The organism is Streptomyces sp. NPDC059875 (assembly GCF_042731085.1).
GTDB lineage: Bacteria > Actinomycetota > Actinomycetes > Streptomycetales > Streptomycetaceae > Streptomyces.
In genome coordinates, this window is the sequence record NZ_JBHWJZ010000010.1 from 1 (window position 1) to 54,360 (window position 54,360).

The 54,360-nt window shown below is 71.0% G+C and carries 55 protein-coding genes and 1 pseudogene (1 of these 56 only partly in view); 36 read left to right on the top strand and 20 right to left on the bottom strand.

The window, feature by feature from the left end:
- Positions 1 to 222 precede the first annotated feature (222 nt).
- The 5 genes from ACFV9D_RS14735 (at position 223) to ACFV9D_RS14755 (ending at position 3,869) form a co-directional block, all read left to right on the top strand.
- A complete protein-coding gene (locus tag ACFV9D_RS14735; RefSeq protein WP_385145330.1) occupies positions 223 to 723 on the top strand; it encodes a hypothetical protein in 501 nt (166 codons plus the stop codon).
- Positions 724 to 969: 246 nt separating this feature from the next.
- Positions 970 to 1,236: a hypothetical protein gene (locus tag ACFV9D_RS14740; protein ID WP_385145332.1), complete on the top strand. Its 267-nt coding sequence runs from the start codon at positions 970 to 972 to the stop codon at positions 1,234 to 1,236.
- Between the two features lie 429 nt (positions 1,237 to 1,665).
- Positions 1,666 to 2,631 (top strand): hypothetical protein, encoded by a 966-nt coding sequence (locus ACFV9D_RS14745; protein WP_385145334.1) that lies wholly within the window; start codon positions 1,666 to 1,668, stop codon positions 2,629 to 2,631.
- A gap of 201 nt (positions 2,632 to 2,832) precedes the next feature.
- The gene (locus ACFV9D_RS14750) at positions 2,833 to 3,309 is read left to right on the top strand and encodes a hypothetical protein (RefSeq protein ID WP_385145336.1); all 477 of its coding nucleotides are present in this window, start codon (positions 2,833 to 2,835) and stop codon (positions 3,307 to 3,309) included.
- 290 nt (positions 3,310 to 3,599) lie between these two features.
- Positions 3,600 to 3,869 (top strand): chaplin, encoded by a 270-nt coding sequence (locus tag ACFV9D_RS14755; RefSeq protein WP_385145338.1) that lies wholly within the window; start codon positions 3,600 to 3,602, stop codon positions 3,867 to 3,869.
- Positions 3,870 to 3,946: 77 nt separating this feature from the next.
- Here ACFV9D_RS14755 and ACFV9D_RS14760 read toward each other — a convergent pair whose 3' ends face one another.
- Both ACFV9D_RS14760 and ACFV9D_RS14765 read right to left on the bottom strand, forming a co-directional pair.
- The gene (locus ACFV9D_RS14760) at positions 3,947 to 4,813 is read right to left on the bottom strand and encodes a tyrosinase family protein (RefSeq protein ID WP_385145340.1); all 867 of its coding nucleotides are present in this window, start codon (positions 4,811 to 4,813) and stop codon (positions 3,947 to 3,949) included.
- On the bottom strand, positions 4,797 to 5,189 hold the full coding sequence (locus ACFV9D_RS14765; RefSeq protein ID WP_385145342.1) for a tyrosinase family oxidase copper chaperone: 393 nt from the start codon (positions 5,187 to 5,189) through the stop codon (positions 4,797 to 4,799). Before ACFV9D_RS14765 ends, ACFV9D_RS14760 begins: the two co-directional genes overlap by 17 nt.
- Before the next feature lie 149 nt (positions 5,190 to 5,338).
- Here ACFV9D_RS14765 and ACFV9D_RS14770 point away from each other — a divergent pair, with 149 nt between their 5' ends.
- Genes ACFV9D_RS14770 through ACFV9D_RS14780 form a run of 3 tightly spaced genes read left to right on the top strand, consistent with a single transcriptional unit; the run spans position 5,339 to position 7,518 of the window.
- Positions 5,339 to 5,842 carry a DUF5949 family protein gene (locus ACFV9D_RS14770; RefSeq protein ID WP_385145344.1) on the top strand — a complete coding sequence of 168 codons (504 nt, stop codon included), beginning with the start codon at positions 5,339 to 5,341 and terminating at the stop codon, positions 5,840 to 5,842.
- A gap of 19 nt (positions 5,843 to 5,861) precedes the next feature.
- Positions 5,862 to 6,506 carry a vitamin K epoxide reductase family protein gene (locus tag ACFV9D_RS14775; protein ID WP_385145346.1) on the top strand — a complete coding sequence of 215 codons (645 nt, stop codon included), beginning with the start codon at positions 5,862 to 5,864 and terminating at the stop codon, positions 6,504 to 6,506.
- Between the two features lies 1 nt (position 6,507).
- A complete protein-coding gene (locus ACFV9D_RS14780) occupies positions 6,508 to 7,518 on the top strand; it encodes a glycoside hydrolase family 26 protein (protein ID WP_385145348.1) in 1,011 nt (336 codons plus the stop codon).
- Here the strand turns inward: ACFV9D_RS14780 and ACFV9D_RS14785 are convergent.
- Both ACFV9D_RS14785 and ACFV9D_RS14790 read right to left on the bottom strand, forming a co-directional pair.
- The gene (locus tag ACFV9D_RS14785) at positions 7,484 to 8,107 is read right to left on the bottom strand and encodes a TetR/AcrR family transcriptional regulator (RefSeq protein WP_385145684.1); all 624 of its coding nucleotides are present in this window, start codon (positions 8,105 to 8,107) and stop codon (positions 7,484 to 7,486) included. The two genes, ACFV9D_RS14780 and ACFV9D_RS14785, sit on opposite strands and share 35 nt — an antisense overlap.
- An 8-nt stretch (positions 8,108 to 8,115) precedes the next feature.
- On the bottom strand, positions 8,116 to 8,808 hold the full coding sequence (locus tag ACFV9D_RS14790) for a hemolysin III family protein (RefSeq protein ID WP_385145350.1): 693 nt from the start codon (positions 8,806 to 8,808) through the stop codon (positions 8,116 to 8,118).
- Positions 8,809 to 9,003: 195 nt separating this feature from the next.
- On the opposite strand from ACFV9D_RS14790, the gene ACFV9D_RS14795 reads away from it, so the two are divergent.
- Complete coding sequence (locus ACFV9D_RS14795) at positions 9,004 to 10,830, top strand: phosphoenolpyruvate carboxykinase (GTP) (RefSeq protein WP_385145352.1); 1,827 nt, start codon at positions 9,004 to 9,006, stop codon at positions 10,828 to 10,830.
- Between the two features lie 102 nt (positions 10,831 to 10,932).
- Here the strand turns inward: ACFV9D_RS14795 and ACFV9D_RS14800 are convergent, their stop codons facing one another.
- The 6 genes from ACFV9D_RS14800 to ACFV9D_RS14825 form a co-directional block, all read right to left on the bottom strand.
- Positions 10,933 to 11,553 carry a hypothetical protein gene (locus tag ACFV9D_RS14800; protein WP_385145354.1) on the bottom strand — a complete coding sequence of 207 codons (621 nt, stop codon included), beginning with the start codon at positions 11,551 to 11,553 and terminating at the stop codon, positions 10,933 to 10,935.
- Positions 11,540 to 13,117 (bottom strand): substrate-binding domain-containing protein, encoded by a 1,578-nt coding sequence (locus tag ACFV9D_RS14805; RefSeq protein ID WP_385145356.1) that lies wholly within the window; start codon positions 13,115 to 13,117, stop codon positions 11,540 to 11,542. The genes ACFV9D_RS14800 and ACFV9D_RS14805 overlap by 14 nt, the downstream gene beginning before the upstream one ends.
- Positions 13,114 to 14,283, bottom strand: coding sequence for a toxic anion resistance protein (locus tag ACFV9D_RS14810; protein WP_385145358.1), 1,170 nt, complete (start codon positions 14,281 to 14,283; stop codon positions 13,114 to 13,116). The genes ACFV9D_RS14805 and ACFV9D_RS14810 overlap by 4 nt, the downstream gene beginning before the upstream one ends.
- Entirely contained in the window at positions 14,280 to 15,398 is a 1,119-nt protein-coding gene (locus ACFV9D_RS14815) for a hypothetical protein (RefSeq protein WP_385145360.1), read from the bottom strand. Before ACFV9D_RS14815 ends, ACFV9D_RS14810 begins: the two co-directional genes overlap by 4 nt.
- Positions 15,399 to 15,538: 140 nt before the next feature.
- Entirely contained in the window at positions 15,539 to 15,931 is a 393-nt protein-coding gene (locus tag ACFV9D_RS14820) for a hypothetical protein (protein ID WP_385145362.1), read from the bottom strand.
- Between the two features lie 82 nt (positions 15,932 to 16,013).
- Entirely contained in the window at positions 16,014 to 17,225 is a 1,212-nt protein-coding gene (locus ACFV9D_RS14825) for a pyridoxal phosphate-dependent aminotransferase (RefSeq protein WP_385145364.1), read from the bottom strand.
- A gap of 137 nt (positions 17,226 to 17,362) precedes the next feature.
- Between ACFV9D_RS14825 and ACFV9D_RS14830 the strand changes: the two genes are divergently transcribed.
- Together ACFV9D_RS14830 and mptB are read left to right on the top strand one after the other, a co-directional pair.
- Positions 17,363 to 17,848, top strand: coding sequence for a hypothetical protein (locus tag ACFV9D_RS14830; protein ID WP_385145366.1), 486 nt, complete (start codon positions 17,363 to 17,365; stop codon positions 17,846 to 17,848).
- Between the two features lie 11 nt (positions 17,849 to 17,859).
- A complete protein-coding gene (gene mptB / locus ACFV9D_RS14835) occupies positions 17,860 to 19,317 on the top strand; it encodes a polyprenol phosphomannose-dependent alpha 1,6 mannosyltransferase MptB (RefSeq protein WP_385145368.1) in 1,458 nt (485 codons plus the stop codon).
- An 87-nt stretch (positions 19,318 to 19,404) separates the two neighbouring features.
- Here mptB and ACFV9D_RS14840 read toward each other — a convergent pair whose 3' ends face one another.
- The gene (locus ACFV9D_RS14840) at positions 19,405 to 21,006 is read right to left on the bottom strand and encodes an amidohydrolase family protein (RefSeq protein WP_385145369.1); all 1,602 of its coding nucleotides are present in this window, start codon (positions 21,004 to 21,006) and stop codon (positions 19,405 to 19,407) included.
- A 9-nt stretch (positions 21,007 to 21,015) separates the two neighbouring features.
- The gene (locus tag ACFV9D_RS14845) at positions 21,016 to 22,299 is read right to left on the bottom strand and encodes an alanine racemase (protein WP_385145371.1); all 1,284 of its coding nucleotides are present in this window, start codon (positions 22,297 to 22,299) and stop codon (positions 21,016 to 21,018) included.
- A 227-nt stretch (positions 22,300 to 22,526) separates the two neighbouring features.
- Between ACFV9D_RS14845 and ACFV9D_RS14850 the strand changes: the two genes are divergently transcribed.
- From ACFV9D_RS14850 to ACFV9D_RS14865, 4 genes are all read left to right on the top strand, one after another.
- Positions 22,527 to 23,708, top strand: coding sequence for a sugar kinase (locus ACFV9D_RS14850; protein WP_385145686.1), 1,182 nt, complete (start codon positions 22,527 to 22,529; stop codon positions 23,706 to 23,708).
- Positions 23,705 to 24,466, top strand: a complete 762-nt coding sequence (locus ACFV9D_RS14855; protein WP_385145373.1) for an IclR family transcriptional regulator — start codon at positions 23,705 to 23,707, stop codon at positions 24,464 to 24,466. The genes ACFV9D_RS14850 and ACFV9D_RS14855 overlap by 4 nt, the downstream gene beginning before the upstream one ends.
- On the top strand, positions 24,463 to 24,873 hold the full coding sequence (locus tag ACFV9D_RS14860) for a RidA family protein (RefSeq protein ID WP_361436022.1): 411 nt from the start codon (positions 24,463 to 24,465) through the stop codon (positions 24,871 to 24,873). Before ACFV9D_RS14855 ends, ACFV9D_RS14860 begins: the two co-directional genes overlap by 4 nt.
- 97 nt (positions 24,874 to 24,970) lie before the next feature.
- Positions 24,971 to 26,437: a GntP family permease gene (locus ACFV9D_RS14865; RefSeq protein ID WP_385145375.1), complete on the top strand. Its 1,467-nt coding sequence runs from the start codon at positions 24,971 to 24,973 to the stop codon at positions 26,435 to 26,437.
- Positions 26,438 to 26,496: 59 nt separating this feature from the next.
- On the opposite strand, the gene ACFV9D_RS14870 is transcribed toward ACFV9D_RS14865, so the two are convergent.
- On the bottom strand, positions 26,497 to 27,834 hold the full coding sequence (locus ACFV9D_RS14870; protein ID WP_385145377.1) for a M14 family metallopeptidase: 1,338 nt from the start codon (positions 27,832 to 27,834) through the stop codon (positions 26,497 to 26,499).
- Between the two features lie 203 nt (positions 27,835 to 28,037).
- On the opposite strand from ACFV9D_RS14870, the gene ACFV9D_RS14875 reads away from it, so the two are divergent.
- Positions 28,038 to 29,315, top strand: a complete 1,278-nt coding sequence (locus tag ACFV9D_RS14875) for an Nramp family divalent metal transporter (RefSeq protein WP_385145379.1) — start codon at positions 28,038 to 28,040, stop codon at positions 29,313 to 29,315.
- Positions 29,316 to 29,366: 51 nt separating this feature from the next.
- Positions 29,367 to 30,602 (top strand): serine/threonine-protein kinase, encoded by a 1,236-nt coding sequence (locus ACFV9D_RS14880; protein ID WP_385145688.1) that lies wholly within the window; start codon positions 29,367 to 29,369, stop codon positions 30,600 to 30,602.
- A 71-nt stretch (positions 30,603 to 30,673) separates the two neighbouring features.
- On the opposite strand, the gene ACFV9D_RS14885 is transcribed toward ACFV9D_RS14880, so the two are convergent.
- The gene (locus tag ACFV9D_RS14885) at positions 30,674 to 32,377 is read right to left on the bottom strand and encodes a chitinase (RefSeq protein WP_385145381.1); all 1,704 of its coding nucleotides are present in this window, start codon (positions 32,375 to 32,377) and stop codon (positions 30,674 to 30,676) included.
- A 333-nt stretch (positions 32,378 to 32,710) separates the two neighbouring features.
- On the opposite strand from ACFV9D_RS14885, the gene ACFV9D_RS14890 reads away from it, so the two are divergent.
- The 14 genes from ACFV9D_RS14890 to ACFV9D_RS14955 all read left to right on the top strand — a co-directional run bounded on the left by ACFV9D_RS14890 (position 32,711) and on the right by ACFV9D_RS14955 (position 43,738).
- A complete protein-coding gene (locus ACFV9D_RS14890) occupies positions 32,711 to 33,640 on the top strand; it encodes a hypothetical protein (protein ID WP_385145383.1) in 930 nt (309 codons plus the stop codon).
- A 75-nt stretch (positions 33,641 to 33,715) separates the two neighbouring features.
- A complete protein-coding gene (gene cpaB / locus ACFV9D_RS14895) occupies positions 33,716 to 34,420 on the top strand; it encodes a Flp pilus assembly protein CpaB (RefSeq protein WP_385145385.1) in 705 nt (234 codons plus the stop codon).
- Positions 34,421 to 34,427: 7 nt separating this feature from the next.
- Entirely contained in the window at positions 34,428 to 35,702 is a 1,275-nt protein-coding gene (locus ACFV9D_RS14900; protein ID WP_385145387.1) for a CpaE family protein, read from the top strand.
- A 3-nt stretch (positions 35,703 to 35,705) separates the two neighbouring features.
- Positions 35,706 to 36,068 (top strand): TadE/TadG family type IV pilus assembly protein, encoded by a 363-nt coding sequence (locus ACFV9D_RS14905; RefSeq protein WP_385145389.1) that lies wholly within the window; start codon positions 35,706 to 35,708, stop codon positions 36,066 to 36,068.
- 2 nt (positions 36,069 to 36,070) lie between these two features.
- Entirely contained in the window at positions 36,071 to 36,442 is a 372-nt protein-coding gene (locus tag ACFV9D_RS14910) for a TadE/TadG family type IV pilus assembly protein (protein ID WP_385145391.1), read from the top strand.
- A complete protein-coding gene (locus ACFV9D_RS14915) occupies positions 36,439 to 37,779 on the top strand; it encodes a CpaF family protein (protein WP_385145393.1) in 1,341 nt (446 codons plus the stop codon). Before ACFV9D_RS14910 ends, ACFV9D_RS14915 begins: the two co-directional genes overlap by 4 nt.
- Before the next feature lie 10 nt (positions 37,780 to 37,789).
- Positions 37,790 to 38,731, top strand: a complete 942-nt coding sequence (locus ACFV9D_RS14920; RefSeq protein ID WP_385145395.1) for a type II secretion system F family protein — start codon at positions 37,790 to 37,792, stop codon at positions 38,729 to 38,731.
- 11 nt (positions 38,732 to 38,742) lie between these two features.
- Positions 38,743 to 39,630: a DUF5936 domain-containing protein gene (locus ACFV9D_RS14925; RefSeq protein ID WP_385145397.1), complete on the top strand. Its 888-nt coding sequence runs from the start codon at positions 38,743 to 38,745 to the stop codon at positions 39,628 to 39,630.
- A gap of 42 nt (positions 39,631 to 39,672) precedes the next feature.
- The gene (locus tag ACFV9D_RS14930; protein WP_385145399.1) at positions 39,673 to 40,824 is read left to right on the top strand and encodes a sensor histidine kinase; all 1,152 of its coding nucleotides are present in this window, start codon (positions 39,673 to 39,675) and stop codon (positions 40,822 to 40,824) included.
- Positions 40,821 to 41,519: a response regulator gene (locus ACFV9D_RS14935; protein ID WP_385145401.1), complete on the top strand. Its 699-nt coding sequence runs from the start codon at positions 40,821 to 40,823 to the stop codon at positions 41,517 to 41,519. Before ACFV9D_RS14930 ends, ACFV9D_RS14935 begins: the two co-directional genes overlap by 4 nt.
- A gap of 114 nt (positions 41,520 to 41,633) precedes the next feature.
- Positions 41,634 to 41,849: a Flp family type IVb pilin gene (locus tag ACFV9D_RS14940; RefSeq protein ID WP_385145403.1), complete on the top strand. Its 216-nt coding sequence runs from the start codon at positions 41,634 to 41,636 to the stop codon at positions 41,847 to 41,849.
- Entirely contained in the window at positions 41,849 to 42,526 is a 678-nt protein-coding gene (locus ACFV9D_RS14945) for a pilus assembly protein TadG-related protein (protein WP_385145405.1), read from the top strand. Before ACFV9D_RS14940 ends, ACFV9D_RS14945 begins: the two co-directional genes overlap by 1 nt.
- 149 nt (positions 42,527 to 42,675) lie before the next feature.
- Positions 42,676 to 43,125, top strand: a complete 450-nt coding sequence (locus tag ACFV9D_RS14950; RefSeq protein WP_385145407.1) for a hypothetical protein — start codon at positions 42,676 to 42,678, stop codon at positions 43,123 to 43,125.
- Positions 43,126 to 43,132: 7 nt separating this feature from the next.
- Positions 43,133 to 43,738: an OmpA family protein gene (locus tag ACFV9D_RS14955; RefSeq protein ID WP_385145409.1), complete on the top strand. Its 606-nt coding sequence runs from the start codon at positions 43,133 to 43,135 to the stop codon at positions 43,736 to 43,738.
- A 745-nt stretch (positions 43,739 to 44,483) separates the two neighbouring features.
- On the opposite strand, the gene ACFV9D_RS14960 is transcribed toward ACFV9D_RS14955, so the two are convergent.
- The 3 genes from ACFV9D_RS14960 to ACFV9D_RS14970 form a co-directional block, all read right to left on the bottom strand.
- Complete coding sequence (locus ACFV9D_RS14960; RefSeq protein WP_385145411.1) at positions 44,484 to 45,431, bottom strand: glycosyltransferase family 2 protein; 948 nt, start codon at positions 45,429 to 45,431, stop codon at positions 44,484 to 44,486.
- Positions 45,432 to 45,580: 149 nt separating this feature from the next.
- Complete coding sequence (locus ACFV9D_RS14965) at positions 45,581 to 45,982, bottom strand: hypothetical protein (protein ID WP_385145413.1); 402 nt, start codon at positions 45,980 to 45,982, stop codon at positions 45,581 to 45,583.
- 171 nt (positions 45,983 to 46,153) lie between these two features.
- The gene (locus ACFV9D_RS14970; RefSeq protein ID WP_385145690.1) at positions 46,154 to 48,598 is read right to left on the bottom strand and encodes a glycosyltransferase; all 2,445 of its coding nucleotides are present in this window, start codon (positions 48,596 to 48,598) and stop codon (positions 46,154 to 46,156) included.
- A gap of 174 nt (positions 48,599 to 48,772) precedes the next feature.
- On the opposite strand from ACFV9D_RS14970, the pseudogene ACFV9D_RS14975 reads away from it, so the two are divergent.
- A pseudogene (locus tag ACFV9D_RS14975) lies at positions 48,773 to 48,957 on the top strand (transposase); the annotation flags it as partial.
- Positions 48,958 to 49,155: 198 nt separating this feature from the next.
- On the opposite strand, the gene ACFV9D_RS14980 reads toward ACFV9D_RS14975, so the two are convergent.
- Together ACFV9D_RS14980 and ACFV9D_RS14985 are read right to left on the bottom strand one after the other, a co-directional pair.
- Complete coding sequence (locus tag ACFV9D_RS14980) at positions 49,156 to 49,650, bottom strand: carboxymuconolactone decarboxylase family protein (protein WP_385145415.1); 495 nt, start codon at positions 49,648 to 49,650, stop codon at positions 49,156 to 49,158.
- A gap of 100 nt (positions 49,651 to 49,750) precedes the next feature.
- On the bottom strand, positions 49,751 to 50,683 hold the full coding sequence (locus tag ACFV9D_RS14985; protein WP_385145417.1) for an endonuclease domain-containing protein: 933 nt from the start codon (positions 50,681 to 50,683) through the stop codon (positions 49,751 to 49,753).
- 113 nt (positions 50,684 to 50,796) lie between these two features.
- Between ACFV9D_RS14985 and ACFV9D_RS14990 the strand changes: the two genes are divergently transcribed.
- Both ACFV9D_RS14990 and ACFV9D_RS14995 read left to right on the top strand, forming a co-directional pair.
- On the top strand, positions 50,797 to 51,162 hold the full coding sequence (locus ACFV9D_RS14990) for a hypothetical protein (RefSeq protein WP_385145419.1): 366 nt from the start codon (positions 50,797 to 50,799) through the stop codon (positions 51,160 to 51,162).
- Positions 51,163 to 51,223: 61 nt separating this feature from the next.
- The gene (locus tag ACFV9D_RS14995; protein WP_385145421.1) at positions 51,224 to 52,330 is read left to right on the top strand and encodes a hypothetical protein; all 1,107 of its coding nucleotides are present in this window, start codon (positions 51,224 to 51,226) and stop codon (positions 52,328 to 52,330) included.
- Here ACFV9D_RS14995 and ACFV9D_RS15000 read toward each other — a convergent pair.
- Positions 52,302 to 52,670 (bottom strand): DUF192 domain-containing protein, encoded by a 369-nt coding sequence (locus ACFV9D_RS15000; protein ID WP_385145423.1) that lies wholly within the window; start codon positions 52,668 to 52,670, stop codon positions 52,302 to 52,304. The genes ACFV9D_RS14995 and ACFV9D_RS15000 overlap by 29 nt on opposite strands.
- Before the next feature lie 40 nt (positions 52,671 to 52,710).
- Here ACFV9D_RS15000 and ACFV9D_RS15005 point away from each other — a divergent pair, with 40 nt between their 5' ends.
- Positions 52,711 to 53,457: a prepilin peptidase gene (locus ACFV9D_RS15005; protein WP_385145425.1), complete on the top strand. Its 747-nt coding sequence runs from the start codon at positions 52,711 to 52,713 to the stop codon at positions 53,455 to 53,457.
- Positions 53,458 to 53,489: 32 nt separating this feature from the next.
- Positions 53,490 to 54,360 carry the 5' portion of a DUF2079 domain-containing protein gene (locus ACFV9D_RS15010; RefSeq protein ID WP_385145427.1) on the top strand. Its footprint extends 653 nt past the window's final position, so only the first 871 of its 1,524 coding nucleotides appear in the window; the start codon lies at positions 53,490 to 53,492; its stop codon lies beyond the right edge, outside the window.

Below are 54,360 nucleotides of genomic sequence, written 5' to 3' on the forward strand. Positions count from 1 at the left end.
CCGCCGCCCCTTCCAGGGTGCGGCGCGCCGGCCTTCCGCTCGTTCGGACGCACCCTCGTGCGCCGCTCGGTGCAACGGCGTACGCCCCTCGGAGGACCAGGTCAGAGCGGCGGATTCACTCGAACGGAGGCATGGCGCTCAGTAGTTCTCCCGTTGCGGAGCGCTATCTGCGCAGGCACGGTGGCGGAGATGTTGTCCGACGCATAAGGAAAAGGAACACATATGCGTCCCCTGGGATCGAGCTGCCTCACTGCCCTGGCGATATCCGCCGCCATCACCCTCGGTGCGGTGGGACCCGCCGTCGCCGACGAACACCACCCGTCCTCCCCGGCTGCCGTCGCAGCGAAGGCCCCGCTCCCCGATACCGAGGCGGGCACCAAGGCCGCCGCGCCCGCCGACGTCGTCGACGACGCCCTCGCCGCCGTGAACGACGCGGTCGCCGCCCTGCTCGCCTCGGTCACCGGTGGCGTGACCGGGCTCGTACCGCAGGTCACCTCCACGGTGACCTCCCTGGTCGACCTGGTCCTCGGCACCGTCGGTCTGTCCGTCCCCGACCTGGGGGTTCTGCCGACACTGCCGGTCACCCTGCCCGGGCTGCCCATCGAGACCCCGGTCGACCCGGAGGCCGTCGCCCCCGAGGACGTGGAGCTGCCGGAGCTGGACGAGCTGCCCGTGACGCTCCCCGTCACGGTGCCCGAACCGCCTCCGCCGCCCGTCCGCTAGCGACGGAGTCGCGATCCACGCCGTGCCTGCCCGGATGCCGGGCAGGCACGGCGTTCGTGCATCCGATCGGCAAATACGACCGCACCCCTTCATTCGGGTGCAGTGTCGAGAAATCCTTCCTCCCGGAGTTTCCGGGGAGCGCGCCTCTCGTTACAGAAGGCAGAACGACGTGCAGAAATTGCTCAACAGCCCTGCACAGCAAGCGACTTGCTTGCGAAACGACGCAATAGAGGAAGGACTCATTTCATGAAGCCCACCAAGGTTGCCGCGGTCGTCGCCGGTTCTGTGATGGCCCTGGGTGCCGCCGCGCCCGCCATGGCCGCCGAGTCGATGGCAACCCCCACCAGCCTGAACGGTGGTCTCGGGGCGCTCACCAGCGAGGGCCTGAAGACGGACGCGCTCAGCAGCACCACGGACGGCTCTGTCGTCAAGACCGTGGGGGACACCGCGAACCAGCTGAACAAGACGACCCAGAGTGCCCCGCTGCTCGGTGGCCTCCCGGTCGGCGGCTGACGAACACTCAGCAGTACTGATCCTCCGCGCACTTCCCTCGCGCGGACGACCGCGGTACGCGGTCTCGACCCTCCTGGATCGCCCCCCTCGCTCCGCCGGTAGGCGGACGCTCCCGCCGGCACGGGCCGCCACCCACGGTGATCGGCCGATTGAATGATTTTCTCTTCGGCCACCGTGTGGTCCCGGCTCCCCGCAGTGTGCCGCTCCTTACGCTCTCGCCAACCACCCACGGAAGGTTGGCTCATGGAGAGACCGAGGACGGCAGCGCTCGACCTCGCGCCGCAGCCCGCGACGCATCTGCCCGGCGTTCCTGAGCCTTACGTTCCGTAACCAGTCCGTCAGCGACTGACGCACTGAGTGCGCGGACAGGCCGGTCGGAGCGAGGGGGGATCCCCGCCGGTCTCTCCCTTTCTTCAGAGGAAGAGCGGTATGCGATCCATCATCAGCCGGAAGCTGTTCACCGCCGCGGCCGCGACGGGCATCCTGACCCTGACCGGAGGCTTCGCCCTGGCGTCGAACCCCCCAGGCGGTACGGGTGATTCACCCGAGCCCGGCGCCGGCCACCACCTTCAGATCCCCCAGCACGCGGACCTGTGCGGCGACTCCGTGAAGCTCCACGGCATCGCCGCCGAGGCGGCCCGCGACGCCTGCGGGCCGGCCGACGACGAGCCCGGCGGCTACGGGGCGGACGACACCCCGGACGACGGCAACCCCAAGCCGCCCGGGGACCACCACGGGAACCCGGACCACCCGGACCACCCGGGGAACCCCGACCACCCGGACCACCCGGACCACCCCACGAAGCCGCCGCACACGTACCCGCCGCACACGACGGCGCCTCCGACGCACCCGCCGCACACGACGGCGCCTCCGACGACGCACCCGCCGCACACGACGGCACCGCCGACGACGCACCCGCCGCACACCACGGCGCCTCCGACGACGCACCCGCCGCACACCACGGCGCCTCCGACGACGCACCCGCCGCACACCACGGCGCCGCCCACGACGAAGCCTCCGACGACGCCGCCGCACACCACGGCACCCCCTACGACGAAGCCGCCGACCACACCGCCGCACACGACGGCGCCTCCGACGAAGCCGCCGCACACGACGGCGCCGCCCACGACGAAGCCGCCGACCACGCCGCCGCACACCACGAAGCCTCCGACCACCACGGCGCCTCCGACCACCACGCCGCCGCACACGACGGCGCCTCCGACGACGCACCCGCCGCACACCACGACGCCTCCGGGCAAGCCCGAACTCCCCGACACCGGCGCCGGTGATGGTGCGCTGCTGGGCGCCGCCGCCGCGAGCGCGGCCCTGCTGCTCGGCGGAACCGTCGTGTATCGGCGCGCCGCACGCGCCGGACGCTCCGGACGTCGCCACTGACGCGCCGCGCTGACGAAGCGTCAACGAAGGCCCTCGCCGTCACCGGTGAGGGCCTTCGGCGTTGCTGCACACAGGCGAATTTCGCGACGTTCCTTCCGGCGGGATCGTTCTCACAACGCAGCACCACAGCACCGTCGTCACCTGCTCTGAAGGGCGTACGCAGTCATGAATCTGCGATCTCAAGCCGGCATGGGAATCCTCATGACCGCACTCGCCTCCGCGGCCATGGCCGCCCCCGCGGCCGCCGCCGAGGCACCGGTGGTCGTTCCGCTCCAGGGCCTGGAGCCGGTGATCCCGATGGACGCCCCTTCGGTGGCCACCGGGGTCCCGCTGCCCGTGCCGGGGGGACCCACCGGCTTCCAGGAGGGGCAGTCCGGTCTCCTGCCGGACGTCACCCTCCCGCGTGTGCCGGTCTCCAGCACGATCCCGGAGACCCTCGTCGCGGCCCCGCTGCCCGAGGTCATCGAGGGCAGCGAGCCGGGCAAGGCCCTGTTCGCCACGCCCAGCGCGCCCGTGAAGGCGACCACCCCCGGTGCCACGGTCGGCAACCCCGTCGTGGCGCCGCGCGGCGACCGGCTCGGACTGCCGGACCTCGCCGTGCCGGAGGTCGGTGTCCTCACCCCCGCGGTGAGCGGGGCGCTGGACTCCCAGCTGGGTCTGGCGCAGCCGACGGCCTGACGGCGGTCTTTTGTACGACCAATGGCCCGGCGGGTGAAGACACGATTCTTCCCCGCCACCCGAGGGGTCGTTGCTCGTTACAACAGAAGGCTTGTCGCATGGCCGTGGCCCGCAGACCACGGGTTCGCTCCGTCGTATCCGACGGCGGGCGGCCACCGGTCTGCGGGCCTTCCCCACGTCATTTTCGGCCCGTACGGACTAAAGGCCGTGACCCGTGCGCCATTTCGGCGTTGAACGGGATTGTCGGCCGTGATTGTCGCGGTCGCCTTTCCACGTCCAAGGAGTTCTTGATGTCTCGCATCGCGAAGGCTGCCGCTGTTCTCGCCGGCACGGGTGCCGTTGCCCTCAGCGGAGCCGGCATGGCCGTCGCCGACTCGGGCGCCGAGGCCGTTGCCGCCCACTCGCCCGGTGTCGCTTCGGGCAACGTCGTGCAGGTGCCGGTCCACGTTCCGATCAACCTCTGCGGCAACACCGTGACCGTCATCGGTCTGATCAACCCGGCGTTCGGCAACCAGTGCGCGAACGTCGACGGTCACGACGACGGTGGCTACGGCGGCTGATCACCTCGGCACCGAGCGGCCCCCCGGCACCAGCCGGGGGGCCGCTTCCGTTCCGACCCGTACGCGCTCGCGCACCCCTACGCGTAGCGGTAGATCCCGCTGTGGTCGAGCATCTCGGCCGGGGTGACGCCCCACGGGCCCATCTTCTCGTCGCGGGCCGCGATCCGGCGGTACTGCGACTCGCCCAGCTCCGGCGGCCGCACGGGCAGATAGCCGGCCCGCGGGTTGCGCTGCTGCCAGCGCGACCAGAGCAGATCGACGAAGGAGTGGTGGAGCCAGAAGACCGGATCGTTGACGGAGGCCCCGCCGAGCATCAGACCGCCGACCCAGCGGTGCACCCGGTTGTGGATACGGAAGCGGTCGTTGCCCCGGCCCGGGGACCAGCCCTCCAGGCGGTTGCGGAACCCCGACTCGCTCGTGGAGTTCCAGGGCGCCACGTCGTACACCGTCTCCCGCATCACCTCGTCGAGCTGTGCCTTCGTCGGCAGCGTGATCGGGTCCCGGGGACGGCCGAAATCCCTGGTCAGGAAGCGGTCCTCGGTCATGGCGTGCTGCACGGTCCAGTGCCCGCCCGCGTAGGCGAAGGGGCCGGTCATCACCTGAAGATCGCTCGACCGCCCGTTGCCGCCCATGAAGTCGTCGTTCCACAGCGAGGCCGCCGGGGTGTTGTCCCGGGTCCAGTCCCAGTACGGCACGGTGACGGTCGGGTCGATCCGGCGCAGCTCCCGTTCGAACTCCAGCAGGAACTTGCGGTGCCAGGGCAGGAAGCTGGGTGTCATATGGGCGACGCGGAGACGGTCGTCCCCGTCGGCGACGTAGTAGTCGATGTGCGTACGGACGAAGTCGTCGTACGTTCCCCTGCGCTTGAGCTCCAGGACCGCGGCGACGAACTTCCTCCGCTCGGCGCTCGTCAGATCGCGCTGGTTCTTACGTGTGTACGCCACGCGGGCTCCCTCCCGGGTGGACGCCGTGGGCTGCGGCGAAGCGGGTCAGCGGGGCGGACCCCAGCTCGTCCACGGCTGCGCGGGTGGCCGCCAGCGGCGTCGGATGGGACTGGTAGTGGTCGATGGGGGTGAGGTAGCCGCCGTCGGCGCAGCGCATCAGATGCAGCGGCCTGCCGTCGACGAGGACCTCCGGCACCCCCGCGGAGGTGAGGCGGGCCTGGATGCGACGGCCCCCGTACATCTCGTCGAAGAGGTCGCCGGAGGCGACGGGGGGTCGGCGCGGCGCCGCGGCGATACGGGCCAGCGCGCCGCCGGTGAACGCGGCGACGGTCAGGGTGAACAGTGACCGCAGTGCGACGCGGCGCGGGACGATCATGAGTGATCTCCTGATTTCGGCAAGTGCCCTATGGGCACAACGATGGAATCCCGACTTCGTTGCGAGCGAAATGCCAGCGGGATGAATGTCGGCCGATCGAGTGAATTCGGGTCCGGGTGGCGGCTGTTCGACCACTAGCATCCGGATTCATGACCTCTTCCAATGTCGTTTCCTCGGCGCGCAGCGAATCCCCGCTGGGGACGCTCACCGTCGTTCCGTGGACCATCGGGCCCACCGCCGACACCCCCGTCACCCCCTTTCTGATGGTGTATTCGCTCGGGGACGGCCGTGACGGCCCCGAGGCCGGCGAAGAGGCGATGCGGGCCGCCCTCGAAGGCATGGGCCTGCCGCTCGGGGACCGGGTGGTCGACGCCTCGGTGGAGCGGGCGACCGGTGCCCATCTGCTGGTCGAGGCCCAGCGGGCCGTGCTCACCCTGCCGTTCATGAAGGTGCAGATCCCGGTCCCGGCGGAGTGGGAGGCGGCCGCCCAGGAGAACGGGCACGTCTACCTCATCTGCTCCGTGCGCCCCTGGCCGGACGCCGTGCCCGGAGAGGCGGTCACCGAGGCGCGGCTGAAGACCTTCGTGACGGACGACAAGGTCGTGGGTGCCGCGGCGCACGTCCTGCTGCCCGTCCGGCGGCTGCAGGGCTGAGCGGAGAGGGGGCGGCGTCATGGCGACGGTCAACGTACGGAGCGGGGTGCCGGGGCAGCGGCAGGAGGAGTCCCGGGAGGGCGCCGGGGGGATCGGCGCGAGCCGTGCCCTCGCCTGGCTGCTGATGATCACCGGGGCGGCCGGGGTGCTGGCCGCCTGGGTCATCACGATCGACAAGTTCAAGCTCCTCGAGGACCCGAGCTTCCAGCCGGGCTGCAGCCTCAACCCGGTCGTGTCCTGCGGCAACATCATGAAGAGCGAGCAGGCGGCGGTGTTCGGCTTCCCGAACCCGATGCTCGGTCTCGTGACGTACGGGATGGTCGTCGCCATCGGGGCCGGGCTCCTCGCGGGTGCCCACTACCGCGGCTGGTTCTGGCTCGGTCTGAACGCGGGCACGCTGTTCGGCGTCGGGTTCTGCACCTGGCTGATGTACCAGTCGCTGTACGAGATCAACGCGCTCTGCCTCTGGTGCTGCCTCGCCTGGGTCGCCACCATCGTCATGTTCTGGTACGTGACCTCGCACAACGTCCGGGCGGGCGTGCTGCCGGCGCCCGCCGCGGTGAAGGGGTTCTTCGAGGACTTCACCTTCGCGCTGCCCGTCCTGCACATCGGGATCATCGGGATGCTGATCCTGACCCGCTGGTGGGACTTCTGGACCAGTTGACGTGACCCTCCCCTCCTGGCCGCGGGCCGCACTGACCGTGCTGCTCGCGGCCGTTCTCGCGCTCGTCCTGCCCTACGACCGGATCGCGCCGGGCTCCCGGCACCGTGCGGAGCCGGCCGCGCCCGACCCGGCGCCGGTGAGGGTGCCGTCCGGATTCTTCACGGGCTCCGACGAGGCCGGGGTGCGGCGGATCGCCGAGGTGCAGCGCTGGCTCGGCGGCGCGTCGCTGACCGTCGGGCACACCTACCTCCCCGGCGACCGCTGGTCCAACATCGAGGGCCATCCCGCGCTCTTCGAGCCGTGGGCGCGATGGAAGGAGGAGCGGCCGGGGCGGCTCTTCGTCCTGAACGTGCCGCTGCTCGACCGGAACGAGGCCGGGCTGCCGGACGGCGAGGTCAGGGCCGGACTGCGACGCGGGGCGGCGGGGGCGTACGACCGTCACTTCCGCACCCTGGGGGAACGGCTCGTCGAGAACCGGCTCTCCGACGCCGTGCTGGTCCTCGGCTGGGAGATGAACGGCACCACGTACAGCCATCGCTGCGGTCCGGACCCGGAGAGCTGGAAGGCGTACTGGCGGCGGGTCGTGAGTGTGCTGCGCGAGGTGCCCGGGCAGCGGTTCCGCTTCGACTTCACCGCGAGCCGGGGGCGGGACGCGGTCGAGTGGCCGCGCTGCTACCCGGGTGACGCGTACGTCGACATCGTCGGGCTCGACGCCTACGACCAGCCCGAGGGGATCTCCTTCGAGGACCAGGTCGCGGAGGACTTCGGGCTCGCGCACCATGTGCGGTTCGCGGCGGAGCACGGCAAGCCCGTCTCGTACCCGGAGTGGGGTCTCTTCCGGAACGGCGACAATCCGGTGTACGTACGGGGGATGCTCGACTGGTTTGCGCGGCACCGGCCGGTGTACCAGACGTTCACGGACTACTGCCCGCACGGGGTCTGGGGGTGCGCGGCCAATCCGGAGTCGGGCCGGGTGGTCAGGGGAGCGCTCGGAGCGACAGGCCGCCCTTGAGCGTGTCGACGGTCCGGTCGAGGAGCGGCACCAGGTCGTCGGTCTGTCCGCGCTCGGCCCAGTAGACGGTCGCCTCGCGCAGGGCGCCGAGGACCGCTGCCGTGAAGACCCGTACCTCCAGGTCGTCGGCGTCCCGGCCGGTGCGCTCGGCGAGGGCGCGGGCGAGCAGCTGGGCTGTCTCGGCGGCGGTCTCGGTGAGCCGGGCGCGTACGGCAGGGATCTCGACCATGACGCGGGCGCGCAGCCGGGTCTCCTCCGGTTCGTCGGCGAGCGCGGTCGCCACCGCGTCGAGGACGACGGCGCGCAGGGACTCCAGCGGCTCCTCGTCGACGGGGCGGGCCCGCAGCCGGGCGTCGAGGAGGGCGTCGCTCTCGTCGGTGAGGAGGATGTCCTCCTTGACGGGGAAGTAGCGCACGACGGTGGAGGGGGAGACGTCGGCCGCCGCCGCGATCCGGTCGACGGTGGCCGCTTCGTACCCCTGCTCGGCGACGAGCCGGTAGGTGGCCTTCCGGATCGCGGCGCGGGTCTTGAGTTTCTTGCGCTCGCGCAGGCTGAGCGGAGGGGAGGATTCAGCGGCCATGGCCGTCATTGTGGGGCTCACGCGTGTTGGTAGGCCACCAGCGAGATGCCGACGTAGTGGACGATGAAGGCCGCCAGGGTGAGCGAGTGGAAGACCTCGTGGAATCCGAACCAGCGGGGGGACGGGTTCGGCCGCTTCATGCCGTAGATGACCCCGCCCGCGCTGTAGAGCAGTCCGCCGACGATGACGAGGACGAGGACGGCGATGCCGCCGGTCCGCATGAAGTCGGGCAGGAAGAAGACGGCGGCCCAGCCCATCGCGATGTAGCAGGGCGTGTACAGCCAGCGGGGGGCGCCGACCCAGAAGACCCGGAAGGCGATGCCGGCCGTGGCGGCGGCCCAGACCGCCCACATGAGGGGCCGGCCGGTGGAATCGGGGAGGAGCAGCAGCGTGAGCGGGGTATAGGTGCCCGCGATGATCAGGAAGATATTGGCGTGGTCGAGCCGTCGCAGGACGGCCTCGCCGCGCGGTCCCCAGTTGCCGCGGTGGTACAGCGCGCTGATGCCGAAGAGCAGGCAGGCGGTGAGGACGTAGATCCCGCAGGCGATCCGGGCCCGGGGCGAGTCCGAGAGGGCGACGAGGGTGAGGCCCGCGACGATGACCGCCGGGAACATCCCTGCGTGCAGCCAGCCCCTGAGTCTGGGCTTCAGCGGGTGCGGGTGGGACGAGGTGGGCTCTATCCGGGTCACGTCCGGCACGGCTGAAGTCATGAGCCGAATGCTACCTACGCCCCCGTAGGTCCCGGAAAGGAGTGGCGATGCTCACGTGGGCGGCCCTCTGGACATATGGGCACATGCGTCGGATGATCAAATGAGTGCGGTCGGCACCGGATGAGCAGCTACGACGCATCCGGGTCGCAGCCCCCACGGGGCAGACATCTAAAAACCCCTCATCAAGGAGCAATCGTGGCGCGCGACAACGCGGCTCCCACCACCGCCGTCCCCACTCAGCACCAGGAACTGGTCGCCTGGGTGAACGAGATCGCCGAGATCACGCAGCCGGACCGGATCGTCTGGTGCGACGGATCCGAGGCCGAGTACGAGCGCCTCTGCGAGGAGCTCGTCGCCAAGGGCACGTTCAAGAAGCTTGACCCGATCAAGCGACCGAACTCGTACTACGCCGCCTCCGACCCGTCCGACGTCGCACGCGTCGAGGACCGGACCTTCATCTGCTCCGAGAAGGAGGAGGACGCGGGCCCGACCAACCACTGGAAGGCTCCCGCGGAGATGAAGGCCGTCTTCGCCGGTGAGGAGGGCATCTTCCGGGGCTCGATGCGTGGCCGCACCATGTACGTCGTGCCCTTCTGCATGGGCCCGGTCGGCTCGCCGCTCTCCGCCATCGGCGTCGAGATCACCGACTCCGCGTACGTCGCCGTCTCCATGCGCACCATGACCCGCATGGGCCAGGCCGTCCTCGACGAGCTGGGCACCGACGGCTTCTTCGTGAAGGCCGTCCACACGCTGGGCGCACCCCTGGACGAGGGCCAGGAGGACGTGCCGTGGCCCTGCAACACCACCAAGTACATCTCGCACTTCCCCGAGTCCCGCGAGATCTGGTCGTACGGCTCCGGCTACGGCGGCAACGCCCTGCTCGGCAAGAAGTGCTACGCGCTGCGCATCGCGTCCGTCATGGCGCGTGACGAGGGCTGGCTCGCCGAGCACATGCTGATCCTCAAGCTCACCCCGCCGCAGGGCGAGTCCAAGTACGTCGCCGCCGCCTTCCCGTCCGCCTGTGGCAAGACCAACCTCGCCATGCTGGAGCCCACGATCTCCGGCTGGACGGTCGAGACCATCGGCGACGACATCGCCTGGATGCGCTTCGGCGAGGACGGCCGCCTCTACGCGATCAACCCCGAGGCCGGCTTCTTCGGCGTCGCGCCCGGCACCGGCGAGCACACCAACGCCAACGCCATGAAGACGATGTGGGGCAACTCCGTCTTCACCAACGTCGCGCTCACCGACGACGGCGACGTGTGGTGGGAGGGCATGACCGAGGAGCTGCCCAAGCACCTCACCGACTGGAAGGGCAACGACTGGACGCCGGAGTCCGAGACCCCGGCCGCCCACCCGAACGCCCGCTTCACCGTCCCGGCCGGGCAGTGCCCGATCATCGCGCCGGAGTGGGAGGACCCGAAGGGCGTGCCGATCTCGGCGATCCTCTTCGGTGGCCGCCGCGCCTCCGCCGTCCCGCTGGTCACCGAGTCCTTCGACTGGCAGCACGGTGTCTTCCTCGGCGCGAACGTCGCCTCCGAGAAGACCGCCGCCGCCGAGGGCAAGGTCGGCGAGCTGCGCCGCGACCCCTTCGCCATGCTGCCGTTCTGCGGCTACAACATGGGCGACTACATGGCCCACTGGATCAAGGTGGGTGCGAACGCGGACGCCGCCAAGCTCCCGAAGATCTACTACGTGAACTGGTTCCGCAAGAACGAGGCCGGCAAGTTCGTCTGGCCCGGCTTCGGCGAGAACAGCCGCGTCCTGAAGTGGATCGTGGAGCGCCTGGAGGGCAAGGCCGAGGGCGTCGAGACCCCGATCGGCATCCTGCCGACCGTCGACTCGCTCGACACCGAGGGCCTGGAGCTGCCCGCGGAGGACCTGGAGTTCCTGCTCAAGGTCGACCGCGACGTCTGGCGCGAGGAGGCCGCCCTGGTCCCCGAGCACCTGAACACCTTCGGTGACCACACGCCGAAGGAACTGTGGGACGAGTACCGCGCGCTGGTCGAGCGCCTGGGCTGAGCCCCGCACCTCGAGACTCGTGGCGAGTCGCCCCGAACACCGCCCTGACCAGTGGGGTCACGAACGGCTCGCCGCGATGCACACCGGTCCCCCGAAAGCCCCTCACGCTTTCGGGGGCCGGTGCTTTTCTGTACGCCCCTCCAGGTAGGCGGTGTGGGTGTGCTGCCGAATCGCCTCCGCGTCCTGGAGGGCGGCGGCGATCTGGGCCATCTCGGCGTGGAGCGCAGTCAGTTGGCGTTCGAGGTGGCGCTCGGGGGGCTCGGAACCCGGCGTGACACGGGTCCACCAGCGGGTCCGTACGAAGGTGTCCACCGCCTCCGGGACGTCCTGGCGCACCGCGCGGGCCAGGACGTGCAGGTGCTCCGGGTCGCTGACCCAGCCCGGTGCGAGGAGCGCCTCGATCAGGGAGTCCAGTTCGGTGAGGTGTCCGGCCGCGGCGGGCGGCAGTTCGACCTCCGCGAGATAGGACCGCAGGGTCGTGAAGTCCGCCCGCAAGGCATCCAGTTGCTCCGCGGCGTCCGGGAACTCCGGCGCGGGCGGCCGCTCGGGCGGGGCGATCAGCGCGCCCGCGCCGTACAGGCCCGCGACGACCACGGGCCAGAGGGAGCCGGCGGCGCCGGTGAACGTCAGGGCGAGACCCGCGACGCCGCAGGCGCTGCCGGTGAGGTTCTTGCGGGACTCCAGGTAGCGCAGCGCCTTGTTGCCCGGGTTACTGGTAGCCACGGATCTCCTCGAAGGCTCCGTCCAGCGAGCCCTTGTTGGCGTCGAAGAGCCGGCCGCCGGTCAGGGACGCGATGTGGTCGAGTTCGGCGCGGTCGGAGTCCCCGAAGAGGATCGGGAAGACCGGCGTCCGCTGCTGGGCGGGCGGCAGGTCCCGGTAGAAGGCGTCGAACGCGGGTGCCGGGTCGCCGTCGGTGTTCTCGCCGTCCGTCATCAGCACGATCGACGTGAACACATCGCCGACGGGGGCGCTGCCGAGCTTCTCGTACGCCTCCTCGAGACTGGAGTAGATCGCCGTGCCGCCCGAGGCGGAGAGCCCGTTGGCCTGGGCGCGCATGGCGTCGGCGGCCTTCTGCGGGGCGGCCGGGTCGACCGTGTACGTACGGACCTCGTCCCGCTTCACCGCGGAGCCGAAGGGCATCAGCGTGACCGTCTCGCGGTCCCGGAAGTCCCCGGTCAGCTGGGCGAGTGCCGACCTGAGCCGGGTGAGCCGCTCGCCGCCCATGGAGCCGGAGGTGTCGAGGACGTAGACGGTGCGGGAGGGGCGGCGGAGCTTGTTCTCGTACGCGTCGAGAAGGCCGTCGGCGACGGACCGGCTGCCGGGGAAGGGGAGTTCGCGGCGCTGGTCGGCGGTGAGGGGCTTCGCGAGCTCCACGCCGGGGACGACCGGGCGGCGCAGGGTCCGGTTGGTGATCATCCGCTGGGTCGTCGGCGTACGCAGATGGGCGGTGAGGCTCGCGGCCGCCTGCTTGGCCTCCGGGCTCGCGGAGGTGAGGAGCGTGAAGGGGTAGTCGGCGGTGACGACGCCGTCGGCGGGGCGGATGACGGTGAGCTTCTCGCCCGTGTTCAGCAGTACGGACTCGTAGTTGATCAGTGCGTCGACGTCGGTGCGGCGGGACCACGCGGTGGCCAGCCAGCCGGAGGAGCCGGAGGTCAGCTTCTGGCCACCGAAGAACTCCTTGAGCTTCGGCGTGGCCGCGGCGACGTCCTTCTCGGTGAGGGCGGACTGGGCGCCGGAGAGGCCGGAGGCGATGGAGACCAGGGCGGAGAAGCCCGAGTTGGAACGGGCCGGGTCGGTCATGCCGTAGCCGAGCTTCTTCTCGGCGACGGCCTGGTGGATCTGCGACCAGGTGACCTTCGCGGGGTCCCAGCCCAGGGCGGCCACGGCGCCCGGACGGAGGCCGAGGGCGACCGGGGAGGTCATGATCGGCGTCTCGCCGGTGATCTTCTTCGCGGTGTCGGGGCGCAGCCGCAGGTAGTCGTTGGAGGAGAGCCAGACCGCGTCGTACGACTGCTCCGCCGCGCCGGACGCGATCTGCTCGACGGCGTCGAGCGTGCCGGCGTAGGTGGGCTCGACGGTGACCCCGGTCGCCTTCCGCGCTTCCTCGAGGACGGGCTCCATGTCGGAGAGCTCGGAGGAGGCGAGGACGCGGAGCGTGCGGGGCGCGTGGGCCTGCTGGTCGCCGCCGGTGCCGCCGCCCCCGTCTTCGGTGGTGCAGGCGGCGGTGACGGTCACCAGCGCGGCGAGCGCGAGCGCGAGCCCGGCGCGGACTCCGAGTCGTCTCATCCCACGCCCCCTTCCAGCGCGCCCGTGCGGCGGGTGCGCTCCAGGTAGGCGCTCGCGGTCTGGAGTTCGGACGTCAGCGACTCGACCGTCGCCGCCATCGACTCGGTCGCCTGGACCTTGTACGTGTCGATCGCGTCGAGCGTCCGGTAGATCTGCTGGAACGCCGTGCGCAGCGTCTCCGCGCCGACCGCCGGGTCCGCCGCGATCCGCTGGATCTCACCGCTCTGGGTCGCCAGCATCTCCGCGTTGCCGCGGATCAGGTCCTCCGTCGTCGAGCGCAGGACGTTGACCTGCTCGGTCACCTTGCGCTGGTTCTCCAGCGCGGAGGAGAGCATCACCGCGATCCGCAGCGCCGAGACCGTCGTCGTCGCCGCCCGGTCGACGCCCTTGATCAGCTCGTCGTTGTTGCGGCGGACCACGTCCATCGCCAGGTATCCCTGGGCGCAGACGGCGAGTTGGGTCAGCAGGTCCTGGTGCTTCTGGCGGACGGGGAAGAGGACGTCGGAGCGGAGCGCGTCCGCCGCCGCCGGGTCCGCGGTCAGCGCGATGCGCTCCTCGACGGCCGCGTCGAGGGCCTCGGTGAGCACCGCGTACTCCTGGAGCTTGCCCATGGTCTCCCAGAGCCGGGCCCGCTCGGTCTGCAGCGCCGCGTTGTCGCGGCGCAGTTCGTCCTGGCCGCCGCGCAGGGATCCGACGATCCGGTTCAGGGTGCCTTGGGAGGAGGCGTACTTGGCGACGTGGTCGCGCAGCTTGTTGCCACCCGGCAGCTTGGACAGGAGGCGCCGCGCCCCCCTGCCGGGGGTGTCGCGCGGGTCGAGGTCCTCGACCGTGCGGCGCAGCTCCACCAGCGAGGAGCCGACCCGCGATTGCGCGTCGCCGCCGCCGTCGGCCAGCGAGCGGACCGTACGGTCCAGCATGCGGTTCGACTGCGCCGCGGCGCTGCGCATCTCGCCGGCCCCGAGGGCGGCGATCTCCCCGATACGGCCCGCGAACTCGGGCGAACGGGTGTCGAGTCCGGCGAGCGAACCCACGTACTCGACCGCGCGTCGGGTCATCTCCGTGCGGACGGACTCCTCGAGCGGGACGAGGCCGGAGGCCTGTTCGGTACGGACCGGGGCGACCGGCTCCGGCGGGGTGAGGATCAACGGTGCGTCGGGCGTGGTCATGCGGGGTCCCCCTGGGTTCGGGCCCGCCGCGCCATCTCGTGCAGCACCTCGCTGGTGGGCACGGGCGCCTGGCGGACTCCGGTCATGGTCTGGTTGAGGCGGTCCTTGAGGGCCGCGGTCGCGGCCGTGAACTCGGCGGCGGCGCCCTGCGGGCGGAAGCCGTGGCCCACCGCGAGCTCGCGCAACTCCTTGTCGGAGGTGAGGAGTTCGCCGAGCGCCCGGCCGTTCTCGCTGAGTGGGACGACGGTGTGGTCGCTGATCACCGTGGTGTCCGGGTACAGCACCACCAGGTCGCCCAGGTCCTGCTTCGCCAGGAGCGGGGAGGCGACCTGGGACTCGTACACGAGCACCAGCGGATTGCCGACGCCGCTGATGAAGTCGCGGAACGGGGCGTCCGAACCGGACTGCTGTGCCCCCTGCACCTGGATCAGCTTGCGCAGCAGCGGCGCCGTGCGGTCCACGGCCGCCTTGTCGCCGGCGACCTTGCCGCCGTCGGCGACGTAGCTCGCCGCGGCGAGGTAGAGCGCGCCGGAGTTGGAGGCGACCGGGTCGGTCGAGGTGATGAAGAGCGTCCCGCTCAACTCCGGGTGTCCGGCGGCCCCTTTGAGCTGCTGCCAGGTCCGGTCGGCCTTCGCGGCCTCCAGATACGGGCCCATGCGCAGCGTGCCGGTCCGGCCCCCGGAGCCGAGGGTGACCAGGTCGTTGTCGGCCAGCACCTTGGCGGCGGCGCTGTGCGCGACGACGACCAGGGGCGAGTAGAAGGGCCGGAGCGGAGTGCTCTTGGCCTTCGTGCGGGCCCGCAGCTCGTCGGCCGGTGCCTTGGACGACGGGAACGCGAAGTCATAGCCGTCGAGCGGCAGTTGCTCCATGTCCCAGGACCCGGAGGTCTCCGCCTTCACGGTGAAGCCCTTGTCGGCAAGGGCCTTCACCACCTTGGGATCGGCGAAGAACTCCGCCTTCTCCGATCCGATCACTCCTCGCACGGTCTTCGTTGCCGTGCCCTTGTCCTTGTCGCCCCCCGCCACGAGGGCGACGGCCACGCCGCCGAGGAGCAGGGCGGCCAGGACGATTCCCAGAATCCGTCTCACGCGTGCAGATTGCTCGCGGAAGCCCACATTCCAGGGGGAGTTGGGTGGACGGGAGGTGAAGTGACGATCCCGGTACAGAACCGGAGTGCGGTGGACTGGGGTGTGGTGGGCGGGAGTTGTGGGTGGCGCCCGGTCCGCGCGGCTGTGTGGCGCGCGGACCGGGGCCGTCAGGGGGCGCTGACCAGCTCGTGGGAGGTCAGTGCCGCGGTGTGCGCGTCCATGCGCTCGGCGGCGAGGATCGCGGCGGCCGTGTCGGCCCGGGAGGCGGCGACGACCAGGGCACGGCCCGCGAGGGCGTGCGCGCGCCGGTGCAGAGCCTCCGCCGGCGCGCCGCTCAGTCCCGCGTGACGGGCCGGCGGCGCGCCGCGCAGCCGTGCCACCTGCCGGGCGATGAGTTCACCGGCCGCCGCGTCGCCCAGCTCGTCCGTGACGGCGAGCAGGGCGGCGAGGTGTCCGGCGAGCTGGATGTCCAGCTCTTCCTCGCGGGAGCGGTGAGGGTACGCGTTCTGGTCGTCGTCGGCCATCCGGTGGACCGACTTGGTGCGGATCGGTTCGTACATGGGGACGGCCTCCTGCAGTAGCTCTGGAGCCATCCTAGCTTAGATTCAATCTAAAGTTGAGCTACGTCCGGAGAGTGAGGGGCTATGGCTGGCTGTAGCCGTCCAGGAAGTGCCCGATCCGGGTCACCGCGTCCGCGAGGTCCTTGGCGTTGGGGAGCGTGACGATCCGGAAGTGGTCCGGCTCGTGCCAGTTGAACCCGGTGCCGTGCACCACCATGATCTTCTCGGCCCGCAGCAGGTCGAGGACCATCTGCCGGTCGTCCTTGATCTTGTAGACGTTCGGGTCGAGGCGCGGGAAGAGGTACAGGGCGCCCTTCGGCTTCACACAGGTCACACCCGGGATCTGCGTGAGCAGCTCGTACGCCGTGTCCCGCTGCTCGAGCAGCCGGCCGCCCGGCAGCACCAGGTCCTCGATCGACTGCCGGCCCTGGAGGGCGGCGGCCACCGCGTGCTGCGCGGGCATGTTGGCGCACAGTCGCATGTTGGCGAGGATCGTCAGCCCCTCGATGTACGAGGTGGCGTGGGCCTTGGGGCCGCAGACGGCGAGCCAGCCGGAGCGGAAGCCCGCCACCCGGTAGTTCTTGCTCATCCCGTTGAAGGTGAGGACGAGGAGGTCCGGGGCGATGGCGGCCGTGGGGGTGTGCGTCGTGCCGTCGTAGAGGATCTTGTCGTAGATCTCGTCGGAGCAGACGACCAGGTTGTGGCGGCGGGCAATCTCGGTGAGGGAGCGGAGCATCTCGTCGTCGTAGACGGCGCCCGTGGGATTGTTCGGGTTGATGATCACGATCGCCTTGGTGCGGTCGGTGATCTTCCGCTCGATGTCGGCGAGGTCCGGCATCCAGTCCGCCTGCTCGTCGCAGCGGTAGTGCACGGCCGTACCGCCCGCGAGGGAGACCGAGGCGGTCCACAGCGGGTAGTCCGGGGCGGGGACGAGCACCTCGTCGCCGTCGTCGAGCAGCGCCTGCATCGACATCTGGATCAGCTCGGAGACGCCGTTGCCGAGGTAGATGTCCTCGACGGAGAGCGGAATGCCCTTGGTCTCGTAGTGGCTCATCACCGCGCGGCGGGCGGAGAGCAGGCCCTTCGCGTCTCCGTAGCCGTGCGCGTCGGCGAGGTTGCGCAGGACGTCCTCGAGGATCGCCGGCGGGCACTCGAAGCCGAAGGCGGCCGGGTTGCCGGTGTTGAGCTTGAGGATGCGATGACCCGCAGCCTCCAGCCGCATCGCCTCTTCGAGCACCGGGCCCCGGATTTCGTAACAGACGTTGGCGAGCTTCGTGGACTGGATCACCTGCATGTCGTGAGCTTACGGCGGGCCGGAGCGGGGCGCCTCGTGTTTTGGGACACGTCGGGCGGAACGGGGAAGCTCGGGCGTTCGTCCGGAATGTGACCTGACTCGCTCTGCCGGTACCCCGCTCCCTAGAATTCGCCGCCATGAGCAATGACGACCACCGCGCCGCAGGCGCCTCACAGGCCACGGGGGCCACCGGGCGTCGCCGTCGGCATGCGCCGCCGCGGCGACGTGCGGGCGCGCGGTGGGCGATCGCCGGCGGCGGTGTCGTCGGGCTCGGGCTGCTGGTCGCGGTCGTCGCCGGGGCCTTCCGCGCCGGGGAGACCGGCGGGGGCCCCGCGGGTGGCGACGGGCACCCGGGGCTGCCCTCGCTGATCCAGGCCGACCCCTCGGGCACGGCGGAGCCCGGTGACGAGGGAGAGGCGACCGGGGCACCGCGGCAGAGCGCCCCGGCGGGCACGGGCGCCACGACGGCGTCGGCCGGCCCGAGCGCGACCCCGTCGGGGACCGCGACCGCGACCGCCTCGCCCACCGTCGCGGCCGACGGCGCCGAGGCGGGCGCCGGCGAGAAGTCGGAGAAGCCCGGAAAGTCGGGCTCGGCCCCGGGAGCGACGAAGCGCCCCAGGTAGGTTGACCCCTCATGTGGGTTTTCAGTGCCTCCGGATGCCGGTGGGCGGGTGCGGCCGGGTCGCTCGCCGTCGCCGTGGGCGGGTACACCGCCGGGACACTGCCGGTACGCGAGCCGTGGGGCCTGTGGGCGCCCAGGGGGTCGGCGCTGACGGTGGCCGGTGCCGTACTGGCGTACCTGGGACTGACCCTGCTCGTGGCGGCCTGGTGGCGGTACGGGCGGCTGCTCGCGCGCGGCGTGGAGGAGGCGCGGGAGCGGGCGCTGCTGGTCACGCTGGGGTGGTGGACCGCGCCGCTGGTGCTCGCGCCGCCGCTGTACAGCGCCGACGTGTACAGCTACATCGCGCAGGGCGCCATGGTCCTGGAGGGCTACGACGTGTACGGGGCGGGGCCGTCGGTCCTCGCGCCCGGCGACCTCGGGGCGGACGCGGCGGCGAGCGTCGGCGGGCACTGGACGGACACGCCCGCCCCGTACGGGCCGGTGTTCCTGGTGCTCGCGCAGGCCGTGGTGAAGCTGACCGGTGGGGAGATCGTCCCCGCGGTTCTCGGGATGCGGCTGATCGCGCTGGGCGCGCTCGCGTTGATCGTGTGGGCGGTCCGAGGGCTGGGGCGCGGGAGCGGGGCCTTGTGGCTGGCCGCGCTGAACCCGCTGCTGCTGATCCACGTCGTGGGCGGGATGCACAACGACGGACTGATGATCGGGCTCATGCTGAGCGGGTTGCTGCTCGCCACTCGGGGGCGGTGGGTGCTCGGGTCGATCCTGGTCGGGCTCGCGATGATGATCAAGTCGCCGGCGGCCGTGGCGTTGCTCTTCATCGGGGTGATGGTGGCGCGCGCCCACGGGGGTCGTGGCGTGGGTGGCCTGTGGGGTGCCGTGAAGGGGCTCGTGCTGCCGGGGGCGGTCGCGGGGGCCGTTGCCGCCGCTGCGACGGTGGCCGCAGGAACCGGCTTCGGGTGGCTGCGGACGCAGAGCGTGGCCGGGACGATCCACACGGCGCTGTCCGTGACGAGTGACGTGGGGCTGGGGCTGGGGCTGCTGGTCGGGGACGGTCCCGAGCCGGTGAAGGGCGTGGTGCAGAAGCTCGGGCTTCTCGCCGCCGTGGTGATCATCCTGGTGCTCGCGTGGCGGGCCTGGAGGGGGCGGATCAAGCCCGTGCTCGGGTTGGGGCTCTCGCTGGTGGCCCTGGTGGCGCTCTCGCCGATGGTGCAGCCGTGGTACCTGCTGTGGGGGACGGTGGTCGTGGCGGCGGTCGCGTGGGACACGCGGGTGGGGCAGGTGCTGGGGGTGCTGTCGGCGGCGCTCGTGTACGAGACGGCGCCGTCGGGGCATACGCCGTGGTACGGGTTCGTGGTGGCGGGGGTTGTGCTGGCGCTGGGGCTCGTGTGGGTGCGGCGGGAGCCGTGGGGGACGGGCCCTCAGCCCGTGCGGGGCCCCGTGGTGGGCGGGCACATGGAGCGGACGCGCCCGTAAGGGCGCCGTCCCGTTGTGCCCACCCTCCCCCAGACTTCGTCCGGGGGGACCCCCACCGCCCCAGCGGAACGAATGCCCACAACGGAGCTAGCTCGACCGGATGGACCTGCCCGCCAGGACGTCCGTCCTCTTGCCGTCCTCCATCACGAACTTGCCGTCGATCAGGACGTGGGGGATGCCCGTCGGGAGTGTTCTCGGGGAGTCGTACGTCGAGCCCGCCGCCACCGTCGTCGGGTCGAAGAGGACCAGGTCCGCGACGTAGCCCTCGCGGACCAGGCCGCGGTCCGGGAGGCGGAGGCGGGCCGCCGGGCGGGAGGTCAGGTGGGCCACGCACTCCTCCAGGGAGAGGACGCCCTCCTCGCGTACGTACTTCCCCAGGTACTGCGGGAACGTCCCGTACGCCCGCGGGTGCGGCTTGAAGCCCTGGAGGATGCCGTCCGAGCCGCCGGTGTGGACCCGGTGGCGCATGATCGTCCGGACGTTCTCCTCGTGGCCGACGTGCTGGAGGATCGTCGAGCCCAGCCGGTCGTCGATCAGCAGGCGCCGGGCCGTGACCCACGGCGCCTCGCCGCGCATCGCGGCGGACTGCGCGATTGTCTTGCCGACGCAGGACGCGAGGCCGGGGTCGCTCACCCCCGAGATCTCGATCGTGTCCCACTCGATCGGCACCCCGTGGCAGCCGTCCGAGCCGATCTCCTCCAGGTGGTGGCGGATCCGTTCCGACGTCTCGGCGTCCTGGAGCCGCGCAAGGACCGCCTCCGGGCCGCCCTCGCTCGCCCAGCTCGGCAGCATGGCCACCAGCGTCGTACAGCCGGGGGTGTACGGGTACGTGTCGAGGGAGATGTCGGAGCCCCGCTCCAGCGCCTCGTCGAGGAGGGCCAGGAGGTCGGGCGCCTTGCCTTTGTTCACGCCGAAGTTCATCGTCGCGTGCGCCAGATGGAGCGCGCAGCCCGCGTCCCGGGTGAGGGCGACCATCTCCTCGTACGCCTGGAGCGCACCGGCGCCGTACGAGCGGTGGTGCGGGCAGTAGTAGCCGCCGTACCGCGCCACGACCTTGCAGAGCTCGGCGAGCTCGGTGTCGGGGGCGTACATCCCGGGGGTGTAGGTCAGCCCGGAGGACATGCCGACCGCGCCCTGCTCCATGCCCTCGGCCACGAGCCGCCGCATGCGGTTCAGCTCCGCCTCGGTGGCGGGGCGGTCGTCCCAGCCGACCGCGTACATCCGGACCGTTCCCTGGGGGATCAGATACGCCGCGTTCACCGCGATCCCGCGGTCGAGGCGGTCCAGGTACTCGCCGACCGTGCGCCAGTCGAAGTCGATGTCGGAACCGTCGCCGTTCCACCCGGTGATCGCCCGGCGGACCTCCGCGAGCGTTCGGTCGTCGACCGGCGCGTACGACAGGCCGTCCTGGCCCAGGACCTCGAGGGTCACCCCTTGCGCGGCCTTCGCGGTGTGCTCCGGGTCCCGGAGCAGCGCGAGGTCGCTGTGGGCGTGCATGTCGATGAAGCCGGGGGACAGGGCGAGACCCTCGGCGTCCAGGACGCGCCGGGCGGTGGGACGCTGACAGCCCGCCGCCGCGGCCTCCTTGACGATGGCGGCGATCCGACCGCCTTCGAGGGCCACGTCGGCGCGGTACGACTCCCCGCCCGAGCCGTCGATGACGTCCACGTCGCGGATGACCAGGTCCATGGCGGGCTCCTAGAAGAAGGTACGGATGTAGTCGACGACCGTGCCGTCCGCCTCGACCAGCGGGATCAACTGCCACTTGTCGAAGGAGGTGCAGGGGTGGGACAGGCCCATGCCGAGCCAGTCGCCGACCTCCAGCTCGGCGCCGGGCTCCGTCCGTACCCAGCCGTGCTGGTCGGACAGGCCGGTGACCGTGACGCCGTCGGCCGGCCGGACCGTGCCGGTGCGGGCGTCACGGACGACCTGCGCCTCGGGGAGGTGGAGGTCGTACGCGGCGTCGCGCTTGCCCGCGTTGGTGAAGGCCTGTTCGGCGGTGGGGCGGGAGACGACCTGCGCCCAGAGCCGGAACGCGGGCTGGAGCGCGCCCTCCTCGGGGACGCGGTTGAAGGGGGTGAGGTGCCGGTAGTGGCCGTCGTCGTGCGAGACGTACGCGCCGGAGCGCAGCAGCTTCAGGACGGGGAGGGAGAGTTCGGGGATCTCGGCGAAGACGTCCGCGACCGCGTCGAACCAGGCGCTGCCGCCCGCGCTGATCACGATCTCGTCGATGTCGGCGGAGAAGCGGCCGGCCTTGTCGAACTCCGCGGCGAGCGCGGTCAGCCGGCGCAGCCAGGCGTGGACGCGTTCGGCGTCGGCCTGCGGGACCTCGCCCTCGTAGCCGGCGACGCCGACCAGGCGCAGGGTCGTGGTCGCGGCGACGGCGTCGGCGACGGCGGTGCAGTCGGCCTCCGTACGGGCTCCGGTACGCGCTCCCTCGCCGGCGCCGAGCTCGACGACGACGTCCACGGGGCGGCGGGCGTCCGCCTCGGTGAGCGCCGCGTCCATCAGCTCGACCCCGCGCACGGAGTCGACGTAACAGACGAAGCGGAAGTCGGGGTCGGTGTCGAGCTCGGAGGCCAGCCAGCGCAGGGCGGGCGCGTCGACGAGCTCGTTGGCGAGGAAGATCCGGGCGATGCCGTGGGCGCGGTAGACGCGGGCCTGGTGCGGGACGGCGGCGGTGATGCCCCACGCGCCGTGCTCCAGCTGACGGTCGAAGAGCTGCGGGGCCATGGACGTCTTGCCGTGCGGGGCGAAGGCGAGGCCGTGGCGCTCGGCGTAGATCTCCAGGAGGCGCAGGTTGTGCTCGACGGACTCCGCGGAGAGGGCGAGGACGGGGGTGGTGAAGCCGCCGGTGAACAGGTTGCGGCGCTGGGCGGCCAGCTCGCCGACGGTCAGACCCTCGGCGTCCGGGGGCAGGGCCTTGAAGCGGTGGTCGACGCGCTCGTTGGCCAGCTGAGGGGTGGGCCGGTCGGCGGGCATGGATCCTCCTCGTCGAGATCGTTGCATCATCTGCAACGGTCATTGCGCATATCGCTTGGTGCTGTCTAACATCCGGGCCAACGCCGGGTCAATGGACCCTGCATGATCGCCCCCGACGCATGAGGAGTCCGCACGTGACCGGAGCCCCGCCCGTGGACGGAGCCCCGTCTGCGGACGCGCCGCCCGTGGACGCGCCGTCCGTGGACGTCGTCTGCCTCGGCGAGTCCATGGTCACCTTTCTGCCCTCCCGGTCGGGCCGCCTCGCCGACGTGCCGTCGTTCACCCGCACCATCGGTGGCGCCGAGTCCAACGTGGCATGCGCGCTGGCCGCGGTGGGGCACCGGGCGAAGTGGGTGAGCCGCGTCGGCCGCGACGGCTTCGGCGACCACCTGGTGGAGACGATCGCCGCGTACGGGGTCGATGTGTCGGCGGTGGGGCGGGACGCCGAGCGTCCGACCGGGATCTACTTCCGTACGGCCACGGACCGGGCGACGGAGGCACACGAGGTCGCGTACTACCGGGCCGGGTCGGCGGCGTCGGCGATGTCGCCGGCGACGGTGGCGTACGAGGTGGTGGGGGACGGGCGGATCCTGCACGTCTCCGGGATCACGGCGGCGTTGTCGGAGGACTGCCTGGGGTTGATGCGGGAGCTGACCGCGGCGCGGGTCGATCGGCCGCTGGTGTCGTTCGACGTGAACTTCCGCGCGGGGCTGTGGCGCGACGGGTCGGGACCCCGGGTGCTCCTGGAGCTCGCGCGGGGGGCGGACCTGGTGTTCGTGGGGGAGGACGAGGCGGAGGAGGCGTGGGGGGTTGTCGGGCCGGACGCGGTGCGGGCGGCGCTGCCCGAGCCTGCTGTGCTGGTCGTGAAGCGGGGTGGGCGGGGCGCGGTGGTCTTCGAGCGCTGCGCTGGGCCATTCCCCTCAATCGCGGGCGAGGCTGGTTTTCCAGCCCGTCCGGCGTTTGAGGACCCGGCCGGAGGCCGTACGGGGTCTGGGGCGGAGCCCCGGTTTCGGGAAGGGGCGGGGTGGGGGAAGGCCCCGCGCAGCGGCCCCCACGCGCCCGCACCCGCGCCCGCCGACGCCCCCGCGCCCGCACCCGCCCACGCCCCCGACACCGTGACATTCGTGCCCGCCCCCACCGTCGACGTCGTCGCCCCCGTCGGGGCCGGTGACGCGTTCGCCGCCGGTTTCCTCTCCGGCACCCTCCGGGGGCTCGGCGTGCGGGAGCGGATACGCCACGGGCACCTCATGGCCGCCGCCGCGCTCACCGTCGCCGGCGACCTGGGCGCGCCCGCGCGGACCGTACACGCCGACCGGCTCGTCGCACTCGACGACGAGGGCTGGGGGAGACTGCACCTCGGCCCCGGCTGGACGCGGACCGGGGAGGACCAGGAGGTACGTACGTCATGAGCCAGACCGTCGACCGCGCGCTGAGCATCCTGCCGCTGCTCGCCCAGGGCCCCGCCGACCTCGGGCAGGTCGCCGACCGGCTCGGGGTGCACAAGTCCACCGCGCTGCGGCTGCTGCGCACCCTGCACGAGCACGGGCTCGTCTACCGCCAGCAGGACCAGCGCTACCGCCTCGGCGCCCGCCTCTTCGCCCTCGCCCAGGAAGCCGTCGAGAACCTCGACATCCGCGAGATCGCGCACCCGCACCTCACCGCGCTCAACGAGCAGATCGGGCACACCGTCCACCTCGCCGTGCACGAGGAGGGCGAGGTGCTCTACATCGACAAGGTCGAGAGCCGCTACCCGGTCCGGATGTACTCCCGTATCGGCAAGCCCGTCGCGATCACCGTCGCCGCCGTCGCCAAGCTGCTGCTCGCCGACCTCCCCGAGCCCGAGCGGCGCGCCCTCGCCGCCAAGCTCGACTACCCCATGTACACGCCCCGTTCGATCCCGAACGCCGCCGCCTTCCTCAAGGAGCTGGCGACCGTACGCGAACAGGGCTGGGCCACCGACCTCGGTGGCCACGAGGAGTCCATCAACTGCATCGGCGCCCCCATCCGCGGCGCCGACGGTCGCGTCGTCGCCGCCATGTCGGTCTCGGCGCCCAATGTGGTCGTGACGGCGGAGGAACTCCTCACCCTGCTCCCGCTGGTGCGCCGCACCGCCGACGCCATCAGCCGGGACTACTCAGGCAACACCCCTACCAAGGACCGGACATGACCGAGAAGATCGCCCTCACCCCCGCCACCCACACCGCCCCGCCCGCGAAGTTCTCGCACGGCGTCAAGAAGGGCAACATCCTCCAGGTCGCCGGCCAGGTCGGCTTCCTGCCCGCGGAAGAGGGCAAGGCCCCCACGCCCGCCGGGCCCACCCTGCGCGAGCAGACCCTCCAGACCTTCGCCAACGTCAAGGCGATCCTGGAGGAGGGCGGCGCGAGCTGGGACGACGTCATGATGATGCGCGTCTACCTCACCGACGTCGACCACTTCGCCGAGATGAACGAGATCTACAACGCCTACTTCGAGGAGCAGGGTCTCAAGGCGCCCGCCTCGGCGCGCACGACGGTCTACGTCGGCCTTCCCAAGGGTCTGCTCATCGAGATCGACGCTCTCGCGGTCCTCGGCTGACCTGGACTGATCTTTCTGAAACCGCCGCTTTACGGCACGGCGTTCGTCCCCGGGACGCCGTGCCGCGCTCCCCCCTACCCAAAAATCGAGGCCCCCCTTGCTGCTCGCCGCCGCGCCCCCCGCCGCCGAGGCCCCACCGCACACCGGTGGTCTGCTCCTCCTGATACCGGGCACCGCCGGACTGCTCACCGTCGCCGCCCTCGGTATCGCCCTCCTCCTCGTCCTGATCATCAAGGTCAGGCTGCAGCCCTTCGTCGCGCTGCTCGCCGTCTCCATCACCGTCGGCCTCGCCGCCGGTCTCTCCGTCACCGAACTCTTCGGCACGGTCCAGAAGTCCGCCGCCACCTCGGTCATCGAGAGCGGCATGGGCGGCATCCTCGGTCATGTCGCGATCATCATCGGCCTGGGCACCATGCTCGGCGCGATACTCGAGGTCTCCGGCGGAGCCGAGGTCCTCAGCAGTCGCCTCCTCGGCCTCTTCGGGGAGAAGCGCGCCCCGCTCGCGATGGGCCTCACCGGCCTCATCTTCGGTATCCCGGTCTTCTTCGACGCCGGCATCTTCGTCCTCGCGCCGATCGTCTACGCCGCCGCCAAGCGGTCCGGAAAATCGATTCTGCTCTACTGCATGCCGCTGCTCGCGGGTCTCTCCATGACCCACGCCTTCCTGCCGCCGCACCCCGGACCCGTCGCCGCCGCCGGGCTTCTGCACGTCTCGCTCGGCTGGGTCATCCTCATGGGCATCGTCGTCGGCATCCCCGCCGTCCTCGCCGCCTGGGCCTACGCCTCCTGGATCGGCAAGCGCATCTTCGTCGAGGTGCCGCAGGACATGGTCGAGGCCGCCGAGGAGGCCCGGGCGAAGGTGGCCGCCGAGCGCAAGGGCTCCGCCTCCGAGGCGCCCGTCTCCCTCGCCACCGTGCTCGTCATCATCGGTACGCCGCTGGTCCTCATCCTCGCGGCGACGTTCTCCTCGATCGCCCTGGACGAGTCGACCCCGCGCTCCGTGATCGAGTTCTTCGGCAACCCGTTCGTGGCCCTGACGATCGCGCTGGTCCTCGCGTACTACCTGCTCGGCATCCGACGCGGCTGGTCCCGCAAGTCCCTGGAGCAGGTGTCCACTTCCTCGCTGAAGCCGGTCGGCAACATCCTGCTCGTGGTCGGCGCCGGCGGTGTCTTCGGCGCGATCCTCAAGGCGAGCGGTGTCGCCCAGGCGCTGTCCGACACGTTCAACGACGTCGGTCTGCCCGTGATCGTCCTCGCCTACCTGATCTCGCTCGTCCTCCGGGTCGCGCAGGGCTCGGCGACCGTCGCGATCGTCACCACGGCCGGTATCGTCCTGCCGCTGGTCGAGGGCGGCGACCACTCACAGGCCTTCCTCGCCCTGGTCATCATGGCGATCTCGGCCGGCTCGATCTTCGCCTCGCACGTCAACGACGGCGGCTTCTGGATCGTCTCGAAGTACTTCGGCATCTCCGAGCGGGACACCCTGAAGTCCTGGACCGTCCTGGAGTCGGTGCTCTCGCTGGCCGGTTTCGCCGTCGCCGCCGCGCTGAGCCTGGTGGTCTAGCGCGCCGGTACGTCGAGAAGGGCGCCCCCGGAGGTTCCGGGGGCGCCCTTCTCGTACCGTCAGCTCGTGCAGTACTGCGCTTCCTTGCCGATGGACCGGTACATGCAGTCGGAGTTCTCCAGAAGCTGGAGCACCGCGTCCTTGTTGCGGCTCGTCTCGCGCTCGATCACCTCGTCGGGCGGGTAGAAGCCGCCGTTCCAGGACGAGGCCGGATACATCTCGAACGTGTACCCGAAGATCTTCTGCGCGCCCCAGAGGTAGTCGTCGATCGAGCCGTCCGTGATGTAGAGGTCGCTGGACTGCTCGGCCGTGTAGCCGTTGCTGGCCGCCATCTTCTGGCCGACGGCGGCGAACGCGTCGCGGTCGTCCTGGGTCATGCCCGGCGCGGTGTTCGCGGTGGTCCAGCCGAACGGCCAGAGCACCAGCTCGCTGTACGTGTGGAAGTCGATCGCGGCCCTGATCTGCTGCTTGCCGCCCACCACGCGCGAGCGGACGAAGTCGGCGACGACCTTCACCTCGGGGGCCGACTCGGGGGCCGTGCCCCGGTACGTCTCGGAGCTCTTGGAGCCCGAGGAGCCGCCGCAGCAGCCCCACTTGTAGTCCCAGTTCCGGTTCATGTCCGTACCGACGTAGCTGGAACCGGAGTTGGGCTGCCGGTTCTTGCGCCAGCTGCGGTAGGAGCCGGAGGCGATGTCGTATTCGCCGCCGTCCGGGTTGAGGTCCGGCACGATCCAGATCTCGCGGTTGTTGACCACGTTGGTGATCCGGGAGTCCGTGCCGTAGCCGGCCCCCAGCTCGCGCAGCAGGTAGAGCGCCATCTCGACCGTCAGGTGCTCGCGGGCGTGCTGGTGGTGGGTGAAGAGGACCTCGGGCTCGGCCTCGTCCGAGCCGACGTTGTCGCTGATCTTGATGGCGACGATGTCCCGGCCCTGGTAGGTCTTGCCGATGACCCGCTTGTTCATGATGTTCGGGTACTGGGCGAGGCGCTGGTCGATCTCCGCGTTCATCTCGGCGAAGTTGTGGTACTTCGCGTCGGCGGAGGGGAAGTCGAAGGGCTGGGCGGCGAGGCCCTTGGCCGACCGGTCGGGCGGGGCCGGCAGCACCTCGGGGCGGTGGCCGAGGGCGCGGAGCTTGCGCAGCTGGGCGGAGTTGGCGCTGACGACGACGCTGTGGTCGTCCGCCTCGTCGATCGAGACGCCGGTCGCGGCGAGCGCGGTGCGTTCGGCGGCGGTCGACGGGCCGTGGATCTCGTACTGGCGGATCACTTCCTCGGTGGCGGCGGTCGGTTCCGAGTCGGCTCCGGCCTGGTACGCGCCTGCGGAGAGGGGCGCCGCGAGGGCGAGCGCCAGAAGGGCCGCGAGAGTGGCGGACCTTCTTCCGCGGGTTCGAAGTCGCATGCTGTCTCCTGGGTGGGGAGTGTGGGGGTGTGCGACAGGCTGTGCGGGGTGTCCGGGCACATCGTCCGGCCATGACATGGACTGGTCAAGGGTGCGGTTCGGCCACGCCCCCTTGCGCCGTCGCGCCACAGCCGCTTTGGTGACCTGGATCACGCAACCGGTCACACAGCAGATCACACAGGACGGCTGAAAGGCGGTCGGACATGGCGGAGGTCGCTCAGGAGGAGGGCACGGGAGACGCGGGTGCCCGTCCGCGCAAAGCTTCCTGGCGGTACATCGGCCCCGGCATCGTGGTCGCGGCCACCGGTGTCGGAGCCGGTGACCTGGTCGCGACCCTGGTCGCGGGCTCGAAGTTCGGCTACACCCTGCTCTGGGCCGCCGTCATCGGATGCCTCGTCAAGATCTTCCTCGCCGAGGCCGCCGGCCGCTGGCATCTGGCCACCGGCCGCACGCTCTTCGACGGCTGGCGCAGCCTCGGCGCGTGGACCACCGTCTACTTCGTCGGCTACGTCGTCGTCTGGGGCTTCGTCTACGGAGCGGCCGCGATGTCCTCCAGCGCCCTGCCGCTCGGCGCGCTCTTCCCGGACGTCATGGACCTCAAGGCCTGGGCGGTGCTGTGCGGCCTGGTCGGCCTGGTCTTCGTCTGGTTCAACCGGTACGCCGTCTTCGAGAAGGTCATGACCGTCCTGGTCGGCGTGATGTTCGTGGTGACCGTCTACCTCGCGGTCCGGGTCACGCCCCACCTCGGCGACGCCGTCGCCGGCCTCGCCCCGGTCCTCCCCGACGGCTCCCTCGTCTACACCCTCGGCCTGATCGGCGGCGTCGGCGGCACCATCACCCTGGCCGCGTACGGCTACTGGGTCAACGCCAAGGGCTGGCGGGACACCGGCTGGATGAAGGTGATGCGGCTCGACAACCGCGTCGCCTACGTCACCACCGGCATCTTCGTCGTCGCGATGCTCTTCGTCGGCGCCGAGCTGCTGCACTCCTCCGGCCTCGCGATCGCCAAGGGCGACAAGGGGCTGCTCGACCTCAGCGGCATCCTGTCCGAGCGGTACGGGGACGTCACCGCCAAGCTCTTCCTGGTGGGCTTCTTCGCCACCTCCTTCACCTCGCTCATCGGGGTGTGGCACGGCGTCAGCCTGATGTTCGCCGACTTCGTGGCGCACTACCGGCCCGCCCTCGTGCCCGAAGGAACGGCCCGCGACAAGTCGCTGCCGTTCCGCGCGTACCTGCTCTGGCTGACCTTCCCGCCGATCGCGCTGCTCTTCCTGGACCAGCCGTTCGGCCTGGTCATCGTGTACGGCGTGATCGGCGCGTTCTTCATGCCCTTCCTGGCGCTGACCTTGATCCGGCTCCTCAACTCCTCCCGTACGCCGGCCGAATGGCGCAACGGGCCGCTGAGCAACGTGATGCTCGGGGCGGCCGGGCTGCTCTTCGTCGTGCTGTGCGTCCAGCAGGTGCGCGAACTGCCCTGGTAGGGCGGGCACTGCCACGGCGGTGCCGCGTCGGCGATACTGTCCCGCGTGGGGATGCTGATCGGCACGTACGAGATCGAACGCAAGCTCGGTGAAGGCGGGATGGGGACCGTCTGGCTGGCGCGCTCACGGGGCGGCCGAGCGGTCGCCGTCAAGGTCGCCCGGCCGGAACTCGCCGCCGACCCCGGCTTCCGGGAGCGCTTCCGTGCCGAGATCGTGGCCGCCCGCCGGGTCGGCGGCTTCCACACGGCGCAGGTCGTCGACGCGGACGCCGACGCCGAGGCGCCCTGGCTCGCCACCGCCTACGTCCCGGGACCCACTCTCGCCGGACTCCTCACCGCCGAGGGCCCGATGGACGAGCGGCGGCTCCGGACGCTCGGCGCCGCGCTCGCCGAGGCCCTGGAGGCGATCCACGCCTGCGGGCTGGTCCACCGCGACCTCAAGCCCGGCAACATCGTGATGGCACCCGACGGCCCCCGGGTCCTGGACTTCGGGATCGCCCGCGCCCTGGAGTCGACCCGTCTCACCGCCACCGGCTCGGCCTTCGGCACCCCCGGCTACCTCGCCCCCGAGCAGGCCCTCGGCGAGGAGGTGACGGGCGCGGCCGACGTGTTCGCGCTCGGCGGCGTCCTCGTCGCGGCCGCCGGGGGCCGGGCGTTCGGGGACGGCACCCCGATGGGCCTGATGTACCGCACCGTCCACGAGGCACCGGACCTGGACTCCGTGCCGGAGGCCCTGCGCGGTCTCGTGGGGCGCTGCCTCGCCAAGAACCCGGCCGAGCGGCCGGCGCCCGCGCAGCTCCTCGACGCGCTGGCGGGGAACGGTGGCCTCACGGTGCCACCGGTGCCGACTGTGGTCGTGACGACGGCTCCGGCACCGACACCGGCTCCGCTTCCGGCTCCCGGGCCGCCGGTCGAGGAGACGGGACGCGGCGTGCAGGACGCCGGCCCCCTGCCCGTACACGCGCAGCCCACCGTCGTCGTACCGCCGCCGCCCGCGGTTCCGCCCGGGCCCGCCCCGGAGTTCCACGCCGCCGACAAGACCTCGGGGATCGCCGTCGACGCCGACGGAGTCGTCTTCGTGATCTCCGACGTCGAGGCCGAGTTCGCCTGGGCGGAGATCGCGTCCGTCGCGTACGAGCGGACTCGGCGCGGCCGGGGCCTGCGCGTCACCCTCACCCTGTACGACGGCTCCAGCTACGCCTGCGACCTCGACGGCCGCCGAGCCGCCCGGGTCGACGAGTGGGCGTGGGTGCTGGACCTGGTCCTGCGCCGGTACCGGCCCGTGTGAGGGAACGGCGCAGCGCCGCCGGGGGAGCGGCGGCGCTGCGTGGACGCGTACCGATGGAGCGCGTACCGGTGTTACGGGAGGTTGTGGACGTGCGGGCCGACCGCGTTGGACCAGGCGTTGCCGGCCGTCGCGTCCCAGTTGGTCGACCAGGTCATCGCGCCGCGCAGGTTCGGCCAGGTCTGCGAGGGCTTGAAGGAGCCGCAGTTCGTGCCGCGGGCGAGGCAGTCGAGCGCGTTCTTCACGATCGACGGGTCCACGTAGCCGCTGCCCGCGCCACGCGTCGACGCGGGCACGCCCAGGCCGACCTGGGAGGCGTCGAGGCCGCCCTGGAGCTGGATGCAGGCGAGCGCGGTGAGGAAGTCCACCGAGCCCTGGCTGTACACCTTGCCGTCGCAGCCGAGCATCGAACCGCTGTTGTAGTACTGCATGTTGACCACCGTGAGGATGTCCTTCACGGCGAGCGCGGTCTTGAAGTACTCGGTGCCCGTGTTCTGCATGTCGATGGTCTGCGGAGCCATCGTCAGGACCATCCCCGAGCCGGCCTTGGCGGAGAGCTGGCGCAGCGCCTTGGTCAGGTACGTGGAGTTGATGCCGTGCTCCAGGTCGATGTCGACGCCGCTGAAGCCGTACTCCTGCATGAGGGCGTACGCGCTGTTCGCGAAGGCGGTCGCGGAGGCGTCACTGTTGATCGTGACGTTCCCCTTCTCGCCGCCGACCGAGATGATGACCGACTTTCCGGCCGCCTTCTTGGCCGCGATGTCGGCCTTGAAGTCGGCGACGGAGGCGTAGCCGACGGCCGGGTCGAGGTTGAAGACGATCTGGCCGGGCGTGGTGGTCGAGTCGGCGAAGGAGACGGCGATGATGTCGTACTGCGCCTGGACGTCCCGGAGCTTCTGGACGGTCGCGCCGTTGTTGAAGTTCTGCCAGTAGCCGGTCAGGGCGTGCTTGGGGACGGCGGGGCCGGGGCCCGGGTCGGTGACCGCGGCCGTCCTGCCGGCGACGGCGGCGGACTTGGCGGACTCGCCCGCCGCGTTGGTCGCGGAGACCTGGAACTGGTACGAGGTGTCGGCGGCGAGACCGGTCACGGTGGCCGAGGTGCCGGAGACGGTCCGCGCCAGGGCGCCGTCGCGGTACACCTTGTAGCCGGTGGCGCCCGTGACCGCGTTCCAGCTCAGGGCGACGGAGGACGAGGTGACCGTACCTGCGGCGAGGCCCGCCGGGGTCGCCGGGACGACCGGGTCGGGGTCGGTGGGGCCGCCCCCGTCGGGGCCGAAGACGGAGACGTCGTCCACGTAGTAGGCGGCCTGGCCGTACCACCCGTGGGTGTAGACGGTCACCGATGTGGTGTTCGCGCCCGTGGTGAAGCTGGTGGTCAGCTGCTTCCAGGAGGAGCTGTCGGGGGTCCAGGTGGAGACGTCCGTGGTCCCGGTGCCGGTGGCGCCGAGGTAGGCGTACCCGCCCTGCACCCAGGCGCTCAGCGTGTACGTCGAGTTGGGCTTGACCGTGACGACCTGCGTGCACTTGGCGTGGTCCTGGCCGCCGGGGGTCGCCTTGAGGGCGCCGGCGCCGGTCCGTACGGGTGAGGAGACCGCGGCGCCGCTGCCCGCGGAACAGGACCAGTTGGCGGTCCCGGACTCGAAGCCGGCGTTCCTCGCGACGTTGACGTCCGCGGCCTGAGCGGTGCCGGCGCCGCCGACGAGGACGAGCCCGGAGCCGACGGCCAGCGCCAGGGCGCCGCCGATCCATCTGCGGGAGCGTGTGGTGGTGCGGTCCACTTGCTGCCTCCGGTGGGGGAGTTGGGGGAGTCAGGGGATACGGGGGTGCGGGGAGGGGCGGAACGGTGGCCACCGTTGGGGGAACAAGCTGGTCCAGACCAATCGAGTTGTCAAGACCTCTGGCGGGGGCGGGAGTTGGGGAGCGGGGCGTCGGATGGGCCCTGGGGCCCACGCCCGGGCCCACCTCCGGGCCCACGTCCGGGCCCAGCGCAAGGGTCGCGCGGGCCCAGAAATCTCCTCGCGCTTGGCGGATTGTGTGTTCACCAGCCCGCAGGTCGTGGATAAGGTGCAGGAGCACCTCGCTGTGCAGTAACGCAGTGAACGCAGTGAGTCATGGGGACACAGGGACATGGGGACGGGGAGCCCGACGTGCCGACAGCGATCGCGGTCACCAGCGCCGACCTGGTGCTGCCACCGACCGACCAGCAGACGCCCACCGCCGCCGTCCTGCCCGCACCCGGGACCCAGCCCCTCGCCTCCGCGGTCGCCGACCTGCAGCTCCTCCTCGACCGGTACGGCCATGTGATCGTGGTCTGCCCCTCCTCCGTACCGACCGCCACGGAGCAGCGGCTGCACGCCGTACGGTCCCTCCTGGAGAGCGACCGGATCGCCCTGGTCAAGACCGATCTGCCGCCGCTGGGCGCCGCCGTGCTGGCTCGGCAGCTGCGTCAGCTGACCGCCTGCGACTTCAGCCCCGGCGTCATCGCATCGGCCGCCCGGCTGCTCGCCCACTACATCTACGCGGGGGCCGTCCTCGGCTCCGTCGCCAAGCTCGACCGCGTACCGGTCAGCCTGAAGTCCCACCTCAAGGGCTGGATGCCGGGCGCGCAGTTCGCCGTTCTCGCCGGGCCCGTCCCGCAGCTCGTACGGATCGCGCCGGGCGCCGAGCCACCCGCCGGACCCGAGTTCGCCACCCAGCTCCTCCTGGCCAGGGGGCAGCTGCAGACCGACTGGCCCACCGGCACCCTCGCGCCCCGCTGGCAGGTCCAGGGCGTCCAGGAAGCCCCGCTGCCCGCCGAGTCGCCGCGCTGGTGGGGCACGGGCCGGCTGGTCGAGTTCGCGGCCCATCTGTCCGACATCGCGGTCCTCCACCATCTGGTCTCCTCGGTGCGGCGCGAGCTCTGCCACTGGTGCCGGATGGAACTCATCGGCGACCGCTGCGGATTCTGCGCCGCACCCCTGCCCGTCACCGTGCCGCCCGCCGCCTCGGCGGCCGCACCCCGGGCGCTCACCGCACCCGCCCGCCGATCCCTGGCCCGCTGATCTCCAGTCCGCTGATCCCCTGTCCACTGATCCCTTGTCCGCCGAGTCACACGGAACCGATCGAGGTTGTACGGCATGAACTCCCGCCAGCGTCGTGGCGTCATCCTGCTGCTGCTGTCCGTCCTGTGCGCCCTGGGCGCGTTCGCCGGGGTCCTGTCGGTGATCGGCGACGTCAACTCCAAGGTCGGACCCGAGGTGAAGGCGTACCAGGTCAAGAGCAAGGTGGAGCCCTACGCCCCGCTGAGCGCCGGGCAGTTCGAAGAGATCTCCATGCCCGAGCGCTGGCTCTCGGAGAACGCCGTCACCGACCTCTCCCAGATCGAGGGCAAGATCGCCGTCACCACGCTCGAGGCCGGCTCCCTGCTGCAGTCCGACATGATCGTCAAGCGCCCGGCGCTCCAGCCCGGCCAGCAGGAGATCGCCATCATGATCGACGCCGCCACCGGAGTCGCCGGCAAGATCACCGCCGGCGCCACGGTCAACATCTACGCCACCTTCGACGGCGAGAAGGACGGGCAGCCCGCCCAGTCGAAGATGATCGTCGCGGGCGCCCGCGTCCTGGACGTCGGCAAACTCACCCCGATCAGCGCCCGTGACGACCGGGGCAGCCGCGCCACCGATGCCGTCCCGATCAGCTTCGCGCTCTCCACGCTCGACACCCAGCGCGTCGCCTACGCCGAGTCCTTCGCCCAGCACGTACGTCTCGCCCTCGTCGCCCCCGGCAGCGAGCCCGCCGTCGACCCGCGCGACCGCACCTACACGCTCGACAAGGACAAGTGAGGCCGGTATGACCACCAGGATCCTGCCGGCCGTCGCCGACCCCGACGCGGCCCGGTCCGTCATCACACTGCTCAGCCAGCTCCCCGACGCCGAACCCGCCGCCCCCGTCGCCGACTCCACCCAGCTCGTCGACACCCTCGCCCGGCTGGCCGCCGAGTCCCTCGACGAGCTGCCCGAAGTCGTCCTCGTCCACGAGCGCATCGGCCCGGTCCCGGCCCTGGAACTCGTCCGCGAGGTCGCGCTCCGCTTCCCCGCCGTCGGTGTCGTCCTCATCACCGCCGACGCGAGCCCCGTGCTCTTCTCCGCCGCCATGGACTCCGGCGCCCGCGGCCTGGTCACCCTCCCCCTCGGCTACGAGGAGCTGGCCAGCCGCGTCCAGGCCGCCGCCCAGTGGTCCGTCGGCGTCCGCCGGCACCTCGGCAGCGGCGCCGACGTCCTCACCGGACCCGGCGGCACCGTCGTCACCGTCAGCGGCGCCAAGGGCGGCGTCGGGACCACCGTCACCGCCGTCCAACTCGCCCTCGCGGCCCGGGCCTCCGGCCGGAACGTCGCCCTCGTCGACATGGACCTCCAGGGCGGCGACATCGCCTCGTACCTCGACGTCCAGTTCCGCCGGTCCGTCGTCGACCTCGCGGCCGTCGACGACATCTCGCCCCGCGTCCTCCAGGACGCCGTCTACACCCACGAGACGGGCATCGCCCTGCTCCTCGCCCCCGGCGAGGGCGAACGCGGCGAGGACGTCGCCGACCGCTCCGCCCGCCAGATCGTCGGCGCGCTCCGCTCCCGCTACGACGTCGTGGTCGTCGACTGCGGCACCCATCTGACCGGCGCGGGCGCGGTCGCCATCGAGATGGCCGACGCGGCGCTCCTGGTCACCACCCCCGACGTGGTCGCGGTGCGGGCCGCGAAGCGGATCGTACGGATGTGGGACCGCCTCCAGATCCGCAAGGCGGAGGAGAGCACCCTCCTGGTGAACCGGTACACGCGCTCCACCGAGATCCAGCCCGCCCTCATCCAGAAGATCACCGGAACGCGGATGGCGGGCGTGGTGGTCCCCGCCAACTTCAAGGAGCTGCAGGGCGTCGTCGACGCGGGCCGGATGCACGAGCTGGACGCCCGCTCGACGGTGAAGCAGGCGCTGTGGTCGCTCGCCGGGGAACTGGGCCTGGTGCAGGCACCGGACGGGGGCGGCTCGGGGCCGGGGCCGGGCAAACAGCTGGCCCTCACGCGTGGGGACGACCGGGGATCGCTGGGGTTGCGACGACGCGGGAAAGGGAGCTGAGCCATGGCGCCGTACCGGGACGACAAGGGACAGGTGGCGGTCGAGTTCCTCGGCATGGTGCCGCTGATCCTGCTCACGCTGGTGCTGCTGTGGCAGTGCGTCCTGGTCGGCTACACCTTCACGCTCGCGGGGAACGCGGCGGACGAGGCGGTACGGGCCGGGGCGGTGGAGGGGGACTGCCGGGAGGCGGGGATGCGGCACCTGGAGGGGGCCTGGGCGGCGGGCGCCGAGGTGGCGTGCGCGCCGGAGGGCGGGATGGTCCACGCGACGGTGCGGCTGAAGGTGCCGGTGCTGTTCCCGGGGGCGGTCAGCTTTCCGTTCACCGTGACCGGTGAGGCCGGAGCCGTACGGGAAGAGGAGGACTGACCATGCCGCGTGGGAACCGCGACCGGGGCCAGGTCGCCGTCGAGTACCTCGGCTTCCTTCCCGTCCTGCTGCTCGTCGCCCTCGCCGGGATCCAGCTCGGACTCGCCGCGTACGCGGCCCAGCAGGCGGGCACGGGAGCCCGCGCCGCCGCCCGGGCCGCCTCCCACGACGACACGACGCTGGACCCGACGGCGGCGGGCCGGGCCGCGATGAGCGACTGGATCGCCGAACGCGCCGGGGTCGACGTCGACGCCGGGGGCGACGAGGCCGTGGCGACGGTCACCGTACAGATCCCGTCCGTCGTCCCCTTCTGGGACTTCGGACAGGTGGAGAAGAGCGCCACCCTGCCCCTGCCAGAGGAGGACGAGTCATGAGCCTGCGGGCACGCATCAGCGCCCCCGAGGACGACGGCGCGGGAGGCCGCGAGGACGGTCATCTCGTCGCGTCCTTCCGCGCCAAGCTCCTTGAGGAGATCGACCTCACCGAGATGTCGGCCCTCGCCGCCGCCGAGCGGCGGGCCCGCCTCGAACGCGTCCTCGGCCACATCATCAGCCGCGAGGGCCCGGTCCTCTCCACCGTCGAACGGGCCCAGCTGATCCGCCGCGTCGTCGACGAGGCGCTCGGACTCGGCGTCCTGGAACCCCTCCTCGAAGACGCCTCCATCACCGAGATCATGGTCAACGGACCCGACCAGATCTTCATCGAGCGGGCCGGCCGGGTCGAACTGCTCCCGCTCCGCTTCGCCTCCCACGAGCAGCTGATGCAGACCATCGAGCGCATCGTCTCCACCGTCAACCGGCGTGTGGACGAGTCCAATCCGATGGTCGACGCGCGGCTGCCGTCCGGCGAGCGCGTCAACGTGATCATCCCGCCGCTCTCCCTCACCGGGGCGACCCTGACCATCCGCCGCTTCCCCCGCGCGTACACGCTGCAGGAGATGATCGGCCTCGGCTCGCTCGACGAGCAGATGCTGTTCCTGCTCGCGGGGCTCGTCCAGGCGAAGTTCAACGTGATCGTCTCCGGCGCGACCGGCACCGGGAAGACCACGCTCCTCAACGCGCTGTCCGGGCTGATCCCGGAGGGCGAGCGGGTCATCACCATCGAGGACTCGGCCGAACTCCAGCTCCAGCAGTCCCATGTCATCCGCCTCGAAAGTCGCCCCCCGAACATCGAGGGCCGCGGCCAGGTCACCATCCGCGACCTCGTCCGCAACTCCCTGCGCATGCGCCCCGACCGCATCATCGTCGGAGAGGTCCGCGGCGGCGAGACCCTCGACATGCTCCAGGCGATGTCCACCGGACACGACGGCTCGCTCGCCACCGTCCACGCCAACTCTGCCGAGGACGCGCTGATGCGACTCCAGACGCTCGCGTCGATGTCGGAGGTCAAGGTCCCCTTCGAAGCGCTCAGGGACCAGATCAACAGCGCCGTCGACGTCCTCGTCCAGCTGACCCGGCATGCCGACGGCACCCGCCGCATCACCGAGATCGCCATCCTGGCGTCGAACGGGCGCGAACGCTTCACCCTCGCCACCGTCTGCCGCTTCCGCGCCCAGCCGCTCGCGGCCGACGGAAGGGTCTACGGCGGCTACGAGTACCACCCGCTGCCCCGACGGGTCGCCGACCGGCTGTACATGGCGGGCCAGCCGATCCCCCAGGCCTTCGGCGTCGCCGCGACCGACGAGCAGCTCGCCACCCGAGAAGCGAAGTAGAGGGCCGGAGATGAACACCTCGACCTGGCTGGTGACCGGCCTCGCGCTGCTGTGCTGCGTGTGCGGCGTGGCCGGCGTCCACGCCTACGCGAGCGGAGCCGCCCAGCGCGCCGCGCTGGTCGCCCGGCTCACCCAGACCGGCGCACCGGAGGGGACCGGCCGCCGCAGGCGCCGCTTCCGGGGGATCGACCGGCGGGTCCGGCGCACCGCGTTCGGGCGGAAGCTGGAGCTGCGGATCTCCGCCACCGGCCTCGATCTCACGCCCGGCGAGTTCGTCGCCTACATGTCGCTGACCGTGGTCGCGCTGTGGATCACCGGACAGTCCGTACTCTCCCCGTTCTTCGGTCCCATCTGCGGCTTTCTCGGCGTGTGGGTGGCCATGGGCTTCCTCAACTGGCAGCGGCAGAAACGCATCGAGAAGTTCATCAACCAGCTGCCCGAGCTGTCGAGGATCCTCGCCAACGCCACCCAGGCTGGCCTGGCCCTGCGGATGGCGCTCAGCATGGCCGCCGACGAGCTCGAGGCACCCGCAGGCGACGAACTGGAGAAGGTCGCCCAGCAGCTCGCGGTAGGCACGTCCATCGACGACGCGCTCGGCGAACTCGCCGAACGCCTCCCCTCCCGCGAACTGGTCGTCCTCGTCACCACCCTCGTCCTCGCCAACAAGGCGGGCGGCACGGTCGTCGCCTCGCTGCGCAACCTCACGGAGACGCTGGAGGAGCGGAAGGAGACGCGGCGGGAGGTCCGTACGCAGCTGTCGCAGGTGAGCATGACGGCGTACGCGGTCCCGGTCATCGGCATCGGCTCGCTCCTGCTGATCGACAACATGCAGCCGGGCGCCCTGGACCGGATGACCGGCTCGGGCCTCGGCCAGTTCGCCGTCGTCGCCGCCTTCGCGCTGTACGTCGTCGGCTTCGTCGTCATCCGCCGCTTCTCGAAGATCGACGTGTGAAGGGGCCGGCCATGGACGTTCTCCTCGCGGTGGCCGCCGGCCTGTCGGTCGCGGGCATCCTCTACGGCATCCGCCTCTACCGGGCCGACGCCAAGCTCCCCGACGACCTGCGACTCGCCCTGGAGGTCGGCTCCACGCGCACCGGTGCCGTCGACTCCGTCGTGGACCGGCTCGGCATGCGCTACTCGGCCGCGGTCCTGCGCGCGATGGGCCCCAAGAGGGTCAACAGCGTCCGCCGCCGGATCGACCTGGCGGGCAACCCCGGCGGCCTGACGATAGACCGCTACGGAGCCCGGCGCGCCGTGTACGGATTCCTGGGCGGCCTCGGTGGCCTGATCATGCTCTCCAACGGCGATGTGATCGTGGCACTGCTGCTGTTCGCCTTCGGCGCCTTCTGGACCGAGGTCGGCATCTGGTCCGCGGTCCGCATCCGCAAGGATCAGATCGAGCGGACCCTGCCGGACTTCCTCGACGTGCTGGCGGTGGTGGTGTCGGCCGGGCTCGGGTTCCGGCAGGCGCTGGACCGGGTGGCCGACAAGTACGAGGGCCCGTGGGCGGACGAACTCAGGATCACCCTGCGCCAGATGGACATGGGCGTGAGCCGCCGGCAGGCCTTCGACGAACTGCGCCGACGGAACGACAGCGAGCAGGTCGCCCAGTTCGTCACGGCGCTCCAGCAGGGCGAGGAGCTCGGCGCGCCGATCGTCGACACGCTCATCCAGATCGCCAACGACATGCGGCGGACGGACGCGCAGAACGCCCGGAGGAAGGCGGCGAAGGCGGTCCCCAAGGCGACGATGGTGATCACGACGCTGATGGTCCCGGCGACGATGATCCTGCTGGGCGCGGGGCTGTTCCTGGGGACGGGCACGAACTTCGGCTCGATCACGGGGGAGTGAGTGCCCGTGTCCGTGCGTGCGCCCGCTTCTCTTCCGGTCTCCGTGTCTCTTGAGGTGAACGCCCTCCAGGCGCTGTGCCGGCAGGTCTTCGGCTTCCGGCTCGCGATGATCGCCCTGGCGAGCCCGACCGCGCTGCTCGCGGCGGCCCCCGGCCTCGCGGTGTGGCTGGTCGGCGCGGCCGTCCTGGTCACCTTCATGGGCTCGTACGTGATGTTCCGGGACTGGGAACGGTTCGGCCCACTGCTGCTCCGGCACCCCGCGCTGCTCGCCGCGGACGCCCTGTTCGGCTCGCTGCTCCTGGTCACGGCGGGACCGGACAGCACCCTGGGATACGTCAGTGTCTGCACCCCGCTGCTCGCCGGCCTCGCCTACGACTGGCGGGGCGCGGCGTTCTTCGCGTGCCTCCAGTCGCTGATCCTGCTGGCGATCTACGCAGCCGGCGTGGGCGAGGCGACCCTGCTCCCCGGCCTGTGCGTGATCACGGGCGCGCTCGGGGTCACCATGCGCAAGCTGCTGCTCCGCTTCGGCGCGGCGACGCAGGCCCTTGCGGCGGCCCGGGCGGCGGAGGAGGAACGGGCCCGCCTCGCACGCGACATGCACGACTCGGTGGCGAAGACTCTGCACGGCCTGGCCCTGGCGGCGGACGCCCTGGCGGTCTCGGCGGACCCGCGGCAGCAGGCGCAGGTCGTGGCGCGCTCGGCGCGCAGAGCGGCGGCGGAGTCGCGCGAGCTGCTCGCCGACCTGCGGAGGCAGTCGTACGGCGGGCCGGAGGTCGACCTGCCCTCGGAACTGACGGACCGAGTACGGGACTTCGCGGACCGCTCGGGCATCGAGACGCACTACCGGGGGGTCGGCTCCGGGTCGGTGCCCCCCGTTCCGTACGCGGTGGCACGGCAGTTGCTGACGATCGCGTCCGAGGCGATGGAGAACGCGGGGCGTCATGCCGCTCCGACGCGGGTGGACGTGTCGGCGGGTGTCGTCGCGGGCCTGCTCCGTATCAGCGTGTGCGACGACGGCCGCGGTCTGCCCCCGGGCACGACCCTGGACGGCCTGCGCAGGACGGGCCACTTCGGCCTGGTCGGCATGGTGGAACGGGCGGCGGGGGTGGGGGCGCGGCTCCGGATCGGGAGGGGCGGGGCGGTGAAGGGCACGGAGGTCCGCCTGGAGCTGCCGGTCGAGGGGGTCGCGCGGTGACGGTCACGGTGGTCGTCGCGGACGACAACCCGGTGGTACGGGCGGGCCTGCGGTCCCTGCTCGGCGCCGACCCGGCCCTCCGGGTGGTCGCCGAGGCCCCCGACGGCCGCACGGCGCTGGACCTGACGGAACGCCACCGCCCGGACGTGGTCCTGCTGGACGTCCGCATGCCGGTGGTCGACGGCTTGTCGGCCCTGCCGCAGCTGGCCCGCCTGGCGGCGGTGCTGATGCTGACGTACAGCGGGGAGAGCGAGATCGTGCGCGAGGCGCTGAGGCGGGGCGCGGGCGGATACCTGGTGCACGGCGAGTTCACGTCACAGGAACTGCTGACAGCGGTCCACGACGTGGCGGCCGGTCGGGCCCGCTTCACACCGACGGCGGCGAATGCGGTGCTGGGGGTGCTGCGGGGTGCGAGTGCACATGGTGGTGTGGGGCCAATCGTCTCGGATTCATTGCGATTTCGCGGAACCTCTTCGCAGGTGCAATCGAATGTGGGACGGTTCGGACTGAGTGCGAGGGAGGGGGAGGTGATGGATTTGATCGCGTCGGGCCTGAGCAACCGACAGATCGCCGACACCTGCTTCATCAGCGAGAAGACGGTCAAGAACCACATCAACCGCATCTTCGCGAAGCTCCACAGCACGACGCGCAGCGAAGCGATAGCGGTCTGGCTCGGCACGAGGACGGCACCGTGAAATGGGCCCGCGTTTGGGCCTACGGGCCCTGTGGGGAGGAGGGGGTGGGGGCGTACCGTGCGCGGGCCGAGATCGGCATGGGCACGGGGACGTACGAATCCGGAGGGGACCACCATGAGCGACGTCGTGCTGAGGGCCGTGACCAGGGCGAAGGTGCACTTCGGCGGCTGGGTGCGGGAGCGGTCGAGGGACCGGGGGCAGACGGCGGTGGAGTACTTGGGGATCATCGTGGTGGTGGTGGCGATCGTGATCGCGATCACCGGTACGGACATCGGGAAGACCATCAAGGACGCCATCTCGTCGAAGATTGCCAAGCTGACGGCCGAGTAGTGCGGGGCCGCAGGCGTCGGGATCTGGGCCAGGCCTTCCCCGTCTACATCACGGTGGTGGCGGCCCTGCTGTTCCTGGCGTTCGCGTATTTCGCAGTCGGACAGGCAGCAGTGAATCGCAATGGTGCTCAGACGGCAGCTGACGCGGCGGCGCTTGCGGCGGCTCAAGACGCTCGGGACCAACTGCGGGACGGTTGGCTGAACGTCATCCTCGACCCCACCAAGTGGGGTGAGTACGTCAGAGCCGAGAGGTATGGCACGGGCGCCGCTTGTCAGCGCGCGGCCTCGTTCGCCGCAAAGAATGAAGCGGAACTCTGGGGGGAGGGGTGTGACCGCCTGCCGCTCGGCGAGGAAGGTTTCCGGGTCAACGTTCGCGCCCTGAACGCCGTTGGGGGATCTGTCGTCCCTGGCACGGAGAAGCAACACGCGACGGCGACAGCGGTCGCAGTGATCGAGCCTCGCTGCACCTTCGTGGCGCCCTCGCCGACGCCCACAGCAACGGCTACCCCGACCCCGACCGGGACCCCGACGTCTGAGCCGACACCCACTCCCACGCCGACGACACCTGGCCCCATTCTTGGTCTCTCCTGCGACGGCGTCGACTGGGACATCGACCCAAACAGTCCGCAGCTTCCGAGCGCCGCCTATCTCTTCATCGTTCGACTGGCCGACAGATAGTGAAGGAACTCCCACTCATGAGTGCTCGGTACGCAACGCGATTCCGCAGGGGGACGGTTGCCGTTGTGGTTGCGACGTGTCTGGCCGCCGCGGTTGGAGGTTGCGGCAGTGACGACGAGCCCCCGACAGGCAAGTCCTCCACGAGTCCCATGGCTCCCAAGAGCACGTCGAGCAAGGGTCCGCAGCAGTCCGAGGAGCCATCCGAAGTGCTGGCCGTCCTCAAGGGGCAGAAGGGGCTCGAGCTGACCATCGGCTCGGCGGAGCGTGACGCCGGCGGATTCCTGACGATCAAAGGGAGCCTGAAGAACGCCTCGGGCTCTGCTGCCGTGGTCTCGTCTCAGACGAGTGGAGACGAGACCGAGGTCATGAAGCACGGCAGCTCCCTGGGAGGTGCCACACTTGTGGACTCCGTCGGAAAGAAGCGGTACTACGTGCTGCGTGACACGGATGGGCGGCCGCTGACCACCACCGGCATCAGCGTACTGGCGGCCGGGGCGTCAGCCGCCGTCTTCATGCAGTTCCCCGCACCGCCCGCCGCCACCACCGAGGTCACCCTCCAACTCCCCACCTTCGACCCCGGCACCATCAAACTCTCCTGAGGCAGCCATGACGACATCGAGCCGCATCGCCGTCCTCACCGCAGTCCTCCTCCTCGCCACCGCCATCCCCACCCCCGTCCTCGCCGACGATCCCCCCAACTCCACCTCCACCTCCTCCCCACCCCCCGAGATCGACGCGAACTCCCCCGAGCTCATGCTTCCCGACGGGGCCACCCTCGCCGCGCCCAAGGTTCTCGACATCAAGCAGGTCGTCGAAGAGGAAGGGGGCGAGCAGCGGCGTGAGGACACCAACGTCGACGTGACCTTCGCCCTTCAGGCCGAGGTGCTCTTCGGCAAGGACAGTGCCAAGCTCGGCCCCGCCGCCACCGCCCGTATCGCCGCCATCGCCGTGGAGATCAACAAGCAGAACTCCAGCAAGGTCCGCGTCTTCGGCTTCACCGACAACCTCGGTACCTACGAGCACGGCCTCAAGCTCTCCAAGCAGCGCGCCGACGCCGTGCAGCAGGAGTTGGCCAAGAGTCTCGATCCGGGGAAGACCTTCGACATCCGTGGGTACAGCGAGGACTACCCCATCGCCGACAACGGCACCGAGGAAGGCCGCACCAAGAACCGACGTGTCGAGATCTCCTTCCCCCGGACGACCGGCGGGTAGCCACCACACGGGCAACTCCCGTTGTAGGGGCTCGGATCTCGCTGCATAGTCGCAGTCGAGACTGCACGTCGGCGGCATTTATGTCGCCGCCGTGAGACTCCCAGGCCGGAGCCATCACACTTTGAGGTGATGACGGCCTCAACTCACCTCTTTGTCTACTCTGCATCTGACACCTCGACTGCACGGTGATTACATCGGGGTGGGGCGCGCGATGGAGAGTATCGACGGTCCGTCTACTGGGCCTCCACTGCCAGCACGACCCGCCGGCTGACCGCACCCGCACCGGCCTGGCGCGACACCCTCGGGCTCGCGGCATCAACGTCACCGAACTCCTGCAGGACCTCCAGGCCCAGCACGATCAGGCAGCGACCCGAGCCAGTGAGCTACGCGACCGGATCGAGCATCTGGGCGGTGACGGCTTCCGGTGATCGCCAGGCGTTCGAGCCGGGTCTCGGCCTCCCGTAGCCGGTTCTGCAGTTCCGTGATCTGGGTGCGGAGGTCGTCGGCCAGGGCGCGGGCGGCTTCTTCCTGGATGCCGAGCGCGTCAAGCGGTCGCGCCACGTGGGGGTGGGGGTGGCCGTGGCGGTGAGCCGGCGGGTCATGGTGTGGGTCATCGCCCAGGAGGCCCGGGAGGCGGAGGGGCCGGGTGGTGCTCGTAGTCGCGGCGCCGGTGCAGTATCAGGATCCTTGGTCGGGTCGACGCGGCAGGCGCCAGGTGACGCGAGGGCGTGTTCTGAGCAGCCTGTCAAATGGCGGGAGCCGTCTGGGTGGGGCCTTTCTCCCAGGTGGGCGGGGAGACGGTGCCGTTGTGAGCGGCCAGCTCCTCCTCCAGCCGCTTGATGTGGTAGTACTGCACCCGCGCTGTGCGCTGCAGGGCCATGACTGCAGTGAGGAACTGGTCCATCTCGGCTGCCCGGGTGAGGATGTCGTCCGGCACATGCTCGTCCCGCAGGCAGGCCTCCGCGTCCTGGCTGAGCACGGCCTGCGCCCAGTTACGGGTGATCGGCTTGAACAAGCCTTGGTGGTTGGCCACGATCCGCGCCCGGATCGCCAGGTCGTTCTCAGCGGCTTCCACGTGCAGTCCTGTGTCCTTGTTGCGCGCCCCGAACAGCGGCTCATGGATGTGGTGAGCATGGAAACCGTGCTCGACGCAGCCGATCCAGAAGTCCCAGTCTTCCCCGGCCCGCATTCCCTCGTTGTACCCGCCCACGGTCTGCCATGCCTCACGGCGGAACAGCGAGCAGTAGAACATGATGAGCCGTTGGAGCAGCAGTTCTCTGCTGTAGGCGGGGAAGGGCATCGCCTGCGGAGGCAGATCGTCGTCGGTGAAGGCGAACACATCGGTTGAGGCGATGGCGACGCCGGGGTCGTTGTCCAGTACTGCGACGGTCTTCTCCAGCATCGTGGCCGCGATCACGTCGTCGGCGTCCAGCGGAAGGATGTACCGGCCGGTGCTGGCCTCGATCCCGGTGTTGCGCGCGGCGGAGACCCCGGCATTGGCCTGCTGGAGCAGCCTGATGCGCCGGTCGGGATGGTGGGCGATCAGGGCCTCGGCCACCTCGACGCTGTTGTCGGTACTGCCGTCGTCGACGATGACGATTTCCCAGTCGCGGAACGTCTGTGAAATGACGCTGGACACCGCCTCGGGCAGATAACGGCCGTAGTCATGGCACGGGATGACCACCGAGACCACGGGGTCGGAACTGTGGGGCATGCGCCGTCCTTTGCTTCGGAACGGGAGCGGGAAGGAAGAAGATCCGCGTGATGGGTGGTCGCGCTCGACAGGCCCGGCGTGGCCCCCCGTTCCGGGGCCACGCCGGAGCAGTCCTGCTGGACCACGTGCTAGCTGTGGCGCTCCAGCGACCCGTAGTCGGGCCAGTGGTCGGGCCTGTGGGGCCCGTGCTGGTCGTGGTCGTGGTCGTGCTCGCGGCAGTACCCGTAGTCCGGGATCGTGATGTTGCCGACGGGCGTGCAGCAGTGCCCGTAGTCCGGGATCGTGATGTTGCCAACGGGCGTGCAGCAGTGCCCGTAATCCGTGATCGTGACGTTGGCGAACGGCGGGCAGGGGTGTTCCGCCCCCGGGGTGAGGGTGACGTCACCCAGCGGCTGTATGTGCTGCCCGTACGACGCCGAGGCTGTCGTGTTCGGACCGAGGGCGGCGTACGCCGCCTCCGCGGTGCCGAGCAGTCCGGCGGTGGCCAGTGCGGCAGGAAGCGCTAGGGAAGTGATGGCGCGCGCTTTCACGGTGGCGCCTTTCTGTTGTGGGTGGGGGAGCTGCCCTGGGATGCCGGTGAACTCCACGGCAGGGCAGTAGTGCCACCGTAAGATTGCCTACCAACCGTGTCAAAACGGGCACTCTCTGTGAGGGGCGTCTGGTAGGCGTACAGGCTGTGCCGACGGCCCTGTGGCCCTGGATCAGGGCACCGGGACGGCCTCGGTGGCCGCAGGTGCCTGGGCGTGATGCGGATGCAGTACTTCCAGGTCGGGCAGCGCCCAGCAGGCGCTGCCCATGTCCCGGGCCATCGCGGCAAACCCTTCGGTCTCGATGAGGTGCTGGTAGGGGAAGGACGGGAAGATCAGGCCGTCACGATGAAGGTCGGCGCGTACCAGCAATGTGGTGCCGCCGACCGAGTCGACGCGCAGGAGTCCTTGCCCGCGCAACTCCTCGAGGTACGTCCGGCCGAACCCCCTGGGGGGCTGAAGGATGCCGTCACGCAGCCACTGGGACCAGTTGAGCGTGCCGGCCTTCGGGTGAAGGACGAAGGTGTTGAGATCGTACGTAGGCCCACCGAGCGCGGTGGCGCAGTGCGGGACGACGATGTCCTTGCGAGCGCCGAGCAGACGCTGGATCAGATCGGCCGGGTAGCCGGTGACATCGACGTCGAGCCACAGCACCCACTCCTCGTCGACGAGGGCTTGGGAGAGCAGATGGTTTCGCGCCTTGGCCAGCACCGACCGGCGTCGGCGCTGGATGCCGGGCTCCCAACGGGGCCCGGTCAACTGGAGGCCGAAGTCGCGGCGTACGAGGGTAACCCGCCGGTACTCCGCCTCAAGTTCGGGCAGGACCTGCTGGAGCAGTTCCGGTGTCGTGTCCCGGCTGTCGCCCTCCAGCAGACCCAACGAGATGGCCTCGCGCGGGTAGTCCAGCCTGCGAAGGCGGTCCAGGTAGCCGGGCAGGAACGCGGCCGCGTCCTTGAGCGGGGTGAGCACCAGTACGAGGGGTCGCTCACTTGCCGGGGCCGTCGCGGGCTCGACGGCCGGCCGTTGTGTCCGCTCGGTGGTTCGGGCGGTGGGGGCGCCGGCCTCCGCATGGGCGATGTCCCCGGGCTCGATCGGCAGCCGAGTCGCCATGGCCAGCAACCGCTCCGCGTAAGCACCGGGTTCGGCCCAGATCTCGGTCGCCACGTCGAAGTGCTCCGCGAAATGGGACTCGTTGAACGTATTGCTCCCGTGGCACACGTACGTGTACAGCTCGGGCGCGTCAACCGATACGACCCGGCAGGTCCGGACCACCTCCTCCGCCACTGGGGTGTCCTCGCCCCGGCGTTGCGCCGGGTAGCGCGGGAGCCGGTCCTTCGCACACACCATCGACCCTTCCCAGACCCGTGCGCAGGAGACCGCGAGCTTGCGGCGGGCGGGCCACCACAGTTGCTCTCGGGCGAGGAAGCACGCCTCGGCGCCGAGCGCGAGAATCGCCGCCATCTGCGTCTCGACGCGCTCCGGGTCATAAAGGTCGTCGTCGTCCCACTGGCACACGTAGGGCCCGGTGGCCCGGTCCACCGCCTCATTGCGCAGTTCGCCCAACGTCCGCCCCTCCGGGGGGAGCCGGTGATAGCGGATCCGGGAGTCGCCTAGGTCGCGGATGTGCTGCTCGAGGGCGTCCCCCGTGCCGTCCTCCACGACAACCAGCTCCAGGTTCGGGTAGGTCTGGTCACGGAAGCATGTGATCGCCCGTCGCGCCGTCGCCGAGCGGTCCTTGGTCACCATCAGGCACGACACCGTCGGCGCGGGCGCGCCCGAGGCCCAGCGGCGACGCTGCGCGTCGAGGGTGAGCTGACCGTCGGCGACCGGTTGCAGCTCCTGGCTCGCCCAGAACGGAAACCGCTTGCCGACCGAGACCCGCGGCGTCCCGGAGGTGTCGCACGCCCAGCTGTCCGACCAGTGGTGCACGGCGTACGCGCGGTCGTAGTCGGCTTCCTGCGGGCCGAACAGCTCTGTCGCGTACGGACTCACCTTGGGGTACAGGACCTCCGGGCCGAGAACCGTGATCGAGTCGGGCTCCGGGGTGCTGTCGATCGCTCTGGTGAGGAAGAACGGGCCCGTCGCGTCCAGGGTGCTGGGCAGCTTGTGGGCACTGACCAGTTGGCGGTGGACATGGGCCCAGAAGGGGTGGCCTGGCCGTGACGCGATGAACGCGTTGCCGACGATGCGGCCGAATCCGCGCTGGCGGGCCAGAAGGAGCTGGGTGTGCGCCTCGGGCTCGCAGCCGAGGACAAGCTCGTGCCCGTCAAGGATTCCGGAGACCGGGCTGAGACACTCGAAGTCCAGATCCACGTACAGCCCGCCGAAATGGTCGAGCAGGAAATAGCGAACTGCGTCGGCCCGCATGATCGCTTCGGGATAGCCGTCGTAGACCGGCAGGAACCACGGATAGTGCTCCTGGAGGAATGCGCGATTGTCCGCGTCGGTCCACAATCGGTACCCCCAGTCGGGGTGATGCAGTCGCCAGGAATCAGACCACTTCTGCCATTCCTGAGGTAGATCCGTATCTTTCCATGTTTGGTGGATGAGCGGGGTAATTTTCTCAGGCGCAGACATTCGCGCAGTATGCCCGGCTACCTGGCCGAGCCGAGCTCTCATGGACCCCGTCGGCAGCACATTCACCCGGGCGGTCCACGAGACACCGCTGTGTGTGGTCTGTGCGGTCCCAGCGGCCGCGCAGCTGCACGGCCGCTGGGACGATGCCATTCGGCAGCGTGGAGACGTCTCGTCAGGTGCGCGCCTGATGGCGTCCGCTACGTTCTCGACGTTCCCGGCCGCGACGTCGCGAAGAGGGTGCCGGGCCGGAAGCGGGCACTGGCCATAGACGTTCTGTCCTGGTCATCGCCGTCATCGTCCTCGCCGCCGGCGCGCACGACAACACCGCGGGCATCGCCTTGCTGGACCAGGTCGCCGAACACAAAGGCAAAACCGTTCGCCTCAGAGAGGTCGACACCGGCAGCTTCACCAAGAAGCAGTAGCCGACCGAAGCCCCTCGACCAGCAGCCCTGCCCCGCCAGATCCGGACAGGCGCCCGCGCCCGTGAGGAAATGCCACGTTCGTGAGACTGAGCGGCTATGCCATCGACCTGAGACAGGGGAAGAAGCGCTGGTCAACGCGCACCGCCTGTGCCGCGAGCGGTGAGACCCTACATCGGGTCAGTCCCACTGCTCGTCGGCGAGGGTGGTGACCGGCTGGGGCTTGCCGATGACGGCGAGGGCGATGAAGAAGTTGATCTGGCCGATCGCGATGGTCAGGGTGGCCAGCGCCTTCTCGTCGTAGTGCTCGGCCACCTCGGCGTACAGCTCGTCGGAGACGCGCTCCTTGCCGTGCGGGGCGGGCTGGAGGGTGGCCTCGACCAGGGCGAGGGCGGCGCGCTCGGCGTCGGTGAAGTACGGGGCGTCCTGCCAGGAGGAGACGGCGGTGATGCGCTCCTCGGACACGCCGGCCTTGCGCAGGAAGGCGGTGTTCAGGATGGTCAGGTAGGTGTTGCCGACGATCTGCCCGGCGCGCAGGTGGACCAGGCTCATCGTGGAGCGCGGCACCGAGCGGTTGCCCGTCGCCCGGAACAGCGCGGCACTGACGTCCGCCAGCTCGGGCACGAAATCACCGGGGTTGGGCATCCGGGAGATGGAGGGGTTCGGGTTCGTCATGGCTGCTCTCCTCTGCGTCGGCCTGCTTGCCGTCTTCACAGCACTGACGGATCCGCGCACGGAGGTGTGACAGGTCTCCGGGAAGTTTTTCGGCGATCCCTCAGGCCCCCGCCGCCAAGTGCCCCAGCGCCGAGCGGATCGTCGCGATCAGCGCCTCCGGGCGGCGGAAGACGTCCGCCGCCGTGAAGCGCAGCACCCGTCGTACACCCGGGCAGTCCGCCAGTTCGTTGAAGCGGCGGACGTCGCGGTCGTGGGCATGGCGCGTTCCGTGGAAGGCGTAGCCCTCGATCTCGATGGCGAGGCCCGCCTCGCGGAAGAAGAAGTCCGGGTGGAGGGCGCGGCCGGAGCGCGAGCGGAGGAGGGGCTGGCACTCCGGGTGGAGGCCGGCGTCGTGCATGCGGAGGCGGGCGACCGTCTCCGCGGGGGAGCCGGAGGCCGCCGCCGTCAGCGGCAGCCAGCGGCGCGCCCGGGCCGCACCAGGGCCACGTGGGGTCAGCTCGGTGGTCAGGTCGTCGTGGAGGACGATCGGCTCTCGGCGTATGCCCCGGACCGTACGCCGGGACAGCGCCGAGTCCGCCGCGACCACCGCCTCCTCCCGGCTGCCACAGCTCCGCATGAGGTCGCCGACCGTCCGCACGGGGCTCGTCACCCGCAGCCCCGCCCGGACGCAGGTGTCCCCGTCGGTGAGGCGCCCTGTCGTGTGGACGCGCAGGTCCGCCCGCCCGGCTGCGCCCCCACCCCGCCGCCGCGCGGTGAACTCCAGTACCTCCCCGGTCGCGCCCAGGACCTCGACCCGGTGCAGTGCCGCCGCCGTGCCATGGCTGCACACCAGTTCCGGACGCAGCGGCTGGACCGCCCTCGCCCTGACCTTCCATTCCACCTCCTTCCCCGGGACGGCCCAGGCCCCCCGGCAGATCCGTTGCCACCCCTCCTCGCGCAGCCGCCTCCCCAGTCGGCCCCCGCCCCAGCCCGCCGCATACGCCCACTCGGTCAGGAGCACCCCGCCGCGGGCCAGTTTCGACAACTCCTCCATGGCTCCAACGATCCACGGACGGGCGAACGTTCGCACCCCCTGTGGATAACCTCCGCGCTCATGCCGCATCCTGGTGCGAACGGGTGCCAGGACTCCTTCGGAGTGGACTGCTGATGACAACGACGACCCCGAGCGTGCAACTGGTCAGTGATCTCGTGACCCGGATCCCCGAGTTCCGGAGCGCGTTCGACGCGCATGTCTTCCACCAGGGGGGTGTGCTGCCGCACGTGTTCTTCTGGGACGTCGTCCAGAACACCGTGCGTTCCTTCCTCGGGGAGGACCCGGCGGCGGCCGACTGGCGCCGCACGCTGGACTTCCTGGAGGAGCAGAGCGGCCGCGGGGTCCTCGCCGTCGACGAGGTGATCGTCACCTCGTTCCTCAACGACCTGCCGTACCCCGACGAGCCCGGCTACGCCATCGTCGAGCAGCTCGGTCCCGTCATGGCGGCGAGGTTCGGCAGGATCCGACCCGGCGGCTGAGCGCGGGTGGGCGCGCGGCCTCGGCGGATCCCGTGGGAGTGACACCGACATAATCGAGCGCATGTCCCCAGACCGGCCCCGTCCCCCGGAATCGCTCGCCGCCGCCCTCGGCGGCTACGCCGCCACCCGCGTCATCGGCCTCGCGGTGCTCGCCGTCGCCGCCGCCGTGGTGGGCAAGGACGGGTGGCACCGGCTGTCGGGCCGCTGGGACGCGGTCTGGTACGTCCGCATCGCGGAGAACGGCTACGGCTACCAGGTCACGCTCCCGAACGGGAGCGTCCACTCCGACCTCGCCTTCTTCCCCCTCTTCCCGGCGCTCGAACGGGCCCTGTCCACTGTCCTCCCCGTCGACGCCGCCACCGCCGGCCTGCTCGTCTCGTGGGCCGCCTCGCTCGCCGCCGCCTGGGGCATCTACGCCGTCGGCAGCCATGCGGCGGGCCGACAGGCCGGTGTCGTCCTCGCCGTCCTCTGGGGCGTCTACCCGACGGCGTTCGTGCAGTCGATGGCGTACACGGAGACGCTCTTCACCGCCCTCGCCGCCTGGTCGATCCTGGCCGTGCTGCGCGACCGCTGGATCCTGGCCGGTGTGCTCTGCGTGTTCGCCGGGCTGACCCGGCCGACCGCCGCCGCGCTCATCGCCGCCATCGGGATCACCGCGCTCGTCACCATCGTCCGCGAACGCAAGCTGCCGGCCCGCATGGTGGCCGGGGTGCTGATCGCCCCCCTGGGCTGGCTCGCGTACATCGTCTATGTGGGGGTGCGGGAGTCCAGTCCCACCGCCTACTTCGACGTCCAGGCCGCCTGGGGGAACTCCATCGACGGCGGGGTCGCCCTCGCCCGCTTCATCTGGGGTCTGCCGCCGCTCGCCGCCCTCGGACTGTGCGCGGCGCTCGGCCTGCTCGGGTGGCTGGTGGTCCTCTGCGTACGGCAGGAGCAGCCTCTGCCGCTGCTCGTGTACACCATCGCCGTCGTGGTCGTCTCGCTGATCGGCGCCGCGTACTTCGGCTCCCGGCCGCGTCTGATGATGCCCGCGTTCGGACTGCTGCTTCCGGCGGCGGTGGCGCTCGTACGGCTCCGGGTGCGGAACCGGGTCCTGGTCCTCGCCGGGCTCGCCCTCGCCTCCGCCGGCTACGGCGCCTTCACTCTGCTCGGTTCGGGACCGCCGTGACCCGTACGCCCGGCCGCAGTCCCCAGCCCGCCATCGCGCCGCCCTCCGCCTCCAGCACGTGCCGGCCCCGCGGGCGGACCATGCCGAGCCTGCCCGGCCTCATCGTGACCACGTCGAGGACGGTGAACGACCGGTCCAGATAGGCGACGTCGATGGCGAAGCGCATGCCGAAGGTGTGCACGCTGTTCGTCGGGGTGATGAGCAGGGCGCCCGTGATGCCGTCCCGGCCGAGCAGGCCCCGGCGCCGGGCCCGGTAGGAGGCCGCGATCTCCAGCTCGACCGACCCCTCGGGAAAGGTCAGTGTGCCCGCTCCGTCGCGCCATTTCCCCGGTCTCCCCATAGGGGAGACGGTAGCGGCAGGGCTGGGTAGGGTGCGGCGGGTGTTCGCCATGCTGATCTCCGTCGCCGCCCTGTGGGGCGCGGGCGTCGGACTGTTCGTGCCCCGCGCCGCGTACCGGCTGTCGGTCGAGCCGGGGGAGCGGTGGCGGGACGACTGCCCCGCCGGGCACGCTCTGGCGGGGCCCGCGCGCGGCTGGCTCGGCGGCCCCGGGTGCGGCGCCTGCGCGGCCCCCACAGTCCCAGCGGTGCGCCCCTTCGCCCCGTCCCTCGTCACCGCCCTCGCCTGCGCCGCCCTCGCCGCCGCCACCGGCCCCCGCCCCGAACTGGCGGTCTGGCTCCTGTACGCGCCCTTCGCCGTGCTCCTGGCGACCGTCGACATCCGCGTCCACCGGCTGCCCGACCAGCTCACGCTCCCGCTCGCCGCCGCCACGCCGCTGCTCCTCCTCGGTGCCCAACTCCTGCCGTACGAGGCCGGCTCCTGGCTCCACGCGCTGCTCGGCGCACTCGCCCTGGGCGGCGGCTACCTCGTGCTGTTCCTCATTCATCCGAACGGCATGGGCTTCGGAGACGTGAAGCTCGCGCTCTCCCTCGGGGCGGTCCTCGGCTGGTACGGCTGGGGTGTCCTCTTCGCCGGGGCCTTCGCGGGGTTCCTCCTCGGATCGCTGTACGGGTTCGGCCTCGTCCTCGCACGGCGCGGCAGCCGGAAGTCCGCGATCCCGTTCGGGCCGTTCATGATCGGCGGCGCGCTGTTGGGCGTGCTCATGGGAGCGTTCGCCGCTACGCCCTAGCATCCGCATATATGTGGACAAAGACCGGTGATATGCCGGACCTGTCAGGTGATCCGTCCGAACCGACCGCGAAAGCCCGACCGGCCTCCGAGGAGCCCGCCGCCCTCTCGCCGCGAAGGCCCGCCCTGCTGCCCTGGGCCTGGGCCGCCGCCCTGTGCCTGCTGTACGCGACCGTCGCCGTGCGCCGCCACTTCCTCCTGCGCTCCACCGGCTACGACCTCGGCATCTTCGAGCAGGCCGTCCGCGCCTACGCCGAACTCCGCGCCCCGGTCGTCCCGTTGCGCGGCGAGGACTTCAACCTCCTCGGTGACCACTTCCACCCCCTCCTCGCCCTCCTCGCGCCGCTCTACCGGATCTGGCCCTCCGCGACGTGTCTGCTCGTCGCCCAGTCCGCCCTGCTCGCCCTGGCCGTCGTGCCGCTCGCGCGCTGGGCCCAGCGGGTGCTCGGCACCTGGGCGGCCCATGCGGTCGCCGCCGCATACGGGCTGAGCTGGGGCATCGCCTCCGCCGCCGTCTTCGACTTCCACGAGATCGCCCTCGCCGTACCCCTGCTCGCGTTCTCCCTCGAAGCGCTCGGCCGGCGGCGCTGGGGCGCCGCGGTCGCCTGGGCCGTACCGATGCTGTTCGTCAAGGAGGACCTCGGGCTCACCGTGGCCGCCATCGGCGTGTACATCGCCGTCAGGGGCCCGCGCCGGCTCGGTCTCGTGACCGCCGTGGGCGGGCTGCTCGGCTCGCTCCTCGCGGTCAAGGTGCTGCTCCCCGCCGTCAACCCGGTCGGGGAGTACGTGTACGGCGCCCACCTCCCCGACACCGAGGGCTCCCTGCTCGCCACCCTCGCCATGCTTCCGATCGACGCGCTGCAGCCCGAGGTCAAGGCGGTCACCCTGGTCCTGATCTTCGCCC

Bases quoted from the DNA above. Each gene is read 5' to 3' on its own strand.
- ACFV9D_RS14735 (WP_385145330.1), top strand. From the start codon at position 223: ATGCGTCCCCTGGGATCGAGCTGCCTCACTGCCCTGGCGATATCCGCC.
- ACFV9D_RS14740 (WP_385145332.1), top strand. From the start codon at position 970: ATGAAGCCCACCAAGGTTGCCGCGGTCGTCGCCGGTTCTGTGATGGCC.
- ACFV9D_RS14745 (WP_385145334.1), top strand. From the start codon at position 1,666: ATGCGATCCATCATCAGCCGGAAGCTGTTCACCGCCGCGGCCGCGACG.
- ACFV9D_RS14750 (WP_385145336.1), top strand. From the start codon at position 2,833: ATGACCGCACTCGCCTCCGCGGCCATGGCCGCCCCCGCGGCCGCCGCC.
- ACFV9D_RS14755 (WP_385145338.1), top strand. From the start codon at position 3,600: ATGTCTCGCATCGCGAAGGCTGCCGCTGTTCTCGCCGGCACGGGTGCC.
- ACFV9D_RS14765 (WP_385145342.1), bottom strand. From the start codon at position 5,189: ATGATCGTCCCGCGCCGCGTCGCACTGCGGTCACTGTTCACCCTGACC.
- ACFV9D_RS14770 (WP_385145344.1), top strand. From the start codon at position 5,339: ATGACCTCTTCCAATGTCGTTTCCTCGGCGCGCAGCGAATCCCCGCTG.
- ACFV9D_RS14775 (WP_385145346.1), top strand. From the start codon at position 5,862: ATGGCGACGGTCAACGTACGGAGCGGGGTGCCGGGGCAGCGGCAGGAG.
- ACFV9D_RS14785 (WP_385145684.1), bottom strand. From the start codon at position 8,107: ATGACGGCCATGGCCGCTGAATCCTCCCCTCCGCTCAGCCTGCGCGAG.
- ACFV9D_RS14790 (WP_385145350.1), bottom strand. From the start codon at position 8,808: ATGACTTCAGCCGTGCCGGACGTGACCCGGATAGAGCCCACCTCGTCC.
- ACFV9D_RS14805 (WP_385145356.1), bottom strand. From the start codon at position 13,117: ATGAGACGACTCGGAGTCCGCGCCGGGCTCGCGCTCGCGCTCGCCGCG.
- ACFV9D_RS14810 (WP_385145358.1), bottom strand. From the start codon at position 14,283: ATGACCACGCCCGACGCACCGTTGATCCTCACCCCGCCGGAGCCGGTC.
- ACFV9D_RS14820 (WP_385145362.1), bottom strand. From the start codon at position 15,931: ATGTACGAACCGATCCGCACCAAGTCGGTCCACCGGATGGCCGACGAC.
- ACFV9D_RS14825 (WP_385145364.1), bottom strand. From the start codon at position 17,225: ATGCAGGTGATCCAGTCCACGAAGCTCGCCAACGTCTGTTACGAAATC.
- ACFV9D_RS14830 (WP_385145366.1), top strand. From the start codon at position 17,363: ATGAGCAATGACGACCACCGCGCCGCAGGCGCCTCACAGGCCACGGGG.
- mptB (WP_385145368.1), top strand. From the start codon at position 17,860: ATGTGGGTTTTCAGTGCCTCCGGATGCCGGTGGGCGGGTGCGGCCGGG.
- ACFV9D_RS14840 (WP_385145369.1), bottom strand. From the start codon at position 21,006: ATGGACCTGGTCATCCGCGACGTGGACGTCATCGACGGCTCGGGCGGG.
- ACFV9D_RS14845 (WP_385145371.1), bottom strand. From the start codon at position 22,299: ATGCCCGCCGACCGGCCCACCCCTCAGCTGGCCAACGAGCGCGTCGAC.
- ACFV9D_RS14850 (WP_385145686.1), top strand. From the start codon at position 22,527: ATGGTCACCTTTCTGCCCTCCCGGTCGGGCCGCCTCGCCGACGTGCCG.
- ACFV9D_RS14855 (WP_385145373.1), top strand. From the start codon at position 23,705: ATGAGCCAGACCGTCGACCGCGCGCTGAGCATCCTGCCGCTGCTCGCC.
- ACFV9D_RS14860 (WP_361436022.1), top strand. From the start codon at position 24,463: ATGACCGAGAAGATCGCCCTCACCCCCGCCACCCACACCGCCCCGCCC.
- ACFV9D_RS14870 (WP_385145377.1), bottom strand. From the start codon at position 27,834: ATGCGACTTCGAACCCGCGGAAGAAGGTCCGCCACTCTCGCGGCCCTT.
- ACFV9D_RS14875 (WP_385145379.1), top strand. From the start codon at position 28,038: ATGGCGGAGGTCGCTCAGGAGGAGGGCACGGGAGACGCGGGTGCCCGT.
- ACFV9D_RS14880 (WP_385145688.1), top strand. From the start codon at position 29,367: ATGCTGATCGGCACGTACGAGATCGAACGCAAGCTCGGTGAAGGCGGG.
- ACFV9D_RS14890 (WP_385145383.1), top strand. From the start codon at position 32,711: ATGGGGACACAGGGACATGGGGACGGGGAGCCCGACGTGCCGACAGCG.
- cpaB (WP_385145385.1), top strand. From the start codon at position 33,716: ATGAACTCCCGCCAGCGTCGTGGCGTCATCCTGCTGCTGCTGTCCGTC.
- ACFV9D_RS14900 (WP_385145387.1), top strand. From the start codon at position 34,428: ATGACCACCAGGATCCTGCCGGCCGTCGCCGACCCCGACGCGGCCCGG.
- ACFV9D_RS14905 (WP_385145389.1), top strand. From the start codon at position 35,706: ATGGCGCCGTACCGGGACGACAAGGGACAGGTGGCGGTCGAGTTCCTC.
- ACFV9D_RS14910 (WP_385145391.1), top strand. From the start codon at position 36,071: ATGCCGCGTGGGAACCGCGACCGGGGCCAGGTCGCCGTCGAGTACCTC.
- ACFV9D_RS14915 (WP_385145393.1), top strand. From the start codon at position 36,439: ATGAGCCTGCGGGCACGCATCAGCGCCCCCGAGGACGACGGCGCGGGA.
- ACFV9D_RS14920 (WP_385145395.1), top strand. From the start codon at position 37,790: ATGAACACCTCGACCTGGCTGGTGACCGGCCTCGCGCTGCTGTGCTGC.
- ACFV9D_RS14925 (WP_385145397.1), top strand. From the start codon at position 38,743: ATGGACGTTCTCCTCGCGGTGGCCGCCGGCCTGTCGGTCGCGGGCATC.
- ACFV9D_RS14940 (WP_385145403.1), top strand. From the start codon at position 41,634: ATGAGCGACGTCGTGCTGAGGGCCGTGACCAGGGCGAAGGTGCACTTC.
- ACFV9D_RS14950 (WP_385145407.1), top strand. From the start codon at position 42,676: ATGGCTCCCAAGAGCACGTCGAGCAAGGGTCCGCAGCAGTCCGAGGAG.
- ACFV9D_RS14955 (WP_385145409.1), top strand. From the start codon at position 43,133: ATGACGACATCGAGCCGCATCGCCGTCCTCACCGCAGTCCTCCTCCTC.
- ACFV9D_RS14970 (WP_385145690.1), bottom strand. From the start codon at position 48,598: ATGAGAGCTCGGCTCGGCCAGGTAGCCGGGCATACTGCGCGAATGTCT.
- ACFV9D_RS14980 (WP_385145415.1), bottom strand. From the start codon at position 49,650: ATGACGAACCCGAACCCCTCCATCTCCCGGATGCCCAACCCCGGTGAT.
- ACFV9D_RS14985 (WP_385145417.1), bottom strand. From the start codon at position 50,683: ATGGAGGAGTTGTCGAAACTGGCCCGCGGCGGGGTGCTCCTGACCGAG.
- ACFV9D_RS14990 (WP_385145419.1), top strand. From the start codon at position 50,797: ATGACAACGACGACCCCGAGCGTGCAACTGGTCAGTGATCTCGTGACC.
- ACFV9D_RS14995 (WP_385145421.1), top strand. From the start codon at position 51,224: ATGTCCCCAGACCGGCCCCGTCCCCCGGAATCGCTCGCCGCCGCCCTC.
- ACFV9D_RS15000 (WP_385145423.1), bottom strand. From the start codon at position 52,670: ATGGGGAGACCGGGGAAATGGCGCGACGGAGCGGGCACACTGACCTTT.